We start from the raw sequence: 56,870 nt of genomic DNA, 5'->3' as shown, positions 1-56,870 counted from the left end.
TCGGCACCGCGGACGTCGACGGTGACTCCCAGGACATCCGCGACAAGGGCGTACGGGTCCTGTACGACGAGCCCAGGAAGGGTTCGATGGGCTCGCGGATCACCTTCCTGCACCCCAAGGACTGCCACGGCGTACTCACCGAACTCGTCACCGCCGCACCCCCTGCCGGGACGGAGCACTGACCTTCGCGTTCCCCGGCCGGTAGAGTGCACCTTCGGCCGGGGTACGGAAGTGGGGCTCGGCCCATACTCTGCCGATGATCTGACACCATTTCTTCGGAAGGGTCAGCTCCGATGGGCGCGAGTCCGGTACGACGTGACGTGTACGGGACGATCGCCGCAGGACCGGGGCCGGCCGCCACCATGACCAGGGGACGGATGGGACCGCGCAGTGCGGGGCAACGACCGCTACGAGGCTGACGACCACCTCTCGCAGTTCGAAGCCGAGATGGAGCGGCTGAAGACCGAGCGGGACAAGGCCGTCCAGCACGCCGACGACCTCGGCTACCAGGTCGAGGTGCTGCGCGCCAAGCTGCATGAGGCGCGCCGCAACCTCGCGACCCGCCCTGCCTACGACAACCTCAGTCATCAGGCCGAACAGCTGCTGCGCAATGCGCAGATCCAGGCGGACCAGCTGCGTTCGGACGCCGAGCGCGAGCTGCGCGAGGCGCGGGCACAGACCCAGCGGGTGCTGCAGGAGCAGGCCGAGCGGCAGGCGCGGCTGGAGGCCGAGCTGCACGCCGAGGCGGTCAGCCGACGCCAGCGCCTCGACGAGGAGCTCAACGAGCGCCGGCAGACCGTCGAATCGCACGTCAACGAGAACGTCGCCTGGGCCGAACAGCTGCGCGCCCGTACGGAGTCGCAGGCCCGCCGGCTGATGGAGGAGTCGCGGGCGGAGGCCGAGCAGGCGCTGGCGTCCGCACGCGCCGAGGCCCAGCGGCTGGCCGACCAGGCCAGGGAACGGCTGGGCACCGCGGCCGAAGAGGCCCGCGCCGAAGCGGAATCCATCCTGCGCCGGGCGCGTACGGACGCCGAGCGGCTGCTGAACGCCGCCTCCGCCCAGGCCCAGGAGGCCACCGACCAGGCCGAGCAGCTGCGCACCACCGCCGGCACCGAGTCGGAGGAGGCGCGCCGCCAGGCCGCCGAGCTGACCCGCACCGCCGAGGCCCGGATCCAGGAGGCGGACGCGGCGCTGCGCGAGGCGCGCGCCGAGGCGGAGAAGCTCGTCGACGAGGCGCAGCAGGCCGCCGGCAAGCGGCTGTCGGCCGCCGAGTCGGAGAACGAGCAGCGCACCCGCACCGCCAAGGCGGAGGTCGCGCGGCTGGTCGCCGAGGCCACCAAGGAGGCCGAGGCACTCAAGGCCGAGGCGGAGCAACTGCGCGCCGACGCCCGCACGGAGGCCGAACGGCTCGTCGCCGAGGCGCAGGAGGCCGCCCGGTCGAAGGCCGCGGAGGACTCCGCGGCGCAGCTGGCGAAGGCCGCGCGGACCGCCGAGGAGGTGCTGACCAAGGCGTCGGAGGACGCCAAGGCCACCACCAAGGCCGCCGCCGAGGAGGCCGAGCGGCTGCGCCGCGACGCGGAGGCCGAGGCCGACCGGCTGCGCGAGGAGGCGCACGACACCGCGGCCCAGCTCAAGGGCGCGGCGAAGGACGACACCAAGGAGTACCGCGCCAAGACCGTCGAACTCCAGGAGGAGGCACGGCGGCTGCGCGGGGAGGCCGAGCAGCTGCGGGCGGACGCGGTCGCCGAGGGCGAGCGCATCCGCAGCGAGGCCCGCCGGGAGGCGGTCCAGCAGATCGAGGAGGCGGCGGGTACCGCCGAGGAGCTGCTCGCCAAGGCCAAGTCCGACGCCGAGGAGACCCGTTCGGGTGCCGTCTCGGAGAGCGAGCGGGTGCGGACCGAGGCCATCGAGCGCGCCTCGGGGCTGCGCCGGCAGGCCGAGGACGCGCTGGAGCGGGCCCGCAAGGAATCCGAACAGCTGCTCACCGAGGGCGCCGAGGCCGCCGAGCTGGTGACCGAGGAGGCCGAGAAGGCCGCCGCGAAGCTGCGCGCGGACGCCGAGGAGGCCGCCCAGGAGCGGCGGGCCGAGGCCCAGGCGGAGCTGGACCGGCTGCGCGACGAGGCGGAGGCCAAGGTCACCGCCGCCGAGGAGGCGCTGCGCGAGGCCCGCGCGGAGGCCGAGCGGCTGCGCCGGGAGACCCAGGAGGAGGCGGCCCGGCTCAAGGCGGAGGCCGCCGAGCGCCGCCGCACGCTCCAGCAGGAGGCCGAGGAGGAGGCCGAGCGGCTGCGCAGCGAGGCCGCGGCGGACGCCGCGGCGGCCCGCTCCGAGGGCGAGTCGGTGGCCGTACGGCTGCGCAGCGAGGCGCAGGCGGAGGCCGAGCGGCTGAAGTCGGAGGCGCAGGAGACCGCCGACCGGGTGCGTGCGGAGGCGGCGTCCGCCGCGGAGCGCACCGGCACGGAGGCGGCCGAGGCGCTGGCCGAGGCCCAGGAGGAGGCCGCGCGGCGCCGCCGGGAGGCCGAGCAGCTGCTGGGCGAGGCCCGCGAGGAGGCCCACCAGGAGCGCACCTCGGCCCGCGAGCAGAGCGAGGAACTGCTCTCGTCGGCCCGTACCCGGGTGGGCGAGGCGCAGGAGGAGGCCGCGCGGCTGGTCGAGGAGGCGGACCGGCGGGCCGCCGAGCTGGTGGCGACGGCCGAGCAGACCGCGCAGCAGGTGCGGGAGTCGGTCGCGGGGCTGCACGAGCAGGCCGGTGAGGAGATCGCCGGGCTGCGTTCGGCGGCCGAACACGCCGCCGAGCGTACGAAGTCGGAGGCCCAGGAGGAGGCGGACCGGGTCCGGAAGGACGCCTACGAGGAGCGCGAGCGCGCCTCGGAGGACGCCGTGCGCACCCGTCGCGAGGCGCAGGAGGCGTCCGACGCCGCGAAGTCCCTTGCGGAGCGGGCGGTTTCGGAGGCCATCGAGGAGGCCGACCGGCTGCGCGCGGAAGCGGCCGGGGTGCTGGACGAGGCCCGCCGGGACGCCAACACGGCGCGCACCGAGGCCGCCGAGCAGGCCGACCGGCTGGTGTCGGAGGCGACCGCGCAGGCCGAGAAGCTGGTCGCGGACGCCTCGGCGAAGGCGCAGCAGCTGCGCACCGACGCCTCCGACGCGCTGGCGGCGGGCGAGCAGGACGCGGCCCGGGCCCGTGCGGAGGCGCGGGACGACGCCAACCGGATGCGCACGGACGCCGCGGAGCAGGCGGACCGGCTGATCAGCGAGGCCCGTACGGAGGCCGAACGGATCGTCACCGAGGCCACCGAGCTGACCTCTTCGGCGCAGGACGACGCGGACCGTACGGTCGCCGAGGCCCAGCAGGCCGCCGAACGGCTGCGCGCGGAGGGCGAGCAGCAGGCCAGGGCGCTGGTGGCGGAGGCCACGGACACGGCCGAGCGGCTGCGGGCCGACGCCGCCGAGGTGCTGGAGGCCGCCCGCAGGGACGCCGAGCAGATCGGCGACGAGGCGCGCAAGGCGGCCAACAAGGCGCGTTCGGACGCCGCGGAGCAGGCCGACGAGCTGATGTCGGAGGCCGCGACCGAGGCGGAGCGGCTGCGCACCGAGGCCGCCGAGACCACCGCGGACGCCGAGCGGGACGCGGACCGCACCCGGGCCGACGCCCGCGAGCAGGCCGACCGGATGCTCGCGACCGCCACCGCGGAGGCGGACCGGCTGCGGGCCGAGGCGGCCGAGACCGTCACGGCCGCGCAGGAGCACGCCAACCGCACCCGTAACGAGTCCGCGAAGATCAAGGAGGACGCCGAGGCGGCCGCCGAGCGGACCCGCAACGAGGCCCAGCAGGAGGCGGACCGTCTGCTGGACGAGGCCCGCAAGGACGCCGCCAAGCGCCGTGGGGACGCCGCCGAGCAGGCCGACCAGCTCGTCGCCAAGGCTCAGGAGGAGGCACTCAAGGCCGCCACCGCCGCCGAGGAGCAGGCCGACACGATGGTCGGGGCGGCCCGCAAGGAGGCCGACCGGATCGTCACGGAGGCGACGGCCGACGGCAACAGCCGGGTGGAGAAGGCGCGTACGGACGCCAACGCCCTGCTGGAGGAGGCCCGCGGCGACGCCACCGCGATCCGGGAGCGCGCCGAGGAGCTGCGCCAGCGGATCGAGTCCGAGGTGGAGGAGCTGCACGAGCGGGCCCGCCGGGAGTCCGCGGAGGCGATGAAGAACGCCGGCGAGCGGGTCGACAAGCTCATCGCGCAGGCCACCGCCCAGCAGGTGGAGGCCGAGGAGAAGGCCGACCGGATGATGTCGGACGCGAGCAGCGAGGCGAGCAAGGTCCGGATCGCGGCGGTGAAGAAGGCCGAGGGCCTGATCAAGGAGGCCGAGAACAAGAAGGCCGAGGCGGTGCGCGACGCGGAGCGGATGCGCGCCGAGGCCGAGGCGGAGGCCGCCCGGATCGTGGACGAGGGGAAGCGGGAGCTGGAGGTCCTGGTGCGCCGGCGCGAGGACATCAACGCCGAAATCTCCCGCGTTCAGGACGTTCTGGAAGCCCTGGAGTCGTTCGAGACACCGGGCGGGGGCGGCGAAAACAAGGGCAACGGGGTGAAAGCGGGCGCGGGCGCCGGTGCAACTCGATCGAGTGGCAAGCAGTCTGAAGGGTAGCCACTCAAATGAGGGGTCATTCTCCAGATCAAACGGGCAATGACTCGATGACACGCCGTTGTGACCCCTAGGATTCTCCTTATCACCTCACCGGTCTCTTCGACAGGAACCCCATGAGCGACACTTCCTCCCCCTTCGGCTTCGAGCTCGTGCGGCGTGGGTACGACCGCGGTCAGGTGGATGACCGCATCACGAAGCTCGTCGCCGACCGCGACAGTGCACTGGCCCGCATCACGTCGCTGGAAAAGCGGATCGAGGAGCTGCACCTCGAGACGCAGAACGCCCAGGCGCAGGTCAATGACGCCGAACCCTCCTACGCGGGCCTCGGCGCGCGCGTCGAGAAGATCCTCCGGCTCGCCGAGGAGGAGGCCAAGGACCTGCGTGAGGAGGCCCGCCGGGCCGCCGAGCAGCACCGCGAGCTGGCCGAGTCGGCCGCCCAGCAGGTCCGCAACGACGCGGAGGCGTTCGCCGCCGAGCGCAAGTCGAAGGCGGAGGACGAGGGCGCCCGGATCGTCGAGAAGGCCAAGGGCGAGGCGTCCACGCTGCGCTCCGAGGCGCAGAAGGACGCGCAGTCCAAGCGCGAGGAGGCGGACTCCCTCTTCGAGGAGACCCGCGCGAAGGCCGCGCAGGCCGCCGCCGACTTCGAGACCAACCTGGCCAAGCGCCGCGAGCAGTCCGAGCGTGACCTGGCCTCGCGTCAGGCCAAGGCCGAGAAGCGGCTCGCGGAGATCGAGCACCGCGCCGAGCAGCTCCGCCTGGAGGCCGAGAAGCTGCGTACGGACGCCGAGCGCCGGGCCCGCCAGACGGTGGAGACCGCGCAGCGCCAGGCCGAGGACATCGTGGCCGACGCCAACGCCAAGGCGGACCGTATCCGCAGCGAATCCGAGCGCGAGCTGGCGGCGCTGACCAACCGCCGCGACTCGATCAACGCCCAGCTGACCAACGTCCGCGAGATGCTGGCCACGCTGACCGGTGCGGCGGTCGCCGCGGCCGGTGCCCCGGGCGACGAGGAGGGCGTCTCCCGCGGCGTCCCGGCCCAGCAGAGTCGCTGAACCGTCGCAAGGTTTCACCTCCGTACGACCGAGCCCCCGTACCGCCCGCTGAGGCGGTCACGGGGGCGTCGTCGTACAGGGGGTCAGCCGGGCGGCCCCGTCCCGGTGGCAGGGCCACCGGGGCGCGCCTAGCGTGCTGTACATGATCGAGCTTGCGGGGCTGACCAAGCACTACGGCGACACGGTCGCCGTGGACCACCTCACCTTCACGGTGCGGCCGGGCATCGTCACCGGCTTCCTCGGCCCCAACGGTGCGGGCAAGTCGACGACCATGCGGATGATGCTCGACCTGGACAACCCGACGTCGGGGACGGTCCGGATCGACGGCAAGCACTACCGGCAGCTCCAGGACCCGCTGACGTACATCGGCGCGCTGCTGGAGGCGAAGGCGGTGCACGGCGGCCGCAGCGCCGCCAACCATCTGCTGTGCCTGGCGCAGAGCAACGGCCTCCCGCGCAGCCGGGTCGGCGAGGTGCTCGACATGGTCGGGCTGAGCTCGGTGGCGAGGAAGCGGGCGAAGGGCTTCTCGCTCGGCATGAGCCAGCGGCTCGGCATCGCGGCCGCGCTGCTCGGCGACCCGCAGGTGCTGCTCTTCGACGAGCCGGTCAACGGCCTCGACCCCGAGGGCATCCACTGGATCCGCAACCTGATGAAGAACCTCGCGGCCCAGGGCCGTACGGTCTTCGTCTCCTCCCACCTGATGAGCGAAATGGCCCTCACCGCCGACCACCTGGTCGTGATCGGGCAGGGCCGGCTGATGGCGGACACGTCCATGAAGGACTTCATCCACCAGAACTCCCGGTCCTACGTCCGGATGCGCTCCCCGGAGCAGGAGAAGCTGCGCGACGTGCTGCGGGGCGAGGGGATCCACGCGGTGGCGGTCGGCGACGGCTCGCTGGAGATCGACGGGGTGCCCGTCGAGCGGCTCGGCGAACTGGCCGCCGCCCACCGCCTCGTCCTGCACGAGCTGAGCCCGCAGCACGCCTCGCTGGAAGAGGCGTTCATGCGGCTGACGGCCGGTTCGGTGGAGTACCACGCGCACGACGGCGACCCGGTACCGGCGCAGGCCGGCCTCCCGCCGGAGTCGCCCCCTCAGGGGGAACCCCAGCCGGCCGGCTGGGGCGCGGACTGGCAGAAGAAGAGGAGCTGACGGATGGCAGCGGTCGGACAGGTCCTCCGGTCGGAGTGGACCAAGATCAGGTCGGTGCGGTCGACGGTGTGGACGCTGGGCATCGCGGTCGTCGTCACCGTCGCGCTCGGCGTGCTCATCTGCACGCTGGCCAACCACGACTTCACCTCGATGCCGGCCCGGGACCGGCTGTCCTTCGACGCCACCAACGTGAGCTTCGCCGGGATGGGCCTGGGGCAGCTCGCGATGATCGTCTTCGGTGTGCTGGTGGTCTCGAACGAGTACAGCACCGGCATGATCCGGGCCTCGCTCGCGGCCGTACCGCAGCGCGGCACCTTCCTGTTCTGCAAGCTGGCGGTGGCCACCGCGCTGGTCTTCGTGGTGGGCCTGGTGACCAGCTTCGTGGCGTTCTTCGCGGGCCAGGCGGCGCTCGGCGACCTGCGGGTGCACCTCGGCGACCCGGGCGTGCTGCGTGCGGTGATCGGCGGCGGCCTCTACATGACGCTGATCGCGCTGTTCTCGATGGCGGTCGCCACGATGCTGCGCAGCCCGATGCTGTCCCTGGGCATCCTGATGCCGTTCTTCTTCCTGATCTCCAACATCCTCGGCAACGTCTCGGCCACCCGGAAGATCGGCCGCTACCTGCCCGACCAAGCGGGCTCGAAGATCATGCAGGTGGTCCCCCGGGTCAACGACGACGTCCCGTACGGGCCTTGGGGCGGACTGGGCATCATGATCGCCTGGACGGTGGCGGCGCTGGTCGGCGGGTATGTGGTGCTGAAGAAGAGGGACGCGTGAGGCAGAGCCCGGTGGTCCCGCGGCGGGGTGCGGAGCGGCCCGGCCGCCCGTGAGGGTGGACACCGGGATTAACGGGAACCGTCAACGCCCCGATAGCCTCCTAACCCTCACGGGGGCACGAGGGCGCCTCTGCCCCGACCATCTCGCGAGGGGCGGAGAATGATCGAGGCAGTCGGCCTGACGAAGCGCTACGGCGCCAAGACGGCCGTGTACAACCTGTCGTTCCAAGTACGGCCGGGGACGGTGACCGGCTTCCTCGGACCCAACGGTTCCGGCAAATCGACCACGATGCGCATGATCCTGGGGCTGGACGCACCCACCTCGGGCCACGCCACCATCGCCGGCCGCCCCTTCCGCAACCTCCCCAACGCACCCCGCCAGGTGGGCGCGCTGCTCGACGCCAAGGCCGTCCACGGCGGACGCAGCGCACGCCACCATCTGCTGTCGCTCGCCCAGCTCTCCGGCATCCCGGCCCGCAGGGTCGACGAGGTGCTCGGGGTGGTCGGCCTCCAGGAGGTCGCGGGCCGGCGCTCCAAGGGCTTCTCGCTCGGCATGGGCCAGCGGCTCGGCATCGCGGCCGCGCTGCTCGGCGACCCGCAGGTGCTGCTCTTCGACGAGCCGGTCAACGGCCTCGACCCCGAGGGCATCCTGTGGGTCCGCAACCTGATGAAGCAGCTGGCGGCCGAGGGCCGTACGGTCTTCGTCTCCTCGCACCTGATGAGCGAAATGGCGCTCACCGCCGAGCACTTGATCGTGATCGGCCGCGGCCAGCTGCTCGCGGACATGTCGGTCAAGGACTTCATCTCGGCCCACTCCGCCGACTTCGCCCGGGTACGTACCCCCGACACCGAGCCGGAGCAGCGCGAGAAGCTGACCGCCGCGATCGGCGAGGCGGGCGGGCAGGTCATGCCCGAGCCGGACGGCGCGCTGCGGGTGACCGGGCTGCCGCTCCCCCGGATCAGCGATCTCGCGCACGGCGCCGAGGTCCGGCTGTGGGAGCTGTCGCCGCACCAGGCGTCCCTGGAAGAGGCGTACATGCAGATGACGCAGAGCGTCGTCGACTACCGCTCGACGGCCGATCAGCGGGCCGGCCTCCAGCAGGTCCCGGCCGGTTACGCCCCGCAGGGGTACGCCGGCGGTCCGCCCGTCGCGCCCGGGCCGGGGCAGCCGAATCCGTACGCACAGCAGGATCCGTACGGCGGGCAGGCGCCCGGTGCGGTTCCGGGGCCGGGCTACCCGCCGCCGGCGCAGGGTCAGGGTCACCCGTACGGGGCACCCGCGTCATACGGGGCACCCCACCCTTACGGGCAGCAGCCCGCCGCGCCGATGCCGCCCGCCGCCCCGGCCGCGCAGCCCGCGCCCGCCGCGCAGCCCGTCGACATGCCCATGCCGCAGAACGAGGACCCCCGATGACCAGCCCTCAGCAGCCGCAGCCCGATCCGGCGGCGAACGGAACGGAAGCCCAGCCGCAGCCCGCGCCCGGAACGCCTCCGCAGGCGCCGGCCGCGCCCCCGATGCCGCCCGCCGCGCCGGCCGTCCCGCAGGCCCCGCCGGCCCAGGCCGCACCGCCCGCCCAGCAGCCGGCGCCCGAGCAGCCCGCGCCCGCCGCGGAGGCCGGCACGATGATGCTCCAGGCCCAGCCGGCGCCTGCCCCCGCGGGGGAGGCCGGCACGATGATGCTGCAGGCCCAGACCCCGGGTCAGCAGCCGCAGCCGGCGCCGGCCGACCGGCCCGCGCCCGCCCCGGCCGCCCCGCCTCGCGAGGCCGGCACGATGATGCTCCAGGCCCAGCCGATGCCCGAGCCGCAGCCGCTGGCGGCGCACGGTCCGGGCAAGGACGCCGGCACGATGATGCTCCAGGCCCAGCCGCAGGCCCCGGCCCCGGCGCAGGCACCGCAGCCGTACGCCCAGGCCCCCGCCGCGCCGCCCGCCGGTCCCGCCCCGGGCGCCGGCTACGTCTCGCCCATCCCCGCGAGCCCCACCCACCTCGGCCACGCACTGGCCTCCGAGTGGACGAAGATCCGCTCGGTGCGCTCGACGATCTGGACGCTGGGCGTGATGGCCGTCCTGGTCCTCGGCATCGGCGCGCTGGTGGCCACGGCCGTGTCGACGAACGAGAGCATCGGCGCCACGCCCCCGCTCTTCTTCGGGTTCTTCGGGATGCTGCTGGGCATCCTGTGCGTGCTGCCGCTCGGTGTGCTGGTGGTCTCCTCCGAGTACGGCACCGGCATGATCCGTACGACCCTGACCGCCTGCCCGGCCCGGGGCCGGGTGCTCGCGGCGAAGGCGCTCGTCTTCTTCGGGCTGACCTTCGTCGTCACCACCGTCGTCACCGGGCTCGTCGCGATCATGGACAACGCCCTGCTCGGGGACCTCAGCAGGGCGGAGGTCACCGGCGCCGAGTGGCTCAAGTCGACCGTGGGGGTCAGCCTCTACGTCTCGTTCCTGGGTCTGCTGGCGCTGGCCGTCGGTTCGCTGATCCGGCACTCCGCGGGCGCGATCACCATCATGATCGGGGTCGTCCTGCTGCCCTTCGTGCTGTCGATGTTCATGCTCACCGACAGCCTGAGCGACCTGCGGAACTTCCTGCTCGGCTACTCGATCCCCAACCAGATCACGGTGATGTACGGCAGCAAGTTCCCGTTCGTGGACGGCGGTCCGTCCGGCTGGGAGCCGCTGTGGATCGTCATGGGCATCGCCGCCCTGGCCCTCGGCGGCGCGTACGCGGTCATGCGGCAGCGCGACGTCTGACGCTCAGTACCTGGGTGCGTTACGGGACCGCTGGAGCCGCGCGCTCCGGCGGTCCCGTGCGTTCCAGCACGCCCTGTGCCAGTGCCGGCGGTCGTCGACGTCGCCGTGCTGCGGCCAGGCGACGACGTGCGGGACGCCGGGCGGGATCTCCTGGTCGCACCCCGGGCAGCGGTAGTGCTTGGCCGCGCCGCCGCCCCCGGCCTGCCGTACCACCCAGTCCTCGCCGCGCCACTCCTCCGTGCGTTCCAGCCCGTAGCGCTCGCCGCCCGTGCGGTCGGCAGGCTTGGCACCGCCGCGCTGGCGGTTTCGACGCGGGGACACAGAACACCTCGGGATGCATGACGGGTCACGGGCTGTCACCAGCCTACGCGGCGCGCCCGGGCGCGGGCGCCGCCCCGGAGGATTCTGCGATCATCGGGAAATTTCGCGCCAGGCCGTGCCCTTGGCACGTGTCATCCGTTGTTGCCTGTAAGGGGGGAGACGCGTCGGCTGCGAGGAGGCAGAGAGCGATGCGCGTTGGGGCTTTCATCCTGGCCGCTCAATTCCCCGGTCAGGGACAGGGGGAGGCACTGCACCGCGCGGTGCGCTCCGCGGAGGTCGCGGAGGAGGCCGGGCTCGACGACGTCTGGCTGGCGGAACACCATTTCGTACCTTACGGCGTCTGCCCGAACGCGGCGACGCTCGCCGCGCTGCTGCTGGGGCGCACCCGCCGGATCGGTGTCGGAACGGCGGTGAGCGTGCTGCCGACCCAGCATCCGGTGGCGCTGGGTGAGCAGGCGGCGCTGCTGCATCTGACCTCCGACGGCCGCTTCACGCTCGGCGTCGGCCGCGGCGGCCCCTGGGTGGACCTGGAGGTCTTCGGCTCGGGCCTCGCCGCGTACGACCACGGCTTCCCCGAGTCGCTCGACCTGCTGCTGCGCTGGCTGCGCGAGCCCCGGGTCGGCGCACAGGGCGAGCGGTACGCCTTCCGGGAGGTGGCGGTGGTGCCGCGTCCCGACCAGGCGCTGGGCGATCCGTACGACGCGTGCGGCGGGCCGTCGCCGGGCCCACAGGTCATCGTCGCCTGCACCTCCCCCTCGTCGGTACGGATGGCCGCCGAGCGCGGACTCCCGATGCTGCTGGGCATGCACTGCGGCGACGAGGAGAAGGCGGAGATGGTGGCGCTGTGGCGGACGGTCGCACGGGAGGCCGGCCGGGACGGTGACGAAATCGCCGCGGCGGGGCACGTCTCGGCGGGCGTCGTGCAGCTCGCCGACACCCGCGCGGCGGCGACGGAGACACTGACGAAAGCGATGCCCGGCTGGCTGCGGCAGGGGCTGGGCGCGCATGTGACGGTCGACGGCCGCTTCCGCGCGATGCGCGATCCGGTGGCGTACACGGAGCTGCTGTGCGGGCTGCATCCGGTCGGCCCGCCACGGCTGTGCGCCGACCGGCTGGCGGCGACCTCGGAGCGTACGGGCATCACCCGCTTCGCGTTGCTGGTCGAGGGCTCCGGCGATCTCGCGGCGACGGAGGAGAACGTCCGCCGGTTGGGCACGGAGGTCCTGCCACAGCTCGGGTGAGCCGCCCCGTACGCCGGACGGCATGCGGCGCCGTGCGGGGTCATGCGGTGTGCTGCCGCTGGCGCACCACTGCCACGGAGCGCGCCCAACTCCGCGTACGCAGCGGCAGCAACTCCGATCAGCAGTCGCGGAGTTCGGGCGACTGGTTCAGCAGCTGGCCCCGGATCGAGGTGAACCTGGCCAGGCGGTCGTCCACCGCCGGGTCGAGCGGGAAGACCGCGACCCGGTGGCAGTTCTGGAAGGCGAGCCGCACACCGAAGTGGCGCTCCAGCGAACCACGAATGGCGTCGCTCGCCAACGCACGCAGCAGCTGGCCGCGCGCCTGCTCGTCCGGCGGGGGCGTCTGGTTGTCGGCGAACTCTCCGCCGTCCACCTTCAGCTGGGCCACCAGAGAGCTGATCATCTCCCACGCGTAGGGGAGGGAGTTCCGGACGCAGTCGACAAATGCGGCTTCGTCGACCTCGCCTCGCTCGGCCTGTTCGAGGAGGGCCGGTGAGACGTCGAGCGACATGAGGTTCTCCTCTCGCGACCCCGCCGGGACGGACGGGGCCTAGGGACGGGACTAGGGGTTCCGCGACGGAGCGTGTTCGCCTCACAACCCCCCGCTTCAACCGTATGCCGCACAAGAGGCCCGCACCAGGAGATTGCACATACAACCGGCCAATGGCGAACGCCGGGGGTGCGGGGATTTCCCCCGTAAAGGCACCCCGGTCCAGGGCGAATCGCGTCCGGGGCCCCTGGTCGAGTAGCGTGACGCCCCATGCGTCTCGTCATCGCCCGCTGCTCCGTGGACTACGCGGGCCGGCTCACGGCCCACCTCCCCTCCGCCCCCCGTCTCATCCTGGTGAAGGCGGACGGTTCCGTCTCCATCCACGCGGACGACCGGGCCTACAAACCGCTCAACTGGATGTCCCCGCCCTGCACTCTCAAGGAGGGCGACGGGACGGTGTGGACGGTGGAGAACAAGGGCGGCGAGAAGCTCATCATCACCCTGGAGGAGGTCATGCACGACTCCTCGCACGAGCTCGGCGTGGACCCGGGGCTCATCAAGGACGGTGTGGAGGCCCACCTCCAGGAACTGCTCGCGGACCGGATCGAAACTCTTGGCGAGGGTTACTCCCTGATTCGGCGTGAATACCCCACTGCCATTGGCCCGGTGGATATCTTGTGCCGGGACGCCGACAACCAGACGGTCGCCGTGGAGATCAAGCGGCGCGGTGAGATCGACGGGGTCGAGCAGCTCACCCGCTATCTCGAACTCCTCAACCGTGACCCGCACCTGGCCCCGGTGAAGGGCGTCTTCGCGGCGCAGGAGATCAAGCCGCAGGCGCGGGTGCTGGCCACCGACCGCGGTATCGGCTGTGTGGTCCTCGACTACAACGCGCTGCGCGGCATCGAGGACGACAAGCTCCGGTTGTTCTGATCCCACCGCCCATACGAAGTCAGCGCGACGGCCCGGTACTTGTACGTACCGGGCCGTCGCGCTGTCGCGTGCCGGGGGGTCAGCCGGTGGGGGCGCTCTGCGTACCGGACGTGGTGCCCGACCCACCCGACGGCGTACCGCCCCCGGTACCGCCGGCGTCCGAGGGGCTGCTGCCCGAGGACGAGGCGGCGGAGCTCTGCGACGGGCTCTGGGACGTCGGACCGCCGGTGGACCCGGTCGGCGTGGGGTCCGTCGGCTCGTCGGTCGGGGTGGTCGGCGTCGGGCCGGTCGGCTCGTCCGTCGGCGTGTGCGTGGGAGGCGTCGGCCGGCCGGTGGGCCGGGGAGGCGTGCCGGTCGGGCGGGTGGGGTCGGTGGCCGGATCCGTGGGCGCGGTCCCGGCGTCGGACGGCGTGTCGCTCGCGGCGGTGCCGCTGGTCGACGGGGACGGGGCGCCGGGGTGGCCGGCGGAGTCCGGCCTGGCCGTGCCGGTGCCGGTGGACGGCCGGCCGGAGCCCGTGGCGGGTTGTTCCGCCGGCAGCTCCGGGGTGTCGTCCTCGGTGGTCTGCTCGGTGGTGACCTTGCCGTCGTGGGTGTCCTCGCCGCCGGACGTCATGCCGAGGGTGACCACGGTGCCGAGGACGGCCACCAGCAGCGCGCCGGCGCCGGCGGCGACCATGTTGCGGCGGGCGCCGCCGAGCAGCCGGCCCGCGCCCCCCTTGGCGGCGTGCCCCGCGACAGCCGGGACGGCCGCGGTGGCGGCGGTCTGTGCGGCGCCCCGGGCGACGAGCGCGGCCGGGGCCTCGGCGGCGCCCGGCAGCCGCAGCTTGGCGGTCGGGACCGCGTCGGGTGAGGCGGCGGCCGGTGTCTTCGGAGCCGGCGGCTGCCGGTCGGCGACGGCGGCGGGCAGCTGCGGGACCGCGGCGGTGGGCGCCGAGGCGGCCCGTGAACGGTCGGTGACCAGCGCCAGCGCCCGCCGTCCGGCCACCGCACCGTTGCGGTCGGAGAGCACCCCGCGCAGCCCGATGGACGCCTCCAGTTCGGCGCGCGCCCGGTCGATGCTGCCGGTGCACAGCGCCAGCACGCCCAGTTCGTGGTGGAAGTACGCCTCCTCGGCGACCTCGCCGGCCAGCCGGGCGGCCTCCTGGCCGTGCCGCAGGCTGCGCTCCCAGGCGCTCCAGTGCAGCGCCGCGGCGAACGCGGGGGCGGCCGTACGGGCGAGCAGGACGGCGGTGCTGGCGTGCCCGCTCTCCCGGCTGCCGGTCAGCACCCCCATCGCGGCCAGCGCCGCATCGGCCTCGGCGGCGGCCCGCTCGGGGGTGACCGACGGGTGGCCGGCCCACCAGGCGTAGTGCTGGGCGGCGGTGTGCGCGCGGGTGGCGGCGTCCTCGCCGTAGCCGGCGGCGGTCAGCTGGTCCAGGACGGTGGCGGCGAGCCGGTAGTGGCTGCCGACGGGCGTGATCAGGCCGCAGGCCAGCAACTCGCCGAGGGCGGCGTCGGCGTGGGTGTCCTGGGTGAGGGCCGGCAGATGCGCCTGGTGCGGCAGCTCGCCGCCGAGCGCGACGGCGAAGCGCAGCGTCTCCCGGGCGGCCTCGGTCAGCCGCGAGGCGAGCAGCGGGGCGGGGGCGGCGGCCTCGCCGAGCGACGGCAGCGGCGCCTCGGGGTGTTCCTCGGCCGCGGCGTCGGTGTCCGCCTCCGGTGGCTCCGCGGGGAACAGGCCGTAGCCGTCGTCGAGGGCCCCGGACTGGCTGCGGGTCCGGTCGCGCTGCCGCAGCAGGGCGGCGGCCTGCACGAACCGCAGCGGCAGCCCCTCGGACTCGAACCAGAGGTCGGCGGCCCAGGCCGCCTCGTCGTCGGTGAGCGGGCGGTCCACGGCGCGTTCCAGCAGCCGTACGCAGCCGGCCCGGCCGATGCCGCCGAGGAAGACCTCCTCCAGGTGCGAACCGGCGCTGGGAGCCGCGACGTCGGGCGTCGCGGCGATCAGGAAGGCGCACTCGGGGGTGGCGTCGAGCAGCTCGTCGAGCGCGGCGCCGCCGAACTCCAGGTCGTCCAGGACGACGATCGCGCCGATCTCGGCGACCATGCGCAGCAGCTCGGGCCGGTCCGGGCGGTGCTGCGGGGCCTTGTGCACCGCGGCGAACAGGGCGTACAGCAGGTCGGTGGCGGTGCGGTGGTAGCCGGAGAGCCGGACCACGCCGTCCGGGGCGAGGTCGCCGCAGGCGGTGGCGACGGCGTCCAGCAGCCGGGTGCGCCCGGAGCCGGAGGGGCCGGTGACGCGTACGGAACGGCCGCGGGAGAGCAGCCGGACCAGGCGTTCGATGTCCTCGGTCCGCTCCTCGAGGGCCCCGTCGTGGGCGGACGAGCCGGGCGGGCCCGGGGGCAGCGGGGGTGCGGCGGCACGGGCGGCCGCGGCGCGCTCCTGGGGGTCGAGCTTTCCGGGTGCGGCGGGGCGCTCTCCGGGCGGGCAGGGTTCTATCTCGCTGCCGTCGACGGGGTTGACGGTGACGAGGTAGGGGCCCGAGACGAGCCGGACGACGCGGGCGAGCCCGCCGGAGCCGCCCGGTGCGCCGCCGAACGCGGGGGCCGGCGGGTCGGCGGAGCCGCCCTGCTCGCCGTACTCCTCAGGTCCCCGGTGAGTGTTCGGGTCCATGCTGCAAGCTCCCAGGTGCTTCGTTCCACTCCGCCTCGGCCACGCGTCCGCGTCCGGGAGGCCGAGCGCCGTGCCGGGTGCGGTCCCGGCCGGACGCACTCCGCCGGCTCCGGCAGGTCGCCCTCGGCCGGCGCGTCCCGTCCGGTGCCCGCCCGCCGCGGATGATGGCATACGGGCGGGAACCGAACCTTAGACCTGGAGCGCGCGGCACCGCACCGTCGGGGGCCGCTCCCGACCGGAACATCCCGAATTGGCCATTGTCATGCACTTTGCGGCAATTCCGCGGCCGGCTCTGTCGTCGTTCGTTCGGGTTCTGCGCGCCCGGGGGACGCGCCGGCCCCGGGCGCGGCCTCCGGGCGGCGGCACCGGCCCGCACCTCACACGCGGGGAAGCGATTCCGCTTCGATGCCGCCCTCGATGGCGAGGATGCGGTGGAGCCGGGTGGCGACCAGCAGGCGCTGCATCTGGGGCGGCACCCCGCGCAGCACCAGCCTGCGGTTGACCCGGCCCGCCCGGCGGTGCGCGCCCATGATCACACCGAGGCCGGTGGCGTCCCAGGAATGCAGCTCGGTCAGGTCCAGCACGAGATCACCGCGACCGGAGTCGACGGCGGCGTGCAGGGCCGTACGGGCGTCCGCCGCGCTGCGGACGTCGAGACGGCCCTCGACGACCAGCTCGGCGTGGTCGCCCCTGATGTGCATATGCGCTCCCCTGTGTCATGGGTTCATGCATGGACGTCTACAGATCTGACTGCCTCTCATGCGGCGAAGTTGCCGCCTGTAAGCGAACCGATACCGAATTCACCCCACCGGGTGACCCCATCGGGACCAGTTCTCTGACGCGGCATCAGTGCTCGTAGAAGCCCTGCCCACTCTTGCGTCCGATATCGCCCGCATCGACCATCCGCCGCATGATCTCCGGCGGGGCGAACTTCTCGTCCTGGGACTCGGTGTAGATGTTGTCGGTGGCGTGCAGCAGGATGTCGATGCCCGTCAGGTCGGCGGTGGCCAGCGGCCCCATGGCGTGGCCGAAGCCCAACTTGCAGGCGGTGTCGATGTCCTCGGCGCTGGCCACGCCGGACTCGTAGAGCTTGGCGGCCTCGACGACCAGCGCGGAGATCAGCCGGGTGGTCACGAAGCCCGCCACGTCGCGGTTGACGACGACGCAGGTCTTGCCGACGGACTCGGCGAACGACCGGGCCGTGGCGAGGGTTTCGTCGCTGGTCTTGTAGCCGCGGACCAGCTCGCACAGCTGCATCATCGGCACCGGCGAGAAGAAGTGCGCACCCACGACCCGCTCGGGGCGGGAGGTGGCCGCGGCGATCTTGGTGATCGGGATGGCGGAGGTGTTGGAGGCCAGCACCGCCTCTTCCTTGACGAGCTTGTCGAGCGTCTGGAAGATCTCCCGCTTGACGTCGATCCGCTCGAAGACCGCCTCGACGACGATGTCCGCGTCGGCGGCCGCCTCCAGGTCGGTGGTGGTGGTGATGCGGGCCAGCGCCTGCTCGGCGTCGGCCGCCGCCAGCTTGCCCTTGGAGACGAACTTCTCGTACGAGGTCTCGATGCCGCCCTTCCCCCGGGCCAGCGCCTCGTCCGTCACGTCGCGGAGCACCACGTCCCAGCCCGCCTGGGCGGAGACCTGCGCGATACCGGAACCCATCAGTCCGGCGCCGATGACGGCGAGCTTCTTTGCCACTGCTGTCCCCTCACACCCTGTGCATTTGAAAGCCTGTCGGTCTCCGGGTGACGTTAGCGTTCGTTGACGATCCTTTGGTGGGTAAGAGATGCGCGTCACTTCGCAAATGACGGACATCACACCGCCGGGCCGGGGGCGCCGGACGGGCTCGGTCAGCCGGCCGCCTTCACGGCGTAGTTGAGGACCGTTTCGCTCAGCAGGTCTTCCATCTCGTCCAGCAGGACCAGGGCCTCGCGGGAGACCACGTCGGCCTTGCGGCCGGCGATCATCTCGTGCGCGATGGCGGTCATCAAGGTCTGGTGGACCCAGTTGATCTGGCCGGCCATCAGGCCGGGCAGCGGGTCGCCGTCCGCGGCGCCGGTCTCCTGCCGGAGGGTCGCCTCCAGGTCGTCGTACTGCTCGCGCTGGAGGTGCCACAGCCGGGCCTGAAGGGCCGCCGAGCCGTGCACGACCTTCATGAAGCGCTCGTAGCCCTCGATGAGGCCGACCTTGGGCGAGACGCTCTCCACCTCTTCGCGCAGCTCGCGCAGGACGGCGGCGGCGGCCGACTCCCCCGCGGGCCGGGCCCGGACGAACCGCGACAGCCGGTCGACCAGCCCCTTGCTCCGGTCGAAGAAGAGGTCCTCCTTGGCGGGGAAGTAGTTGTACACGGTGTTGACCGAGACGTCCGCCGCCCGGGCGATCTCGGCGATGGTCACCGCGTCGAAGCCGCGCTCCAGGAACAGCCCGGTGGCCACGTCCGAGATGAACTGCCGGGTCTGCCGCTTCTTCCGCTCCCTGAGTCCCTCTGCCATGCCCTCACCCTACCCTTCGGTGGGCACCATGAAATTTTGGAGGCATTGCAATTTTTAAGTCCCTCTGCTTTTCTGTCGGCATGCCAGTCCTCAGCGCGTCCGGCCTCGCCCGGACCTTCAGCAGCAAACGCGGCCCCGTCGAAGCCGTACGGGGCATCGACCTCACCGTCGAGAGCGGCGAGATCCTCGGCTTCCTCGGCCCCAACGGCGCCGGCAAGACCACCACCCTGCGGATGCTCACGACCCTGCTGGCGCCCACCGGCGGCAGCGCGACGGTCGCCGGCTGCGACCTGGCCCGCGATCCGGTGGGGGTGCGCCGCGCCGCCGGGTACGTCGCCCAGTCCGGTGGCGTCGACCCGAACGTCTCGGTACGGGAGGAGTTGTTCACCCAGGCCCGCCTCTACCGCCTGGCGGCGTCCGAAGCCCGGGCCCGCACCGAGGAGTTGGCCGCCGACCTGGGCCTTTCCGAGCTGCTCGACCGGAAGACCGCCACCCTGTCGGGTGGTCAGCGGCGCCGGCTGGACGTCGCGATGGGCCTCACCCACCGCCCGCAGGTGCTGTTCCTCGACGAGCCGACCACCGGGCTCGACCCGGGCAGCCGCGCCGACCTGTGGGAGCTGGTCCGCCGGATCCGCGCCGAGCACGGCACCACCGTCTTCCTGACCACCCACTACCTCGACGAGGCCGACGCGCTCGCCGACCGGCTGGTGATCGTCGACAAGGGCGTGGTGGTCGCCGAGGGCACCCCGGACGCCCTCAAGCGCGCCCACGCCGGCTCTCCCGACGCGTCCCTGCAGGACGCCTTCCTCGCCATCACCGGGCGCTCCCCCAAGCTCTCCGCTCCGTTCGAGCAGGGAGGTACCCCCATCGCCGCACCCGGGGACCCGTCCCCCGTCGCCCTCTAGGAGCCCTTGTGTCCGCCCTTCTCTCCGACACCGCGCTGATCTTCGGGCGCTACGCCCGCCAGACCCTGCGCTCCAGACTCCAGATGCTCTTCGGCGTGCTGATGCCGCTGCTGTACCTGCTCTTCTTCGGCCCGCTGCTGACCGATCTGCCGCTGTCCTCGCAAGGCAGCTCCTGGCAGGTGCTGGTGCCCGGCCTGCTGCTGCAACTCGCCCTGTTCGGCGCCTCGTTCTGCGGATTCGGCATCATCGTCGAGAAGCAGTACGGGGTCGTCGAGCGGATGCGAGTGACTCCGGTGAGCCGGCTGGCGCTGCTGCTGGGGCGGGTGCTGCGCGACGCGCTGCTGTTCGTCCTCCAGTCCGCGCTGCTGGTGGGGGCGGCGCTGGTGATGGGCCTGCGCGCGCCGCTGCCCGGCATCCTCATCGGCTTCGCGTTCGTCGCCGTGCTGACCGTGGCGCTGGCCTCGCTGTCGTACACGCTGGCGATGCGGGTGAGCACCCCGCAGGCGTTCGGGCCGGTCATCAACGCCCTCACCATGCCCTCGATGCTGCTGTCCGGGCTGATGCTGCCGATGTCGCTGGGGCCCAGGTGGCTCGATGTGCTGTCGCACTTCATGCCGTTCCGCTACCTCGTGGACGCGGTACGGGCGGCGTTCGTCGGGGCGTACGCCTCCCCCGCCGTGCTGTACGGCGTGCTGGTGGCGCTCGCCTTCGCCGCACTGTCCGTGATCTTCGGCACCCGGGCCTTCCGGAGGGCCGCGGCGTAGGCTCGCCCCATGGTGAATCTGACGCGCATCTACACCCGCACGGGCGACAAGGGCACCACCGCCCTGGGCGACATGAGCCGCACCGCCAAGACCGATTCGCGGATCGCGGCGTACGCGGACGCCAACGAGGCCAACGCGGCGATCGGCGTGGCCATGGCCCTCGGCTCCCTGCCGGAAGAGGTCGCCGCGGTGCTGCTGCGGGTGCAGAACGACCTGTTCGACGTCGGCGCCGACCTGTCGACGCCGGTGGTGGAGAACCCGGAGTTCCCGCCGCTGCGCGTCGAGCAGAGCTACATCGACAAGCTGGAGGCGGACTGCGACCGCTTCCTGGCCGAACTGGAGAAGCTGCGCAGCTTCATCCTCCCCGGCGGCACCCCCGGCGCGGCCCTCCTGCACCAGGCGTGCACCGTCGTCCGCCGCGCCGAACGCTCCACCTGGGCGGCCTTCGAGGAGCACGGCGACACCATGAACCCGCTCACCGCCACCTACCTCAACCGCCTCTCCGACCTGCTGTTCATCCTCGCGCGGACGGCCAACAAGGAGGTCGGGGACGTGCTGTGGGTGCCGGGCGGCGAACGCTGAGCGGGCGGTCCTCAGCGCAGGGACTTGCGGCCGGTGCCGGCCGTCTCCTCCGGGGCGGGGGCCCGGCCCCGGTCGGGGTCCTTCTTCTGCCAGATGAGGTAGGACACCGCGATCACTCCGTGGATGATCAGGATGCGCAGCGACGTGGCCTGCCAGCTGCGCAGTGACGCGGTGTCGCCGTCCTCGCCGACGTACCAGATCGCGATCTGCAGCAGCGCGGCGGAGATCGCCACCCACAGCACCGTACGCAGCCAGAGCATCCCCTCGTGCTTCGCGCGGGCCATGCCGTAGCGGGGCGGCTTGGGCGGCGGCGGGCCGCCCGCGAAGCGGTGCGAGAAGTGCCCGTCGACCCACTTGATCGTGTAGTGGCCGTAGGCGATCGTGTAGCCGATGTAGAGCGCGGCCAGTCCGTGCTTCCAGTCGGCGGACGCCCCGTTCTTCAGGTCGATCGCGGTCACGATCAGCAGCACCAGCTCCAGTACCGGCTCCATCAGGAGCACCGCCGCGCCGGTGCGCCGCATCCGCGCCAGGTAGCGCAGCGCCAGGCCGGCCGCCAGCAGCACCCAGAAGCCGACCTCGCAGGCGATGATCAGCGTGACGACCACGGCTGTCTCCTTTCAGGGCTTTCCACCGAACACTCCAAGCCTCCCAGCGGCGCCCGCCCGGATCGTCGTCGCGCGCGACGATCCGCGACTGCATCTTTCGATGTAGCGCGCGAAGTGGGGGGATGACCCGGACGTGGAGGCAGCGGGCCCCGAGGCCGTGTTTGATGGAGGGGTGACCGCCAGACCCCTCGCCGCCGTCGGCCGGCCGCACCGACTCGATGTGCTCATCGCGGGCGGCGGGCTGCTCGGCGGAGTCCTGCTCTGGACGATGAATCTGCACGGCGGTCCGGCCCGGCTGGGGCTGCCGCCCTCGCTCACGCTGGTGGCGCTCGGCGCGATGTCCGTCGCGGAACTGCTGCGCCGTACCGCCCCGATGGCCGCGCTGGCCCTCGCGGTGCCGGCACTGGCGTTGGACATCACCACCGGCACCCTGGTCGCCACCGTCCTGATGTTCACCGACGTGGTCTACGCGGCGGTGCTCTACGGCCCGGCTGCCGCGGCCCGCCGGATCCCGCTGCACTCGGTCCTGGTGACGGTCGTGACGGCCGTCGCGCTGACCGCGCTGTGGCAGAACCCGCAGGTGGTGACGGCCGTCATCGGCGTCGCGCTGCTCACCGTCGCGCCGGCCTGGACCGGCCTGATCATCCGTAACCATCGCGACGCCGCCGAGTCCGCCCGGCTGCGGGCCGAGCAGATCGCGCTGCTGGCCGAGCGGGACCGCACCCAGGCGGTGGCCGGCGAACGCGCCCGGATGGCCCGCGAGCTGCACGACATGGTCGCCAACCACCTGTCCGCCATCGCGATCCACGCCACCGCCGCGCAGTCCATCGACGACCCGTCGGCGACCCGCGAGGCGCTCGGGGTGATCCGCGAGAACAGCGTGCAGGGCCTGGCCGAAATGCGGCGTCTCATCGGCCTGTTGCGGGACCCGAAGGCCACCGAGGGGGCGCAGGAGCCCGCCGCGACCCCGACCCTCGACGGGCTGGACGCGCTGCTGGGCCAGGCCAGGGCGCACGGCGGGAGCAGCGGGCTGTCCTTCGTCCTGGACGACGCCCGGCGCCCCGGCGGTACCGACGGGCCGCGGCCGACGGCACCCGCCGAACTCGCCGCGTACCGCATCGTCCAGGAGTCACTGACCAACGCGCTCAAGCACGCCGCACCCGGCGAGGTGCGGGTGCGGCTCGCGCACGAGCGCGGAGGCGCGCTCACCGTCACCGTCCGCAGCCCGTTCGCCGACCGGCCCGGCCCCCGGGTACCGGGCACCGGCACCGGTCTGGTCGGGATGCGGGAGCGCACCGCCCTGCTGGGCGGGGCATTCGAGGCCGGTCCGGTAAGCGGGCCGGCCGGCAGAGTCTGGCTGGTGCGGGCAGCGCTGCCCGCCGCCGAGGAGGAAGAGCAACGATGACAGGCGCCGACGCGCAGCCGATCCGGGTTCTCGTCGCCGAGGACCAGTCCGCCGTACGGGCCGGGCTGGTGCTCATCCTGCGCTCCGCCCCCGACATCGAGGTCGTCGGGGAGGCGGAGGACGGCGAGGAGGCGGTGCGGCTCGCCCGCGAGCTGCGCCCCACCCTCGTCCTCATGGACATCCAGATGCCCCGCCTCGACGGGGTCTCCGCAACCCGGCAGGTGGTCGCCGAGAAGCTGGCGGACGTGCTGGTGCTGACCACCTTCGACCTGGACGAGTACGTCTTCGGGGCACTGCGGGCGGGCGCGGCGGGCTTCCTGCTCAAGGACAGCGATGCGGCCGCGCTGCTGACCGCGGTGCGCACGGTGGCGTCCGGCGAGGGGCTGATCGCCCCTGCGGTGACCCGCCGGCTGATCGCGGAGTTCGCCAGTCCGCGGACCGCCGCCCGGCCCGCGCGGGACGGCGCCGCGCCGGACCCGGCGGTGCTGGACGCGCTGACGCCGCGCGAGCGGGAGGTGCTGGGGTGTCTGGGCCGGGGCCTGTCGAACGCCGATATCGCGTTACGGCTGGCCATGGCGGAGGCCACCGTGAAGACCCATGTCAGCCGGCTGCTGGCCAAGCTCGACCTGCGCAGCCGGGTCCAGGCCGCCGTCCTGGCACAGGAGTTGGGCGTCGACAGCCCCTGACGGGCACACCACCACCCCTGCGTGCCCCGGCATGCCGGCCCCCCCGCGACGATCCCCTGCGGCGGTCTCCGGCATGCTGCGGTGCCCCCGGAATACCTTCTCCCCACCCGCACGTTGTGGCCCGCAGGGGGCTCACCCGCCCCCTACGGGATCCGTTCGCCCCCGCCCTACGGGACCCGCCACCACCACGGGTGCTGCCGCGTACGCCCCGGGGCGTCCCCGCTGTGTGCCACTGCCGCGCAACCGGCCACCGGCATGGCAAGCAGGGTGAGCACCATCGGCGAGTAGCCTCCGTCGCCCCTGCTGCCGCCCACCACGGTGAGTCCGCGACGAGCCGTACGGAGCCGAAAATGATCGCCGGAATCAGTCCGGTGCGCGCGCCGAGCCGCACCCGACCCACCGAGCTCCGCTACTCACGCCACATTGACCCGTTGGCCGGGCGGTGCCGCCTCCAGCCAGGCCAGGAAGCCGGTGAGCGCGTCCTCGCTCATCGCCAGTTCCAGGCGGGTGCCGCGGTGCCGGCAGGCCAGCACGATGGAGTCGGAGAGCAGCGCCAGCTCCTCCTCACCCTGAGGGGTACGGCGCTCCAGGACCTCGATGGCCGAGCGCTCCAGGACGCGGCGGGGCCGGGGAGCGTACGAGAAGACCCGGAACCACTCGATCCGGTCGCCGTTGTACCGCGCCACGCCGTAGATCCAGCCCTTGCCGCCGGTCTCGGTCTCCGGGACGTTCCAGCGCAGGCTGCAGTCGAAGGTGCCGCCGGACCGCTGGATGAGCCGCCGCCGCAGTCCGAAGACGAACAGCCCCAGCAGCACCAGCACCACGACCGCGCCGCTCACAGACAGAGCGAGGACCATCTCGACCGACCTCCTCGCCTCGTTGGGTGCCCCCGGACGGGATCCGGGAGACGGAAACGCACCTGCATTGCCTCAGCCGCGGGCCGCTCCGGAGAATTCCGGGCAGCCCGCGGCTGAGGATCGATCTCGTCGGTGACGGGGCTCAGTGAACGCCCGTCACCGCACGCAGACGGACGTCGGCGCGGCGCTCGGCGGCCGCGTCGGCCTCCGACTTCGCTCGCTCCAGAGCCCGCTCCGCGCGCTGGACATCGATCTCGTCCGACAGCTCGGCCACCTCTGCGAGCAGGGACAGCTTGTTGTCGGCGAAAGAGATGAAGCCGCCGTGCACAGCGGCGACGACGGTGCCGTCCCCGCTTTCCCCGGTCGTGCGGATCGTCACCGGGCCCGACTGCAGCACGCCGAGCAGCGGCTGGTGTCCGGGCATGACGCCGATGTCGCCCGACGAGGTGCGCGCGACGACCAGGCTGGCCTCGCCGGACCAGACCTGACGGTCCGCGGCGACCAACTCGACGTGCAGCTCAGCCACGATGGCTCCTCGGGTCTCCACCTGCCTGGCGTGGCAGATGTTGGGTCAAATACTAGTGGTCGTACGGACCGGGGGCGGCCAGGGCCGCCCCCGGGACCGTGCCGGGTCAGGAGACGCCCAGCTCCTTGGCGTTGGCCTTGAGGTCCTCCAGGCCACCGCACATGAAGAACGCCTGCTCGGGGAAGTGGTCGTACTCACCGTCGGCGATGGCGTTGAACGCGGCGATGGACTCGTCCAGCGGCACGTCCGAGCCGTCGACACCGGTGAACTGCTTCGCCACGTGGGTGTTCTGCGACAGGAAGCGCTCGATCCGACGGGCGCGGTGGACGGTGAGCTTGTCCTCCTCGCCCAGCTCGTCGATACCCAGAATCGCGATGATGTCCTGGAGGTCCTTGTACTTCTGCAGGATCGTCTTGACGCGCGACGCGCAGTCGTAGTGCTCCTGCGTGATGTAGCGGGGGTCCAGGATCCGGGACGTCGAGTCCAGCGGGTCGACCGCCGGGTAGATGCCCTTCTCCGAGATCGGGCGCGACAGAACGGTGGTCGCGTCCAGGTGGGCGAAGGTGGTGGCCGGCGCCGGGTCGGTCAGGTCGTCCGCGGGGACGTAGATCGCCTGCATCGAGGTGATCGAGTGACCACGGGTCGAGGTGATGCGCTCCTGCAGCAGACCCATCTCGTCCGCCAGGTTCGGCTGGTAACCCACCGCGGACGGCATACGGCCGAGCAGGGTGGACACCTCGGAACCCGCCTGGGTGTACCGGAAGATGTTGTCGATGAAGAAGAGGACGTCCTGCTTCTGGACGTCACGGAAGTACTCCGCCATCGTCAGACCGGCCAGCGCGACCCGCAGACGGGTGCCCGGGGGCTCGTCCATCTGGCCGAAGACCAGCGCGGTCTTGTCGATGACGCCGGAGTCCGTCATCTCCTCGATGAGGTCGTTGCCCTCACGGGTGCGCTCACCGACACCGGCGAACACCGACACACCGTCGTGGTTGTTGGCCACGCGGTAGATCATTTCCTGGATCAGAACGGTCTTGCCGACACCGGCACCACCGAACAGACCGATCTTGCCGCCCTTGACGTACGGGGTCAGCAGGTCGATGACCTTGACGCCGGTCTCGAACATCTCGGTCTTGGACTCGAGCTGGTCGAAGGACGGGGCCTTGCGGTGGATGGGCCAGCGCTCGGTGACCTCGACCGTGGACGGGTCCACGTTAAGGATCTCGCCGAGGGTGTTGAACACCTTGCCCTTGGTGACGTCGCCGACGGGGACGGTGATCCCGGCGCCGGTGTTGGTCACCGCGGCCTGGCGGACCAGACCGTCGGTGGGCTGCATGGAGATGGCGCGGACCAGGCCCTCACCGAGGTGCTGGGCAACCTCGAGGGTAAGGATCTTCTTGACACCGGCCTCGGCCGGGTCGGCGACCTCGACGGTCAGCGCGTTGTAGATCTCCGGCATCGCGTCGACGGGGAACTCCACGTCGACGACCGGGCCGATGACCCGGGCGACGCGGCCCGTTGCCGTGGCCGTTTCAACAGTGGTGGTCATAGTGGTCAGTCACTCCCCGCGGTCGCGTCGGCCAGAGCACTGGCGCCACCGACGATCTCGCTGATTTCCTGGGTGATTTCGGCCTGTCGGGCCGCGTTGGCAAGCCGCGAGAGCGACTTGATGAGCTCTTCTGCGTTGTCGGTCGCCGACTTCATCGCGCGCCGGGTGGCGGCGTGCTTGGAGGCGGCGGCCTGCAGGAGCGCGTTGTAGATCCGCGACTCGACGTACCGCGGAAGCAGGGCGTCGAGGACGTCCTCGGCCGACGGCTCGAAGTCGAACAGCGGAAGGATCTCCCCCTTGGACGCCTCGGCCGATTCCTCGGCCGCCTTGTCCAAGGACAGCGGCAGCAGCCGGTCGTCGATCGCCGTCTGCGTCATCATCGAGATGAACTCGGTGGTGACGATGTGGAGTTCGTCCACACCACCCTCGGCGGTGTCCTTCTGGACCGCCGCGATGAGCGGTGCGGCGACCGCCTTGGCGTCCGCATACGTCGGGCTGTCGGTGAAGCCGGTCCACGACTCCACGACCTTGCGCTCGCGGAAGCTGTAGTACGACACACCCTTGCGGCCGACGATGTAGGCGTCGACCTCCTTGCCCTCGGCCTTGAGCCGCTCGGTGAGCAGCTCGGCGGCCTTGATGACGTTGGAGGAGTAGCCGCCGGCCAGACCGCGGTCGCTCGTGATGAGCAGCAGCGCGGCCCGGGTCGGGTTCTCCGCCTCGGTCGTCAGCGGGTGCTGGGTGTTCGAGCCGGTGGCAACCGCCGTCACCGCGCGGGTCAGTTCACTCGCGTACGGCGTCGATGCCGCCACCTGGCGCTGCGCCTTGACGACGCGCGAGGCGGCGATCATCTCCATCGCCTTGGTGATCTTCTTGGTCGCGGAGACGGAGCGGATGCGACGCTTGTAGACCCGGAGCTTGGCTCCCATGGATCAGGTCCCTTCCGTCGTCACTTGGCGGTGCCGGCCGGGGCGTCCTCGCCGAGCAGCTTGCCGTTCGAGGTCTCGAACTGCTGCTTGAAGCCCTCGACGGCCTCGGCGATCGCACCGATGGTGTCGTCGGACATCTTGGCGCCCTCACGGATGCTGGTGAGCAGCTCCTTCTTGTCCCGGTGCAGGTGGTCCAGGAGCTCCCGCTCGAAGCGGCGGATGTCCTCGACCGGCACGTCGTCCATCTTGCCGTTGGTGCCGGCCCAGATGGAGACGACCTGGTCCTCGACCGGGTAAGGGTTGTACTGGCTCTGCTTGAGCAGCTCGGTCATGCGCTTACCGCGCTCCAGCTGCGCCTTGGAGGCCGCGTCCAGGTCGGAACCGAAGGCGGCGAACGCCTCCAGCTCGCGGTACTGGGCGAGGTCCACGCGGAGCCGGCCGGACACCTGGCGCATGGCCTTGTGCTGGGCGGAGCCACCGACACGGGAGACCGAGATACCGACGTTCAGGGCCGGACGCTGACCGGCGTTGAACAGGTCGGACTCCAGGAAGCACTGGCCGTCGGTGATGGAGATGACGTTGGTCGGGATGAACGCCGACACGTCGTTCGCCTTGGTCTCGACGATCGGGAGACCGGTCATGGAGCCGGCGCCCATGTCGTCGGAGAGCTTGGCGCAGCGCTCCAGCAGACGCGAGTGCAGGTAGAAGACGTCGCCCGGGTATGCCTCGCGGCCCGGCGGACGGCGCAGCAGCAGGGACACGGCGCGGTAGGCGTCGGCCTGCTTCGAGAGGTCGTCGAAGATGATCAGGACGTGCTTGCCCTGGTACATCCAGTGCTGGCCGATGGCCGAGCCGGTGTAGGGCGCCAGGTACTTGAAGCCCGCCGGGTCGGACGCCGGGGCGGCGACGATGGTGGTGTACTCCAGGGCGCCGGCCTCCTCCAGCGCACCGCGCACGGACGCGATGGTGGAGCCCTTCTGGCCGATGGCGACGTAGATGCAGCGGACCTGCTTCTTCGGGTCGCCCGAGCGCCAGTTGTCGCGCTGGTTGATGATCGTGTCGACGGCCAGGGCGGTCTTGCCGGTCTGGCGGTCACCAATGATCAGCTGACGCTGGCCGCGGCCGATCGGCACCATCGAGTCGACGGCCTTGTAGCCGGTCTGCATCGGCTCGTGGACCGACTTGCGGACCATGACGCCCGGAGCCTGCAGCTCCAGGGCACGGCGACCGTCGGTCTCGATCTCGCCGAGGCCGTCGATCGGGTTGCCCAGCGGGTCGACAACGCGGCCGAGGTAGCCCTCGCCCACGGCAACCGAGAGCACCTCACCGGTGCGCTGCACCGGCTGGCCCTCCTCGATACCGCCGAACTCGCCGAGGACCACTGCACCGATCTCGCGCTCTTCCAGGTTCAGCGCCAGACCGAGCGTGCCGTCCTCGAACTTCAGCAGCTCGTTCGCCATCGCCGAGGGAAGGCCCTCGACCTTCGCGATGCCGTCACCGGCCTCGCTTACCGTGCCGACCTCCTCGCGCGAGGCCGCGTCCGGCTTGTACGCCTGGACGAAGTTCTCCAGCGCGTCCCGGATCTCCTCCGGCCGGATCGTGAGCTCCGCCATCTGGGTTCCCTGCTCTCCTTGTTGGGCCCGAAGTTACTTGCGGGTGTCTGGGGGGCTGTCCCCCAGGGGCTTTCCGCTTACGGCCCAACTCGGGCCGCCGTCATGCTTGTGCTGGTCCCCGGGGCTTCCTCCGGACCGCAGCCGGACCTGTGGGTCCGGCCGGCTGGTCCGGCGCCTGACCGCCGGTTGTGCAGCTCTTGAGTTGGTGGCTGGGTCAGCCGGCCAACCGCCGCGCCGCCTCTTCGAGGCGCGCCGCGATGGTCCCGTTGATGACCTCGTCGCCGATCCGGACCTGGACTCCGCCGAGGACCTCGGGGTCCACGTCGAGGTTCAGGTGGATCTGCCGTCCGTACAGCGAGGCCAGGGTGGCGCTCAGGCGCTCCCGCTGTCCTTCACTGAGGGGCACCGCGGAGGTGACCACCGCGACCATCCGGTCCCGGCGGTGCGCCGCCAGCTTGGAGAGGGCGTCGAGCCCCGCTTCCAGGCTACGGCCCCGCGGCTGTACGACAAGACGGATCACGATCCGCTCGGTGACCGGGTTGGCCCGGCCGCCCAGCAGCGAGTGCAGCAGCTCCGTCTTGGCCGAAACCGACGCGTTGCGGTCGGTGAGCGCCCGGCGCAGTTCGAGGTTGGAGCTGACGATCCGGCCGAACCGGAACAGCTCGTCCTCGACGTCGTCGAGCCCGCCGGCACGCTGGGCCGCGACGAGGTCGGCGCTGTAGGCCAGCTCCTCCATCGCGTCCGCCAGGTCACGCGAGCGCGACCAGCGGGAGCGGACCATGCCCGCGACCAGCTCCGCGGTCGGGGCGCCGACCCGGCTGCCGAGCAGTCGTCCGGCCAGCTCGGCCCGCGCCTCGGCGCCCTGCGCCGGGTCGGTCAGGACCCGACGCAGCGACACCTCGCGGTCGAGCAGAGCGGTGACGGCAGCCAGCTCCTCGGCGAGCGTCGTCGCGTCGACGGAGGTGTTGTCCGTCAGCGCGTCGAGCTGCTCGCGCGCGGAGGCGAGTGCCTCGCGGCTCGCTCCGTTCATCGGCCGGCCTCAGCCTTCGTCGCGCCCGCCTCGAGCTCGTCGAGGAACCGGTCGACGGTCCGGCTCTGCCGGGACACGTCCTCCAGCGACTCTCCGACGATCTTGCCGGACAGCTCGACGGCGAGGGTGCCGACGTCGCGGCGCAGCGCCTGCGCAGCCGCCTTGCGGTCCGCCTCGATCTGGGCGTGACCGGCAGCGATGATCTCCTCACGCTGCCGCTGGCCCTCGGTGCGCATCTCCGCGATGAGGGTCGCGCCCTGCTCCTGCGCCTCCTGGCGCAGCCGCGCGGCCTCGTGGCGGGCGTCGGCCAGCTGGGCCCGGTAGTCCGCGAGGACCTGCTGAGCCTCGGCCTGAAGCGATTCGGCTTCTTCCATCCGGCCTTCGATCAGCTTCCGGCGCTCATCCAGAACCTTGTTGATGTTCGGGAGGAGCTTCTTGGCGAGGATGCCGAAGACGATGAAGAAAGCGATCAGGCCGATGACCAGCTCTGGAATCGGCGGGATCAGGGGGTTCTCGGGAACCTCCGCCGCCATGGTGACCAGGGCGTTCACATCAGTGCCTTCCGTCTGAATGGATGTCGAAGGTTTCGTTTACTTGAAAACGAAGCCCATGACGATGCCGATGAGGGCGAGCGCCTCACAGAAGGCGAAACCCATGATCTGGTTGGTACGGATCAGACCGGCCGCCTCGGGCTGACGGGCGAGGGCCTGGGTGCCGTTACCGAAGATGATGCCGACGCCGACGCCGGGGCCGATGGCGGCCAGGCCGTAGCCGATCGCGCTGGCGCTACCGGTGAAGGCGTTCGCGGAGGCGAGGTTGACGGTCTCGAGAGCAGCGGACATGCCGTTACTTCCTTCTCATTTCACGGACCGGTGGGGGTTGGCCACCGGACAGCTGTTGGGGCTGGGAGAGGGGTGCTCAGTGGTGCTCGGCGAGCGCGCCCTGGACGTAGTTGCAGGCCAGCAGGACGAAGACGTACGCCTGGACGGCCTGGATGAAGAGCTCGAAGGCCGTCATCGCGAGGGTCATCAGGAACGACGCGCCGGCGTAGACGACGCCGACGCCGTTCAGCAGGTACCAGCTGGCGATGGTGAACATCAGGATCAGCAGGTGGCCCGCGAACATGTTCGCGAAGAGCCGGACCGCGTGGGTGAACGGCCGGATGATCATGTTCGAGAGGAACTCGATGACCACGATCAGCGGCAGGACCCAGCCGAGCGACTTGTCATAGCCGGTGATGTTCTTCAGGGCGCCGACGAAACCGTGCTTCTTGAAGGTCAGGTAGACCCACAGGATGTAGACGATCGCCGCGAGGCCCACGGGGAAGGCGATGACCGACGTGACCGGGAAGGCGGCGACCGGAATGATCGACCACAGGTTCATGATCCACACGAAGAAGAACAGCGAGACCATGAAGGGGACGTACTTGTCGCCCTCTCGCTTCCCGAGCGCGTCATAGACGAGTCCGCGGCGCACGAAGTCGTAGCCCGCCTCGCCGATCATCTGCAGCTTTCCGGGGACCACCTTCGCCTTGCCGAATGCGGCCCAGAAGAAGCCGACAACGACGACCGTGCTGAGCAGGGCCAGCAGCATCGGCTTGTTGAACTCGAAGCCGTTGATGGTGAAGAGCGGCCGGAAGACGAAGTTATGAAGCCCGGGAGCATCAAAGCCGCACCCGGAAAAGATGTGGCAGTCGGTCTCGAAGGCGAGCATCGTTTCAGCACTCACCGCGAGCTCCTTCAGCGTGGCGCATGGGTACGGCAACCTCGTTGTGTCGGCGCGGCGTTGAGCCACGGAGCGGCACTGGACTGGTCTTACGGATTTGGGGGCGGCCGGCTGGCGCTGGGCCGGGCCGGATCACAGGCATCGGCCGCGAGAACTGCCCGTTCCATCGAGTGGGACTCGGGAGCTCAGCCGCCTGCGCCATCTGTGCCGCAGTTGGCACCGGACGATAGCAGGCCCGCATGAGGGCTTTTATCTCGGCCCTACGTGTCACGTCGGCGACCCCGCCGTCTCCGCCTTCTTCGACTCGGCGGAGTGGGGATCCACGTACAGAATCTTCGCCTTCATATGACCGCGGGTCTGCGCCGCGATCCACACGAGGGTGGCGCCGAGCAATGTGAACGCAAATGCCTTGGTGTCGAACAGCGTTGTGTCCTTGAACGCGAGCAGGAAGAGCAGCACGAACAGGATCTGCGTCGTGTAGAGCAGCAGGCCCATCATCTGGAACAGCTGCGGAAGATTCCTCGCGGTCTTTTGCAGGACCACGAGGCCGACCCCCATGACGAGCATCACGAGCACGGTGCCGACGACGGCGCCGATCGCTCCCGCCGCGCCCGCGACCACAGCGCTCACCGCAACGGCGATGACGCCGACGGCAAACGTGGGCACGACGGCGTGAAGGAGTAGTCGGGCGTCATTCGACTGCATGGCGGCGCTCCGGCAAGGGGTGGGGGTGTGTCGTCAGGGACGAGCGTAGACCCGGTCAGAGGCGGAACCTGAGGCCGAACGACCGTCGCACTACGGTCCTGCGGCTCTGTCACCGGGTTTAGTGAACGGTATCACAAACTATTTGATGAGGTCTTTACCTGGTTCGTGTGGACCCTGTCACACGTGAGCGTGAACCCGCGCGTTGGTGCACGGACAGCTGGTTTTTTGTCTGGTATGGGGTCAACACGTCCGATTTTCGATGCCCTTTCGGGCGACCGAATCTTCGTCTCAGTGGTGACTGCCCGCCCTGCGGTGGTCCACGAAGCGTGACCGGTCGCCGATCGCGGTGGCCCCGTTGATGCCCGCGGGGACCGGCTCGCGCTCCCCCTCGGCCGCCTCCGCGGCGTCCTCCTCCGCACGGTCCGCCGACGGCACCAGGACCGTCCGCACGACCCTGCGGTAGCGGGGCGGCACCATCCGCTCGGCCCAGCGCGGGGCCCGCGGCGAGAAGCGCGGCAGCAGGAGCAGCACCAGTCCCACCGCGCTCAGCAGCACGATGCCCAGCACGATCCACATGCTCGCGTTGTTCACCGAGTAGGCGACCGCGCCGAAGGCGATCAGCGCCGACCAGAAGTACATGATCAGCACCGCCCGGCTGTGCGAGTGCCCGATCTCCAGCAGCCGGTGGTGGAGGTGCCCGCGGTCGGCCGCGAACGGCGACTGGCCCTTCCACGTACGGCGCACGATCGCCAGGATCAGGTCGGCGACCGGCACCGCGATGACCGTCAGCGGCAGCAGCAGCGGGATGTAGACCGGCACCATCGCGTGGGTGGCCTCACGCAGACCGCCGGCCTTCTGGTTGAGCAGGTCCGGGTCGACCTGGCCGGTCACCGAGACCGCGCCGGCCGCCATGACCAGGCCGATCAGCATCGAGCCCGAGTCGCCCATGAAGATCCGCGCCGGGTGCATGTTGTGCGGCAGGAAGCCCAGGCACATGCCCATCAGCACGACGGAGAACAGCGTGGCGGGCGCGGCCGCCTCGATGCCGTAGCCGAACCACATCCGGTACGCGTACATGAAGAACGCGGCGGCGGCGATGCACACCATGCCGGAGGCCAGCCCGTCCAGGCCGTCGACGAAGTTCACCGCGTTGATGGTGATCACGACCAGCGCGACGGTCAGCAGCGTGCCCTGCATGGGGGTCAGCGAGACCGTGCCGACGCCGGGGATCGGGATCCACAGGATGGTCAGGCCCTGGAGGACCATCACACCCGCGGCGATCATCTGGCCGCCCAGCTTGACCAGGGCGTCCACGCCCCACTTGTCGTCCAGCACGCCGAGGATCCAGATCAGCGCGGCGCCCGACAGCAGCGCCCGCGGCTCGTTGGAGTTCTCGAAGACGCTCTTGAGGTTGGTCAGGTGCGAGGCGACCAGCAGGCCGGCGCACAGGCCGCCGAACATGGCGATACCGCCGAGCCGCGGTGTCGGTTCGCGGTGCACATCACGCGCGCGGATCTCCGGCATCGCACCGGCCGCGATCGCGAACTTCCGCACCGGCCCGGTCAGCAGGTAGGTGACCGCGGCCGTGACGCACAGCGTCAGCAGGTATTCACGCACGGGCTGCCCCATCGGTATAGCTGGCCATCACAGCCCCACACCCTATGCGTGTCCGCCCCCTGGCCGTGAATACAGGAGAAGACGCCTCGCGTCGGCGGACGGTTCCCGCCCTCACCCCTGATCGGGATAAGGCGGAAAAGCATGGACCAAAGTGACCGTCGCGGCGCGGGCCGCCGCCCCCTCCTCCCGCAGCGCCGCCACCATCAGCCCGGCGATCGCCGCCATCTCGTCCTCGCCCATCCCCTGCGTCGTCACCGCGGCGGTGCCCAGGCGGATCCCGGTGCGGCGGGCGGCGGGCTCGTCCTCGCAGGGCAGCGCGCAGGTGTCCAGCACGATCCCGGCGGCCGCCAGCCGGCCCCGTGCGGTGCGCGCGTCCAGGCCGAGGGGGGCGGGATCGGCGGTGATCAGATGGGTGTCGGTGCCGCCGGTGGTGATCGTCAGGCCCTGCCCGGCCAGCGCCTCGGCGAGCGCCCGGGCGTTGGCGACTACCTGGTGGGCGTACGCGGCGAAGGCGGGCGTGGCGGCCTCCGCGAAGGCGACGGCCTTGGCGGCGACCGCGTTCATCTGCGCACCCCCCTGGGTGAACGGGAACACGGCGCGGTCGATCCGCTCGGCCAGCCGCTCGCCGCACAGGATCAGCCCGCCGCGCGGCCCGCGCAGCACCTTGTGGGTGGTGCCGCACACCACATGGGCGTACGGGACGGGGCTGGGTGCCGCTCCCCCGGCGATCAGCCCCAGCGGGTGTGCGACGTCCGCGATCAGATAGGCGCCGGTCTCGTCGGCGATGTCGCGGAAGGCGGCGTAGTCGATGTGGCGGGGGTAGGAGATCGAGCCGCAGACGATCGCCTTGGGGCGGCGGGCGCGGGCCAGCTCGCGGATCGCGTCGTAGTCCAGCAGCCCGGTCTCCTCGTCGACGCCGTAGCCGGCGAAGTCGAACCAGCGGCCGGAGAAGTTGGCGGGCGAGCCGTGGGTCAGATGTCCGCCGTGGGGCAGCGACATGGCCAGAACGGTGTCACCGGGGCGCAGCAGGGCGGCGTAGGCGGCCAGCACGGCCGAAGACCCGGAGTGGGACTGGACGTTGGCGTGTTCGGCGCCGAAAAGGGCCTTGGCGCGCTCCACCGCGATCCGCTCGGCGAGGTCGACGATCTCGCAGCCGCCGTGGTGCCGGGCGCCGGGATAGCCCTCGGCGTACTTGTTGCCCAGCGGGGAGCCGAGCGCGGCCAGCACGGCCGGTGAGGTGAAGTTCTCCGCGGCGATCAGCTGAAGTCCGTCGCTCTGGCGGGCGCTCTCGCCGAGCAGTACGCCGGCGATCTCGGGGTCCTGGCGCAGCAGCGCGGCGAAGTCCGGCGCGCCCGCGGGGCGGGTGACGCCCTCCCGGGCGGCGGCCCGGGCCCGTTCCTCCAGCGGCCGGCCGGCGTCGGCTCCGGGCGCGGTGGCGGCCTCGGCGGCCGGAACACCGCTGGTCGGGGACTCGCTGCGGGGTGACGCGGTGGTGGCGGGCATCGCTGGCTCCGGGCCTCGTACGGGACGTAGTCCCAATGTAGGCGCGCCACGGCGATCGGGCGCGGTGTGCCGGTCCGCTCGGGGCCCGCGGTCGCGCCCGGGCCCGCTACGCCCGCGCAGGGACCCCCGTCAGGGCGGTGACGACCGGGTCCAGCGCCTGGTTGATCTCGTCGCCGATGGAGCGGAAGAAGGTGATGGGGGCTCCGTAGGGGTCGTAGACCTCGTCGGACTCCGGGTTGGGCGCCAGCAGCCAGCCGCGCAGCGCCGCGGCGGCGCCGACCAGCGCCCGGGCCCGCTCGACCAGCCCGCCGTCCGGCCGGGCCGGGTCGGGGTCGGGCAGCGTGGCGGGGTCTATGGCCCGTACCAGCCGGTTGAACTCCTTGAGGGTGAAGGTGCGCAGCCCCGCGGAGTGGCCCATGGAGATGACCTGGGCTCGGTGGTCGCGGGTGGCGGTGAGCACCAGGTCGGCGCGGATGACGTGCTCGTCGAGCAGTTCCCGGCCGATGAAGCCGGCCGGGTCGGCGCCGTAGTCCGTGAGCACGGTCGCGGCGTGCGCCTCCATCGGGGCGCCCTCATGGCCCCAGGTGCCGGCGCTCTCCACGACCAGCCCTCCGCTCTGCTCCCCGCCGAGCCGCAGTGCCAGGGCATGGCGGTGCAGCCGCTCGGTGATCGGCGAGCGGCAGACGTTGCCGGTGCTGACGTGCAGGATCCGGAACAGCGATGCGGGGGGTGCGGGGGGAAGGGGGTTGTCGTCGCCGGGTCCCGCTATGCCACGCCCCAGGGGCGCCATCAATTGGCCACCTCGAGCTCGGGTACCACCTTGCGCAGCTCCTCCGCGCTGAGCGCGCCCTCGCGCAGCAGCACGGGGATCTTTCCGGTGACGTCGACGATCGACGACGGCACGGCGGCGGGCGTCGGGCCGCCGTCGAGGTAGACGGAGACCGAGTCGCCCAGCATCTCCTGGGCCGCGTCGCAGTCCTGCGGGGAGGGGTGGCCGGTCAGGTTGGCGCTGGAGACGGCCATCGGGCCGAACTCGGTGAGCAGCTCGATCGCGACGGGGTGCAGCGGCATCCGCACCGCGACCGTGCCGCGGGTCTCGCCGAGGTCCCAGGTCAGCGACGGCTGGTGCTTGGCGACGAGGGTGAGCGCGCCGGGCCAGAAGGCGTCGACCAGCTCCCACGCCTGCTCGGAGAAGTCGGTGACCAGGCCGTGCAGGGTGTTGGGGGATCCGACGAGGACCGGGGAGGGCATGCCCCGGCCGCGGCCCTTGGCCTCCAGCAGGTCGCCGACGGCCTCGGCGCTGAAGGCGTCCGCGCCGATGCCGTAGACGGTGTCGGTCGGCAGCACGACCAGCTCACCGCGGCGGACGGCCGAGGCGGCCTCGCGCAGACCGGTGGCGCGGTCGGTCGCGTCGCTGCAGTCGTATCGCCGTGCCATTACGGGACCTCCTCGTGCGGAACGAATACATCGGATGCATCGGCTGCATCAGGCGTCAGGGCAGGACGCGTCATGGCGTCGCCCGGCGCGCGGTGGCGAAACGGGGCCTGTTGTTCAGGTCGGGGTGGTCGGCCGCGTCGGCCCAGCCCCGCTCCTCGGTGAAGATCCACGGCACCTGTCCGCCCTGGGTGTCGGCGTGCTCGATGACGACCACGCCACCGGGCCGCAGCAGGCGGTGTGCGGTCCGCTCGATGCCACGGATGGTGTCCAGGCCGTCCGGGCCCGAGAACAGCGCCAGCTCCGGGTCGTGGTCGCGGGCCTCGGGGGCGACGTACTCCCACTCGGTCAGCGGGATGTACGGCGGGTTGGAGACGACCAGGTCCACCTGCCCGTCCAGTTCGGGAAGCGCGGTCAGCGCGTCGCCGTGATGGAGAACGACGCGGGACCCCTCGACGTTCTTGCGGGCGTACTCCAGGGCCTCTTCGGACAGCTCCACGGCGTGCACCCGCGAGCGCGGCACCTCCTGTGCCAGCGCCAGCGCGATCGCCCCGGAGCCGGTGCACAGGTCGACGATCAGCGGCTCGACGACGTCCATGGCCCGTACGGCGTCTATCGCCCAGCCGACCACCGACTCGGTCTCCGGGCGGGGCACGAACACCCCCGGGCCGACATGGAGTTCGAGGTACCGGAAGAACGCCCGTCCGGTGATGTGCTGGAGCGGTTCGCGGGCCTCACGGCGCGCGATGGCCTCCCAGTAGCGGGCGTCGAAGTCCGCGTCGGGGACGGTGTGCAGCTGGCTCCGCTTGACGCCGTGCACGTGCGCGGCGAGCTCCTCGGCGTCGAAGCGGGGTGAGGGCACGCCGGCGTCGGCCAGCCGCTGGGTGGCCTGGGCCACCTCGGCGAGCAGCAGGTTCACGGGCCTTCCTCCTGGTGCGCTGCGTCTTCCCCGGCCGGGGTCCGGGCATCCCCTGGGGGATGCGGTCTCCAGCCGGTACGTACGGGTCTTGCGGGCTTACTGGGCGGCGGCGAGCTTGGCCGCCGAGTCTGCGTCGACGCACGCCTGGATGACCGGGTCCAGCTCGCCGTCGAGCACCTGGTCCAAGTTGTACGCCTTGAAGCCGACCCGGTGGTCCGAGATGCGGTTTTCCGGGAAGTTGTACGTGCGGATGCGCTCGGAGCGGTCGACCGTGCGGACCTGGCTGCGGCGGGCGTCGGACGCCTCGCGCTCGGCCTCCTCCTGGGCGGCGGCCAGCAGCCGGGACCGCAGGATGCGCATCGCCTGCTCCTTGTTCTGGAGCTGGCTCTTCTCGTTCTGGCAGGAGACGACGATGCCGGTCGGCAGGTGGGTGATGCGCACCGCGGAGTCGGTGGTGTTGACGGACTGGCCGCCGGGACCCGACGAGCGGTACACGTCGATCCGCAGGTCGTTGGCCACGATCTCGACCTCGACCTCCTCGGCCTCGGGGGTGACCAGCACACCGGCCGCGGAGGTGTGGATGCGGCCCTGCGACTCGGTGGCGGGCACGCGCTGCACGCGGTGCACCCCGCCCTCGTACTTCAGCCGCGCCCAGACGCCCTGGCCGGGCTCGGTGGCGCCGCCCCCGCCCTTGGTCTTCACCGCGACCTGGACGTCCTTGTAGCCGCCGAGGTCGGACTCGTTGGCGTCGAGGATCTCGGTCTTCCAGCCGACCCGCTCGGCGTAGCGCAGGTACATCCGCAGCAGGTCGCCGGCGAACAGCGCGGACTCCTCGCCGCCCTCACCGGCCTTGACCTCGAGGATGACGTCCTTGTCGTCGCTGGGGTCGCGCGGGACGAGCAGCAGCCGCAGCTTCTCGGTCAGCACCTCGCGGCGGACGTCGAGCTCCTTGGCCTCGTCGGCGAAGTCCGGGTCGTCCGCGGCGAATTCGCGCGCGGTCTCGATGTCGTCGCCGGTCTGCTTCCAGTCGCGGTACGTCGTGATGATCGGGGTCAGCTCGGCGTAGCGCTTGTTGAGCCGCATGGCCTCGCGCTGGTCGGCGTGGACCGCGGGGTCGGCCAGCCGCTTCTCGAGATCGGCGTGCTCGCCGATCAGTTCCTCGACCGCCTCGAACATCGTGGGTTCCTCTGCTGGCTGGCTGACTGTGCTGTCCGGGGGTGACCCCCGGACCTCCCGCCGGGTGACGGGAGACCTGGGACGACGCAAACAAAGACGCCGGTCCGGTCACCCCTGGGCAGGGGCGACCGGGAACCGGCGCCTTGTGAGTCGCTACTTCTTGGCAGCGGCGGCCTTGCCGAAGCGGGCCTCGAAGCGGGCCACGCGGCCGCCCGTGTCCATGATCTTCTGCTTGCCCGTGTAGAACGGGTGGCACTCGGAGCACACGTCGGCACGGATGCTGCCGCCGGCCACGGTGCTACGGGTGGTGAACGACGCGCCGCAGGTGCAGCTGACCTGGGTCTCGACGTACTCCGGGTGGATGTCGCGCTTCAAGGGATTCTCCTAGGTTCGGGAGTGCACCCGGGTCGTGTCGCGGGTTGCGTCACGTGAACCGGGGCCGACGGTCCAGTCTGCCAGGACTAGCCGTATCTCCCAAAACCGGGGTACCCGCGCAACTATTCCCGCCCGCGGCACGGTCCCGCCGGCTACTTCACGTAGCGGCTGGTGCCGCCCGTGTCACCGGCCGAGCCCTTGAGCGCGGACTTGGGGATGTCCTGGTCGTTGCGCAGCGCGTCCCAGACCTGCTTGCCGTGCTTGGTGAGCGGCACCACCCGGTCGGGGTTGGCGGTGTCGTACGCGACCGGCAGCGTCACCATGTCGATGTTGTTCGACCCGATGGAGCCGAGGCTCTTGGCCAGCCCGGTCAGTTCGCTGACCGAGTTGAGGTCGGTGTCGGTGGTGATGGCCTTGGTGGCGGTGTCGGCGACGTCGTAGAGCTTGGTTGGGTTGGTGAGCACCCCGACGTTCTTGACCTGGTTCATCAGGGCCTTGAGGAACGTCTGCTGCAGCTGGATGCGGCCGAGGTCGCTGCCGTCGCCGCCGGGGACGCCGTGCCGGGTCCGCACCAGGCCGAGGGACTGCTCGCCGTCGAGGGTGTGCTTGCCCGGCTGGAGGTGCAGATGGCTCTTGTCGTCGTCGATCGCCTTGCGGGTGGTGATGTCCACCCCGCCCAGCGCGTCGATGAGCTTCTTGAAGCCGGAGAAGTCGACCTCGATGAAGTGGTCCATACGGATGCCGCTGATCGACTCGACGGTCTTGACGGCGCAGGCCGGCCCGCCGACCTCGAAGGCGGTGTTGAACATCGTCCGCTGCGCGCCGGGTACGTTCCGGCCGTTCTTGGTGCAGTCGGGCCGCTTGATCAGGGTGTCGCGCGGGATGCTCACGACGCTGGCCTTCTTGTGGCCCTTGTAGACGTGCACGACCATCGCGGTGTCGGAGCGCGCCCCGCCCTCGTCCTTGCCGTACTCGCCGTTCTTGCCGGCGCGCGAGTCCGACCCCATGACGAGGATGTCCATGGATCCGTCGTCGACGTTCTGCGGCCGGTCGTGGCCGAGGGCGGCGTTGATGTCGACGCCCTTCAGATTGCCGTTGAGTTTGAAGTAGACGTATCCGAGCCCGGCACCACCGAGAAGTACGACGCTGGTGAGCGCGCACAGGCTGATCGTCAGGGCCCTGCGGCGCCGGCTCGGCGTCCTGCGCCGGCGGCCCGTGGCACGTATGCCGCGGGCCCGGCTTTCGGCCGTCGCGGTCCCGTTGCTGTCCGCCATCTGCTCCTCAGTCCTCGCTCACTCGGCTACCCCTCGCCGCCACCGTGCTGCGTGCTGTCACGGCTCGTTGCTCCTTGTCAGACGGGAGGCTGACGGGAAGGGTTGCACAGCGAGTGATGAGCGATTTCTTAGAAATCTCGCGGAACAGCTGCCGACGGCGCGCGGCGTCCTCCCTTCTCACCTGGACTTTCGCGCTGAAACCAGCCATGGCCGAAACGTTGCGTCCGGGACGGATCTGTGCGGAAGGTCTCAGAAAGGGCAGCTCGGAGCCGCTTCGGAGGCGGCGTGGCTCACAGATCACCGGCGGCGGGCGCGCACCGTACGGGGCACGCAGCACACGGCCCCCCTCACCCGTAGGGGCGAGGGGGGCCGTGTGGAGCGCGTTGCGGGGCGTCAGTCGTTGCCGTTGCCCGCGGTCGGCGTCGTCTTCTGGATCTGCAGCAGGAACTCCGCGTTGGACTTCGTCTGCTTCATCTTGTCCAGCAGCAGCTCGATGGCCTGCTGCTGGTCCAGGGCGTGCAGCACCCGGCGCAGCTTCCAGACGATGGCCAGCTCGTCGCTGCCCATCAGGATCTCTTCCTTACGGGTACCGGACGCGTCCACGTCCACCGCGGGGAAGATGCGCTTGTCCGCGAGCTTCCGGTCGAGCTTGAGCTCCATGTTGCCGGTGCCCTTGAACTCCTCGAAGATCACCTCGTCCATCCGCGAGCCGGTCTCGACCAGCGCGGTGGCCAGGATGGTCAGCGAGCCGCCGTCCTCGATGTTGCGCGCCGCACCGAAGAACTTCTTCGGCGGGTAGAGCGCCGTGGAGTCGACACCACCGGACAGGATGCGGCCCGACGCCGGGGCGGCGAGGTTGTACGCACGGCCCAGACGGGTGATCGAGTCCAGCAGGACGACCACGTCGTGGCCCAGTTCCACCAGGCGCTTGGCGCGCTCGATGGCCAGCTCGGCGACGGTGGTGTGGTCCTCGGCCGGGCGGTCGAAGGTCGAGGAGATGACCTCGCCCTTCACCGACCGCTGCATGTCGGTGACCTCTTCGGGACGCTCGTCGACGAGGACGACCATCAGGTGGCACTCGGGGTTGTTGCGGGTGATCGCGTTGGCGACCGCCTGCATGATCATGGTCTTACCGGTCTTCGGCGGGGCCACGATCAGACCGCGCTGGCCCTTGCCGATCGGCGCGACCAGGTCGATGATCCGGGTCGTCAGGCCGCCCGACTCACCTTCGAGGCGCAGCCGCTCCTGCGGGTAGAGGGGCGTCAGCTTCCCGAACTCCGGCCGTCCGCGGCCCTGTTCGGGCGCCACGCTGTTGACCGTGTCGAGGCGGACCAGCGCGTTGAACTTCTCGCGCCGCTCGCCGTCCTTGGGCTGGCGGACCGCACCGGTGACGTGGTCACCCTTGCGCAGGCCGTTCTTGCGGACCTGGGCGAGCGAGACGTAGACGTCGTTCGGACCGGGCAGGTAGCCGGAGGTCCGGATGAACGCGTAGTTGTCGAGGATGTCGAGGATGCCCGCGACGGGGATCAGCACGTCGTCCTCGGAGACCTGCGGCTCGTTGCCGAAGTCCTCACGGCCCCCGCGACGGCCCCGGCGGTCGCGGTAGCGGCCGCGACGGCCGCGACGGCCGCCCTCGAAGTCGTCGTCATCATCGCGGCGGTCCCGGCCCTGGCGCTGACCGCCCTGACCACCCTGGCCGCCGTCGCCGGCGTCGCCCTTGCGGCGGTCGCCGCGGTCACCGCGGTCGCCGCGGTCGCGCTGGCGGCGGTCGCCGCGGTCGCCCTTCTGCCCGCGGTCCTGACGGTCGCCGCGGTCCTGGCGCTCGCCGGCCTTGCCCGGCCGGCCCTCGCCGGTCTCCTGCGGGGAGACCGCGGTGTCGGTCCTGGCGTCGGCCTTGACCTCGGTCTTCGCCTCGACCTTGGTGTCGGTCTTGAGGTCACCGGCGGTGTCGGGGCTGCCCGCGGCGGAGGTGGCCCGGCGCCGACGGCGCTCGCCGGCCGGCTGCTCGTCGCTGACGGGCTGGCCGGGGATGTCGATCTGCTGCTGGGCGCCGGACTGGTCCGTGGCCTTGCCCGCCTTGACGCGCTCGGCCTTCTCCGCCTTGGCGGTGGGCTCGGCGGCGTCCTCGCCGGTACGGGCCTTGGAGGTCGTGCGGCGCTTGGGCTTGGTCTCGGTGTCGGTGGACGCGTCGGCCTTGGCGGCGGTGCCCGAGCCTCCGGCCTGCCGCTCCTTGATGACCTCGATCAGCTGGCTCTTGCGCATCCGCGCGGTGCCCTTGATACCGAGGCCGGAGGCGACCTGCTGGAGCTCTGCCAGGACCATGCCGTCAAGGCCGGTGCCGGAACGGCGGCGCCGCGTCGTTGCAGGAGCGGCGGGAGCGTCCGTGGCGGGCGTGGTGGCACTGCCGTCGGTGCGCGCGCCCATCAGATCGGTGGTGTCGCTCACGAAGGGTCCTTCCCTGGAGCGGGCGTCGGCCTGTCTGGCTCGGCGACCGGTTGTGCTGTCCGGCTGGGTCCCTGTGTCTTGCGGACCGGGCCGGGGCGGTGGTCCCGCCGGAAGTGGCGGAGAAATCAATTCATGACTACGGCGTGAAGAGATGCAGAGTGACTCAAGTCGTCACGCCGATTCCGGAGCATGCTCGCTTCCGCTCAGGCAATTGCTCCAAGCAGTTTGGGAGGCTCCCGGAAGAAAGGTGGTCCCGAATGGGGACACGAAGCACAGCGCCACTGCGGCGTCTCGTACTCACTTGAGGTTAACACTACCGGATCCAACAAACATTCCCCCTCTCAAAGACCGGCAATCGTCGATCACCCGCGTGATCACCCGGCGAGCGGCAGGACACAGGTGCCTGCCGCGTCGAGGGTCAGCCGGTTGGCCGCCCACCCCTCACCCGCCAGCGCCGCGACCTTCTCGGCCGCCGCGTCCTCGACCAGCGCGAGCACCGTGGGGCCCGCACCGGACACGACCGCGGGGACGCCGTCCGCACGCAGTCGGTTCACCAGGGCCACGCTCTCCGGCATCGCGGGGGCGCGGTATTCCTGGTGGAGTCGGTCCTCGGTCGCGGCGAGCAGCAGCTCGGGGCGCCTGGTCAGGGCCTCGACGAGCAGTGCGGCGCGACCGGCGTTGGCCGCGGCGTCCACATGCGGGACGGTGCGCGGCAGCAGTCCGCGGGCGGTCTCGGTGAGCACCGGCTTTCCGGGCACGAAGACCACCGGAACGATGGAACGGGCGGGATCCATCCGGATCGCGCGGGCGGATCCGGTGTCCATCCAGGCGAGCGTGAAGCCGCCGAGCAGACAGGCGGCGACGTTGTCGGGGTGGCCCTCGATCTCGGTGGCCAGCTCCAGCAGCGCGGCGTCGTCGAGCTTCTGCTCGCCGCCTATCGTCACGGCGCGGGCGGCGACGATGCCCGCGCAGATGGCGGCCGAGGAGGAGCCCAGGCCGCGGCCGTGCGGGATGCGGTTGGCGCAGACGATTTCCAGGCCGCGCGGCTGGCCGCCGAGCAGGTCGAAGGCGGTGCGCATCGACCGTACGAGCAGGTGGCTCTCGTCGCGCGGCAGGGTTTCGGCGCCCTCACCTGCGATGTCGATGTGCAGCCCGGAGTCGGCGACGCGCACCACGACATCGTCGTACAGGCCCAGGGAAAGACCCAGGGCGTCGAAGCCGGGACCGAGATTGGCGCTGGTAGCGGGGGTGCGCACCCGGACGGCGGCGGCGCGGAACGCGGGACCGGCCATCGCTCGATGACTCTCCTTGATTGATGCTGCGGTACTGCCCCGGAGCGCCGCGGCACCGAAGTGCCCGGCCGGCTTCCTGGGGACTGTTCTGACGTGCCCTGCGCACCACTGCGTTGTGCCGTGGGGAGGGGAGTTGACTGCCAGCCTATCGAAGGAAGGTTCTGTCGCGACATAGGGCGCACAGGAGGCGCACGATGCGTGTCGCGCGCCATCCTGTGCCCCGATACCGCCTTCGCGGGGCTTTGCAGCCTTTGCACTCTTTGCTGTGCGGGCGGTGGCGGGGCCCGGCCGGCCCCGTCACCGGGTGCCGTACGCGCAGGTCAGTGCGTACGGCCGGACGGGCTAGGCGAGGCCGAGGCGCTCGGCGGCGGCGTCCGCGTCGATCGGGATCGTCACCGGCGGCGGCGCACCGGCCACCGCCCAGTCCGGGTCCTTGAGGCCGTTGCCGGTGACCGTGCAGACGATGCGCTGGCCCGGGTCGACCTTGCCCTCCTCGGCGGCCTTGAGCAGACCGGCCACCGAAGCGGCCGAGGCGGGCTCCACGAAGACGCCCTCCTGCGCGGCCAACAGCCGGTAGGCAGCCAGGATTTGACGGTCGGTCACGGCGTCGATGAAGCCGCCGGACTCGTCCCGCGCCCGCTCCGCGTGCGACCAGGAGGCGGGGTTGCCGATGCGGATCGCGGTGGCGATGGTGTGCGGGTCCTTGACGACCTCGCCGCGCACCAGCGGGGCGCTGCCGGACGCCTGGAAGCCCCACATGCGGGGGGTGTGGGTGGCGATGCCGTCCGCCGCGTACTCCTGGTAGCCCTTCCAGTACGCGGTGATGTTGCCGGCGTTGCCGACGGGCAGCACGTGGATGTCCGGCGCGTCGTCGAGCATGTCGACGATTTCGAAGGCGGCGGTCTTCTGGCCCTCGATGCGCACCGGGTTGACGGAGTTCACAAGTGCGACCGGGTAGTTGTCGGACAGGCCGCGGGCCAGCGTCAGGCAGTCGTCGAAATTCCCGTCGATCTGCAGGATCTTCGCGCCGTGGACCAGCGCCTGGCCCATCTTGCCGAGCGCGATCTTGCCCTGCGGGACGAGCACGGCGCAGACCATGCCGGCCCGCACCGCGTAGGCGGCGGCCGAGGCGGAGGTGTTGCCGGTGGAGGCGCAGATGACGGCCTTGGCGCCCTCCTCCTTGGCGCGCGTGATGGCCATCGTCATGCCGCGGTCCTTGAAGGACCCGGTGGGGTTGGCGCCCTCGACCTTGAGATGCACCTCACAGCCGGTGCGCTCGGAGAGCACCTGGGCCGGTACGAGGGGAGTGCCGCCCTCCCGGAGGGTGACCACCTCGGTCGTGTCGCTGACCGGCAGCCGGTCACGGTATTCCTCGATGATTCCGCGCCACTGACGGCTCGTGGTGGTCACGGTGGAATTGGCAGACATGGGTTCCTTTACTCCCCTTCGACCCGCATGATGCTGGCGACACCGCGGACGGTGTCCAGCTCGCGCAGTGCACCGACGGTCGACGTGAGGGCCGCGTCGGTCGCCCGGTGGGTGACCACGACGAGGTCCGCCTCTCCGTCCTTGCCCTGCTGACGGACCGTATCGATCGATACGCCGTGTTCGGCGAAGACCGTCGCGACCTGCGCAAGTACGCCGGGCTTGTCGGCCACGTCGAGACTGATGTGGTACCGCGTGACGACCTCGCCCATGGGGCTGACGGGCAACGCGGTGTACGCCGACTCCCCCGGCCCGGTGGCACCGGCGAGCTTGTTGCGGCACACCGCGACGAGGTCGCCGAGGACCGCGGAGGCGGTCGGCGAGCCGCCCGCGCCCGGCCCGTAGAACATGAGCTGGCCGGCCGCGTCGGCCTCGATGAAGACCGCGTTGTACGCCTCGCGGACGGAGGCGAGCGGATGCGTCAGCGGGATCATCGCGGGGTGCACCCGCGCGGTGACCGACGCGCCGTCCGCGGCCCGCTCGCAGATCGCCAGCAGCTTTACGGTGCAGCCCATCCGCCTGGCGGAGGCCATGTCGGCGGCGGTGACCTCCGTCAGGCCCTCGCGGTACACGTCGTCGATGGTGACCCGGGTGTGGAAGGCGATACCGGCCAGGATCGCGGCCTTGGCGGCGGCGTCGAAACCCTCGACGTCGGCGGTCGGGTCGGCCTCCGCGTACCCGAGGGCGGTCGCCTCGTCGAGCGCCTCGCTGTAGCCGGCGCCGCTCGAATCCATCTTGTCGAGAATGAAGTTGGTGGTCCCGTTCACGATGCCGAGGACCCGGTTGACCTTGTCGCCGGCCAGCGACTCGCGCAGCGGCCGCACCAGCGGGATCGCGCCCGCGACGGCCGCCTCGTAGTAGAGGTCCGCGCCGTTGGCCTCGGCCGCCGCGTGCAGCGCCGCGCCGTCGGCCGCCACCAGGGCCTTGTTGGCGGAGACCACGCTCGCGCCGTGCTCGAAAGCGGTGGTGATGAGCGCACGGGCCGGCTCGATGCCGCCGATGACCTCGATCACGACGTCGATGTCACCGCGTTTGACCAGCGCGGTCGCGTCGGTGGTGACCAGCTCGGCCGGGACGCCGTCGCGCACCCGGTCGGGGCGGCGTACGGCGATCCCGGCGAGCTCGACGGGCGCGCCGATCCGGGCCGCGAGGTCGTCCGCGTGCGTCGTCATGATGCGCGCCACCTCTGAGCCGACAACACCACAGCCCAGGAGCGCCACCTTCAGCGGACGCGTACGCATCATTCGACCTCTGCTTCTCATTGATCAGCGATTCTCAGCTTGCTCATGCACCAGTCTCACGCACCGGACGGCAGATTCCGTCCGTCGTCCGGATGCCGAGACATTTATTTCATCCGGTGCCGGGGCCCGGCGATCCGGCCCTACCCGACATCCAACCGCAGGAGATCTTCCTCCGTCTCACGCCGGACGATCACTCTGGCCTCGCCGTCCTTGACGGCCACGACGGGGGGCCGCAGCGCGTGGTTGTAGTTGCTCGCCATGGACCGGCAGTACGCCCCGGTGGCCGGCACCGCGAGCAGGTCCCCCGGCGCCACGTCGGACGGCAGAAAGGCGTCGCGGACGACGATGTCGCCGCTCTCGCAGTGCTTGCCGACGACCCGCGAGAGCATCGGCTCGGCGCCGGACGTCCGCGACACCAGGGCCACGCTGTACTCCGCGTCGTAGAGAGCGGTGCGGATGTTGTCCGACATCCCGCCGTCCACGGACACGTAGGTCCGCAGCCCCTCCAGCTCCTTGACCGTGCCGACCTCGTAGAGCGTGAAGGCCGTGGGGCCGACGATCGCCCGCCCCGGCTCGACCGACAGCCGCGGCACGCGCAGCCCGGCGGCGGCGCACTCCTTGCTGACGATCTCGCTCAGCGCCTTGGCGATCTCGTGCGGCTCGCGCGGGTCGTCGTCCGAGGTGTACGCGATGCCGAGGCCGCCGCCGAGGTCGATCTCGGGCAGCTCGATGCCGTGCTCGTCGCGTACGTCGGTCAGCAGCTGCACCACGCGCCGGGCGGACACCTCGAAACCGGCCATGTCGAAGATCTGCGAGCCGATGTGGCTGTGGATCCCGATGAGTTCCAGCCCGTCCAGCTTCAGGGCGCGGCGTACGGCCTCGGCCGCCTGCCCGTCCGCCAGCGCGATGCCGAACTTCTGGTCCTCGTGCGCGGTCGCGATGAACTCGTGCGTGTGTGCCTCGACACCGACGGTCACCCGGATCTGCACGCGCTGCCGCTTGCCGAGCTTCTCGGCGATGTGGGCGACCCGCACGATCTCCTGGAAGGAGTCGAGCACGATCCGTCCCACCCCGGCCTCCACGGCCCGGGTGATCTCCTCGGTGCTCTTGTTGTTGCCGTGCAGCGCGATCCGCTCGGCGGGCATACCGGCGCCCAGCGCGGTCGCCAGCTCGCCGCCGGAGCAGACGTCGAGATTCAGCCCCTCCTCGTGCAGCCAGCGCACGACGGCCCGGGACAGGAACGCCTTGCCGGCGTAGAACACGTCGGCGTCCGGCCCGAAGGCGTCCTTCCAGGCCCGGCAGCGGGCCCGGAAGTCGTCCTCGTCCAGGAAGTAGGCCGGAGTGCCGAACTCCTCGGCGAGCGAGGTGACGTCCAGCCCGCCGACGGTGACCACACCGTCGGCGTTGCGCCGGACCGTACGGGACCAGACGCGCGGGTCAAGGGTGTTGAGATCGGCGGGCGGCCCGGCGTAGTGCCCCTCGGGCAGCACGTCGGCATGCCGGGGCCCGGCGGGGTGCGCGGAACGACTCATGACAGTGGAGATCCCCTCAAAATCATTCAGAGGTGTTCGGGAGCGGAGATGCCGAGCAGACGCAGGCCGTTGGCGAGCACCGTTCCGGTGGCCTCGGCAAGGGCCAGCCGGGCGCGGTGCACGGCCAAGGGTTTCTGCTCCCCGACGGGCAGCGGCGGACAGTCGTCGTGCCACCGGAAGAACGCATCCGCCGTCGCCTCCAGATGCCGCACCAGGCGGTCCGGCGCCCGCAACCGCGCGGCGGCCTCGACGACGGAGGGATGGCCGGCGAGAAGGGTGTGCAGGGCGTGCGCCGAGGCGGGCGCGGGCCGGAACTCCGCACCACTCCCGGCGGCCGCCGGCGCCCCGACGCCGCCGGGCTCGCTCAGGAACCCGAGATCGGCCGCGTTGCGCACCAGCGCCCGGGTCCGCGCATGGGCGTACTGCACCCGGAACCGCGGATTGCTCTCCCGCTGCACGGGCCGCTCGGGCACCCGGACCGGATCGTGGGCGGCCGGCCGCAGCAGGATCCACCGGGCCTCGTCGGTACCGAGCCGGGCGGTGAGGGTGGCGAGGTCGTCGGGGACGGGGACGAGCGCGGGGTGTCCGTCGGCCCGGCCGGTCCGCCCGGCCGCCGCCCCGATCCGCTCCAGCACCTCGCCCACCACGGCCGCACGAGCACCCGGGCCGGGCCGCCCGGCGGAGGCACGGCCGGTAGAGACACGGCCGACGGGGGCAGGGTCGGCGGAGACAAGGTCGGCGACCGGCCGGTTCCCCGCGCTCCGGTCCCCGTACGCCGGCCCCTGCGCCCGCACGTCCCGTACGAGCGTGACCAGCGCCCCGTCGCCCAGCGTGAAGTTCAGAAAGCCCGGCCCGGCGATCTCCACGCGGTCGATGCCGGGGGTTCCCGCCAGCCGCTTGCGCAGAATCTCGGCGACCTCCCGGGCCGGCCGGCCCGCCGGCTTGGCGAGCTGCAGCGCGACGTTGGAGGCGTAGTCCCCGCACCCGGGCCGCGGCGGCGGCTGCACCACGATCCGCGCCGGCACGGGCACGGAGAGCTCTCGCTCCTCGACGGCACCGCGCACGGAGCGCAGGACGGTACGGGAGAGCTCGGCGGGGGTCACGGGACAAGCGTATGGGAGGACAGGGGCATCCACGCGACCCGGTTTCGCTTTATGGACACCCCGCCGGCCGGCCGACGGGGGCGCGCACGGGTGATCATCCCCCGGGCCGGGCCACCGGCCCCGCGTCCCCTCCCGCGTCCACCATTCCCGCCCCGTCCCGGTCGCTCTCCCCGTCCTCGCCGCCGGCGTCCTTCTCCTGCGCCCCGCCCTCGGGCCCGCGCCCCCGCTGCCGCCCCTCACGCACCAGCTTCCCCACGGTCCGCACCAGCTCGGTCGGCTCGAACGGCTTGGCCAGAAACGCGTCCACGCCCACCGTCTCCCCGTTGTCCACCTCGCCCTGCGTGCACGCACTGACGATGGCGATCGGGATGTCCCACGTCCGCGGATCGGACCGCAGCCGCGCCGCGGTGTGCAGACCGTTCAGCCGCGGCATCACGACGTCCAGGGTCACGACGTCCGGTCTCACGTGGTGCACGACGTCCAGACACTCGGCACCATCAGCCGCGGTCACGACCTCGAAGCCCTCCAGCTCGAGGTTGACCCTGATCAACTGCCGGATCACCTTGTTGTCATCGACAACCAGGATCCGACCGGACAAGCCAGGCACACCATGAGACTAGGGGCGCGCCTGCGGCGCCGTCCCGGTTTTACCCACTTCCGCCCCCGTGTGAGGGACCTTTCCCCGACCCCCACCACCACCCACTCCCCATGCGCTAGGACGCCCCCTCACGCCCTCCCTCACCTCCCGCGAAACCTGTTCATGAACACCCCATCAGAGCTGGTAGGGTTCTACCCGTCGCCGCAACAAACAGCGGCAACGCCCCCGTAGCTCAGGGGATAGAGCAACGGCCTCCGGAGCCGTGTGCGCAGGTTCGAATCCTGCCGGGGGCACTCCAGCCAGACCAGCGTGATCAGACCGCTGACCTGCTGAAGTGCCAGACTTCGAGAGCCGGACCCAGCACCATCGGGTCCGGCTCTTTGTCATTTGCTGTCGCTGATCACGCGTGAGGGGCGTGGGGGATTCCCGCGGCGATCACTGGCCCCCTCCGGTCTCCCGTCCCATGGCCTTCTCGATCTTCATGTTCCACAGGTCTTACGGCCTGCGGCCCAGCGGAGAAGCGGCCTCGTCCGGCCGCCACCCGTTCGGACGGGCTTCCTGCCACTTCAGCCCTCGCGCGTCGTGACGTTCCGCCGAATCGGACCGCTGCTTTCCCGAGAGGGGGCGCGTCCACACTGACGCCACCACACCGGGCATAGGCGAAAGACGCAGCCCCGGAACTCACAGGCGCGCTCAACGGCTTTGTTTGCCGCCCAATTAAGGCGCGCTTTACGCGTACTCGCGGAAGCGGAACGGATGTCAGGAGCGGTGGCGGGGCGAGGGTCCGGGTGTGGTGACGAGGGCGACGGGGGGCGGGGGCCGGCTCGCGGGCGGTGGTGGGGCGAGCCGGTGGGGTGGGGTCAGCCGTTGAGTCGGACCGGGAGGGAGTCGAGGCCGTAGACGATCGACAGCTTGCGGAATTCGAGCTCTTCGGGCTTGGCGGCCAGGCGCATGGCGGGGAAGCGGCGGACCAGGGCGGGGTAGGCGGCGCGCAGTTCCATCCGGGCGAGTTCGGCGCCCACGCAGCGGTGTATGCCGTAGCCGAAGGCCAGGTGCGACGGGACGTTGCGGGAGGGGTCGAACTGCTCCATCTCCGGGCCCAGTTTGCCGTCCCGGTCCGCGCCGCTGAGCGAGCACAGCACCACGTCCCCGGCGGTGATCTGGACCCCGCCGATCTCCAGGTCCTCGCGGGCGAAGCGCGGGAAGGCGACCTGGACGACGGTCAGGTAGCGCAGCAGTTCCTCGACGTAGCGGTCGACGACGTCGTCGCCGTCGTTGAGAGCCGCGAAGTGCTTGGGGTCCTGGAGGAGGACCAGGGCGCCGAGCGCGAGCATGCTGGCGGTGGTCTCGAAGCCGCCGGTCAGCACGCCGTCGGCCAGCCCCGCCAGTTCCTCGTCGGACACCGAGTCGCCGTGTTCCTTGACGATCATGCCGAGCAGTCCGTCACCCGGGTCCGCCCGCTGCTTCTTGACGATGTCCCGGAAATAGGAGAGCGATTCGGATATGGCCCCGAAGGAGGCGTTGGCGCCGCTGAAAAGGTCGAAGCGCGCCGCGCTCAGCCGCTCGAAGTCGGCGCGGTCCTCGTAAGGGACGCCCAGGAGTTCGCAAATAACGAGGGAGGGGATGGGCAGCGCGAAAGAGTGGACGATGTCCACCGGGTCGCCGTTTTTGCCCGCCTCTTCCATGGCGTCGAGGCGTTCCTCGACGATCTCGTGGATGCGGGGGGTGAGCCGGCCGAGCCGGCGCATGGTGAATTCGGGGGTGAGGAGCCTGCGGAGGCGGGTGTGAACGGGCGGGTCGGCGAATCCCAGGCCGCCGGGATTCTGTTCGGCGCCGGCACCGGCCTTGCCGACGAGGTTGGTGAAGTCGGAACTGAAGGCGTTGGCCTTTCCGAGCACCGCCTTGACCTCGTCGTAGCCGGTGACCAGCCAGACGTTGGCGGCTATCGGCACCGGAAGCTTGCTGATGGGCTCCCGCTCCCGGACGGAAGCCAGCTCACCCACCGGGTTGAGGCCGTCGCGCCGCAGGGGCATCAGGACGGACTCGGGCAAGAAAGACATTCGAGACAGGTCGAAGCCTTTCCTCTGGGTTCTCGCCAGATACATGCGGCCGGCCCAGGCGAGGATCCGGGAACGGAGGGTCGTCATGACGCTCATACTGCCTTTCGTCGAGGGGGGACGGTCACCCGCGGTCGGCGGCCCTGGGCTGCCGGGACAACACGGGACCTCCACTCGGCGTGCACGGGTGTGACGTACGCCATAGCCCCTCGCTCGCGGTGGCCATGGCACACGTCCACGCCATCGACCGGTGTGTTCGGTCGTCCGCATCAGCGTGACGAGCTCGGCCTTCTTCTATTCGGTCTGGAAGAGTTTACAAACTGCCATTGGCCGCGTTCACGGAACAACCCGGTACAGCCCCGGACGCCCCCTGGGCCGACCCTGATTCTTCCCTTAGTCACTCCCCCGCCGGTCACCCCCACCCCCCTCGCGCTCTGCCCTGCGCGGCCCCTTGCCTTCACGGAGGACAAGGAGACGCAGATGGTTCCACCGGACCGGTGATCACCTTCGCGCGCCCATGGGCCCACGGGCCCCGTCGCAGCCGCCCGGCGACCGGGCCGTGCGAGCCACTTCCGCACCGGCGGCGGGGATTTGTGCCGTGTTCAGGGGGCCTCAGCGGGGTGTCCGGTGGCCGCCCGGTCGGATGCCGTCCGAACGCCGTATCAGACATAACGGAAATAGCGGCCGGTGCTTGCTACGTTGCCAGGCATGACGGCAACGGCCGGGGCGGCTGCCACCGCGCGCCCCGCGGACACTCCCCCACCCCTGCCGCTCCTGCCCAGGCGCCGCGGCGTCGAACTGGCCCTCCTCGTGGGCGCCGTGCTGATCAGCGTCTGCGGGTACGCCGTCGTGGGACTGGCCACCCACCACGCCCTCCCCGGCGGCGCGGTCCGCTACGGCGCGGGGCTCGGCGGGCTCGCCCTGCTCGCCCATCTCGCCGTCCGGCTGCGCGCCCCGTACGCCGACCCGCTGCTGCTGCCCACCGCCGTGCTCCTCAACGGCCTCGGGCTGGTGCTGATCTTCCGGCTCGACCTGGAGACGCCGGGCGACCACGCGGCGCCCACCCAACTGATGTGGTCGACGGTCGGCGTCACCCTCTTCATCGCGGTGGTCCTGCTGCTGGGCGACCACCGCGTGCTCCAGCGGTACGCGTACGTGTGCGCCGCCCTCGCACTGCTCCTGATGGCGGCTCCGATCCTCTTCCCCGCCGTCAACGGGGCGAAGATCTGGGTCCGGGTCGCCGGATTCTCCATCCAGCCGGGCGAGTTCGCCAAGGTGCTGATCACCGTCTTCTTCGCGGCCTATCTCGCCGCCAACCACACCGCGCTGGCGCACGTCGGCCGCCGGGTGATGGGGCTGCAGCTCCCGGCCGGCCGGGTGCTGGGGCCGATCGTCGCGATCTGGCTGATCAGCGTGGCCGTCCTCGTCCTGGAGCGCGACCTGGGCACCTCACTGCTGTTCTTCGGGGTCTTCGTCGTGCTGCTGTACGTGGCGACCGGGCGGACCGGCTGGATCGCGGTCGGGCTGCTGCTGGCGGGCGTCGGGGCCGCGGCCGTCGGCACGCTGGAGCCGCACGTGCACAGCCGGGTCGAGGACTGGCAGCACCCGTTCGCCGGCATCGCGGAGGGCCGGGGGCCGGGGCAGCTGGCGCAGTCGCTCTTCGCCTTCGCCGCGGGCGGGATGCTCGGCACCGGACTCGGCCAGGGCCACTCGGCCCTGATCGGCTTCGCCATGAAGTCCGACTTCATCCTGGCGACCTTCGGCGAGGAGCTGGGGCTGGCCGGGCTCACCGCGCTGTTCCTGCTCTACGCCCTGCTGGTGGCCCGCGGCTACCGCGCCGCGCTCGGGCTGGACGACCCCTTCGGCAGTCTGCTGGGCGTCGGGCTGGCGGTGCTTCCCGCCCTCCAGGTCTTCGTGATCGCGGGCGGGGTGATGGGGCTGATCCCGCTGACGGGGATGGCGATGCCGTTCCTCGCGCAGGGCGGCTCGTCCGTCGTCACGAACTGGATCATCATCGCGCTGCTGGTGCGGCTCAGCGACCGGGCCCGGACCCCGCGGCCGGCGACGCCCGCCCCGGCGGACCGGCGGCGCCCGGCACCCCCGCCGACCGCCCCCGCCCAGGGGGCAGGGCGGTGATCCGGTGCATCCGGCACACCGCCGCGTTCTCCTTCCTCCTGCTGGTCGCCCTGCTGGTCAACGCCGCCCGGGTGCAGGTCGTCGAGACGGAGCGCTACGGCGCGAACCCGGCCAACCGGCGGGTGCCGATCGCCCGTTACGAGAAGCCGCGCGGCGCCGTGCTGGTCGAGGGCAGCCCGGTCACCGGGTCCCGGGACAGCGGCGGGCGGCTGCGCTACGAACGCACCTACACCGACGGCCCGCTGTACGCCCCGGTCACCGGGTTCTCCTCGCAGACCTACGGCACCTCGCTGCTGGAGCGGGCCGAGGACGGCATCCTCTCCGGCGTGGACGACCGGCTCACCGCCTTCCCCTGGTGGGACCGGCTGACCCGTACCCACCGCCGGGGCGGCGACGTCCACACCACGATCAACGCCCGGATGCAGCGCGCCGCCTTCGCGGGGCTGGGCGGGAAGAAGGGCGCGGTGGCCGCGGTCGAGCCGCGCACCGGGCGGATCCTGACGCTGGTCAGCACGCCGTCGTACGAGCCGGGCGTGCTGTCCGGCAACGGCGCGGCGGTGGACGAGGCGTGGCGCGGGCTGAACGGTGCCGCGCGCCGGCCGATGCTCAACCGGGCGCTCCAGGAGACCTATCCGCCCGGCTCCACGTTCAAGGTCGTCACCGCGGCGGCCGCGCTGGAGAGCGGCCGGGTCACCGACATCGACGCCCGTACGGACGCGCCCGATCCCTACACCCTGCCGGGTACCGCCACCCGGCTCGGCAACGCGGCCAAGGACTGCGAGGACGCCCCGCTCCGCTATGCCTTCCGGGCCTCGTGCAACACCGTCTTCGCGCGTCTGGGGGCCGAGCTGGGGCTGCGCACCATGGCCGCCACCGCCCGCAGGTTCGGCTTCAACGACGACCGGCTGCGCATCCCGTCCCCGGTGGCGCCCAGCACCTTCGACACCCGTATGGACCGCGCGCAGCTCGCCCTGTCCGCCATCGGGCAGTACGACACCGCCGCCACCCCGCTCCAGATGGCGATGGTGGCGGCGGTGGTCGCCAACGGGGGTCAGCTGGCCCCGCCGTACCTCGTCGACAAGGTGACCGATGCCGGGGGCGTCATGGTGGCCGCGGGTCCGCACCGGCCCACCCGCCAGGTGGTCGGGCCGGCCACCGCGCAGCAGCTCCAGGAGCTGATGATCGACGTCGTCGAGCACGGCAGCGGCCGGCGCGCCGCGCTCAAGGGCGTGACGGTCGGCGGCAAGACGGGCACCGCCCAGCACGGGGTGCGCAACGAGGGCATGCCGTATGCCTGGTTCATCTCCTGGGCGCGGGAGAAGGACGGCTACGAGCCGGCGGTCGCGGTGGCCGTGGTCGTCGAGGACGCGGCGGCCGACCGCGCGGACATCAGCGGCGGGGGCAGCGCGGCGCCGATCGCCCGGGCGGTGATGGCGGAGGCGGTGCGGCAGGGGCCGGGGCGGTAGCCGGCGCGGGCGGGGGCTGCGGTGGGGCAGGGCGGCAGCCGGCGGTACGGGGCGCCGGACGGCGGTGGCGCGGCGGGTCACAATGGCCGTATGGCCGACACTCCCCCTCCCGCTCCCGCGCCGCTGTCCCTCGCCGAGGTCGAGGCGCTGGCCCGGCGCGCCCACGCGGGCCAGACCGACAAGGCGGGCCGCCCGTACGCCGAGCATCTGGCCGCGGTGGCGGCGGGGGTGCGCGAGCGGGGCGGGAGCGACGAGCAGATCGCGGCGGCCTGGCTGCACGACGCCGTGGAGGACGCGGCGCTGAGCGCGGAGTGGCTGGCCGGCGCGGCGCTGAGCGAGGCCACCAAGGCGATGGTCCTGGCGGTCACCAAACGGGCGGGTGAGCCGCTGACGGAGTACACCGCGCGCATCCTGGCCACGCCGGGTGCGCTGCTGGTCAAGGAGTCCGACCTTGCCCACAACGCCGATCCGGCCCGGCTGGCGGTGCTGGACGCGCCGACGCGGGACCGGCTGACCGCGAAGTACGCCCGGGTGCGGGGCCTGTTGGGCCTGGCCTGACGGCCCACGTCCCGCCCCGCGGGGGTCCACACCCCGGACGCGCCCGTCGAAAGGTGCCCTGCACAGCTACTCTGCGGCGATGACTTCCACTCAGCCGTCGGACCCGCCAGCGGCGCGGGTGATCGCCGCCCTGGAAGGCGTCGGCGTGCGCCGTTACACCACCGGCCAGGTCATCCTCGACGCCGTCGACTGGACCGTACGCTCCGGGGAGCACTGGGCGTTGCTCGGCGCGAACGGTGCCGGGAAGACCACCGTGCTGCGCCTCATCGGCGCGCTGATGTTCCCCACGG

The 56,870-nt window shown here is 71.6% G+C and carries 51 protein-coding genes and 1 tRNA gene (2 of these 52 running past the window's edge); 19 read left to right on the top strand and 33 right to left on the bottom strand.

Annotated features, from left to right (window positions below):
• From mce to OO62_RS08915, 7 genes are all read left to right on the top strand, one after another.
• A protein-coding gene (mce, locus tag OO62_RS08945) for a methylmalonyl-CoA epimerase (RefSeq protein WP_033266738.1) crosses the window boundary here: on the top strand, nt 1-182 show its final stretch. 259 nt of this gene lie to the left of the window's left edge; 182 of the gene's 441 nt are visible here — the last part of the coding sequence; its start codon lies beyond the left edge, outside the window; the stop codon is at nt 180-182.
• A 208-nt stretch (nt 183-390) separates the two neighbouring features.
• Nucleotides 391-4,641 (top strand): polarized growth protein Scy, encoded by a 4,251-nt coding sequence (gene scy / locus OO62_RS08940; protein WP_033266737.1) that lies wholly within the window; start codon nt 391-393, stop codon nt 4,639-4,641.
• A gap of 113 nt (nt 4,642-4,754) precedes the next feature.
• Nucleotides 4,755-5,693 carry a coiled-coil domain-containing protein gene (locus OO62_RS08935; RefSeq protein WP_033266736.1) on the top strand — a complete coding sequence of 313 codons (939 nt, stop codon included), beginning with the start codon at nt 4,755-4,757 and terminating at the stop codon, nt 5,691-5,693.
• A gap of 142 nt (nt 5,694-5,835) precedes the next feature.
• Nucleotides 5,836-6,843, top strand: a complete 1,008-nt coding sequence (locus OO62_RS08930) for an ABC transporter ATP-binding protein (RefSeq protein WP_033266933.1) — start codon at nt 5,836-5,838, stop codon at nt 6,841-6,843.
• Between the two features lie 3 nt (nt 6,844-6,846).
• A complete protein-coding gene (locus OO62_RS08925; RefSeq protein WP_033266735.1) occupies nt 6,847-7,620 on the top strand; it encodes an ABC transporter permease in 774 nt (257 codons plus the stop codon).
• A 159-nt stretch (nt 7,621-7,779) separates the two neighbouring features.
• Nucleotides 7,780-9,033 carry an ABC transporter ATP-binding protein gene (locus OO62_RS08920; protein ID WP_033266734.1) on the top strand — a complete coding sequence of 418 codons (1,254 nt, stop codon included), beginning with the start codon at nt 7,780-7,782 and terminating at the stop codon, nt 9,031-9,033.
• Nucleotides 9,030-10,370: an ABC transporter permease subunit gene (locus OO62_RS08915; protein WP_033266733.1), complete on the top strand. Its 1,341-nt coding sequence runs from the start codon at nt 9,030-9,032 to the stop codon at nt 10,368-10,370. The genes OO62_RS08920 and OO62_RS08915 overlap by 4 nt, the downstream gene beginning before the upstream one ends.
• Nucleotides 10,371-10,373: 3 nt before the next feature.
• On the opposite strand, the gene OO62_RS08910 is transcribed toward OO62_RS08915, so the two are convergent.
• A complete protein-coding gene (locus OO62_RS08910) occupies nt 10,374-10,691 on the bottom strand; it encodes a hypothetical protein (protein ID WP_033266732.1) in 318 nt (105 codons plus the stop codon).
• 188 nt (nt 10,692-10,879) lie between these two features.
• On the opposite strand from OO62_RS08910, the gene OO62_RS08905 reads away from it, so the two are divergent.
• On the top strand, nt 10,880-11,932 hold the full coding sequence (locus tag OO62_RS08905; protein WP_033266731.1) for an LLM class flavin-dependent oxidoreductase: 1,053 nt from the start codon (nt 10,880-10,882) through the stop codon (nt 11,930-11,932).
• Nucleotides 11,933-12,050: 118 nt separating this feature from the next.
• Here OO62_RS08905 and OO62_RS08900 read toward each other — a convergent pair whose 3' ends face one another.
• Nucleotides 12,051-12,443 carry an SCO5389 family protein gene (locus OO62_RS08900; RefSeq protein WP_033266730.1) on the bottom strand — a complete coding sequence of 131 codons (393 nt, stop codon included), beginning with the start codon at nt 12,441-12,443 and terminating at the stop codon, nt 12,051-12,053.
• 249 nt (nt 12,444-12,692) lie between these two features.
• Here OO62_RS08900 and nucS point away from each other — a divergent pair, with 249 nt between their 5' ends.
• Nucleotides 12,693-13,355 (top strand): endonuclease NucS, encoded by a 663-nt coding sequence (nucS, locus tag OO62_RS08895; protein WP_033266729.1) that lies wholly within the window; start codon nt 12,693-12,695, stop codon nt 13,353-13,355.
• Between the two features lie 79 nt (nt 13,356-13,434).
• Here the strand turns inward: nucS and OO62_RS08890 are convergent, their stop codons facing one another.
• The 4 genes from OO62_RS08890 to OO62_RS08875 form a co-directional block, all read right to left on the bottom strand.
• Entirely contained in the window at nt 13,435-16,002 is a 2,568-nt protein-coding gene (locus tag OO62_RS08890; RefSeq protein ID WP_033266728.1) for an ATP-binding protein, read from the bottom strand.
• Nucleotides 16,003-16,379: 377 nt separating this feature from the next.
• A complete protein-coding gene (locus OO62_RS08885; protein ID WP_033266727.1) occupies nt 16,380-16,703 on the bottom strand; it encodes an STAS domain-containing protein in 324 nt (107 codons plus the stop codon).
• 145 nt (nt 16,704-16,848) lie between these two features.
• The gene (locus tag OO62_RS08880; RefSeq protein ID WP_033266726.1) at nt 16,849-17,697 is read right to left on the bottom strand and encodes a 3-hydroxyacyl-CoA dehydrogenase family protein; all 849 of its coding nucleotides are present in this window, start codon (nt 17,695-17,697) and stop codon (nt 16,849-16,851) included.
• Between the two features lie 152 nt (nt 17,698-17,849).
• Complete coding sequence (locus OO62_RS08875; RefSeq protein ID WP_033266725.1) at nt 17,850-18,491, bottom strand: TetR/AcrR family transcriptional regulator; 642 nt, start codon at nt 18,489-18,491, stop codon at nt 17,850-17,852.
• Nucleotides 18,492-18,571: 80 nt separating this feature from the next.
• Between OO62_RS08875 and OO62_RS08870 the strand changes: the two genes are divergently transcribed.
• From OO62_RS08870 to OO62_RS08860, 3 genes are read left to right on the top strand one after another with little or no spacing between them, the layout of a single operon-like run.
• Entirely contained in the window at nt 18,572-19,396 is an 825-nt protein-coding gene (locus OO62_RS08870; protein ID WP_033266724.1) for an ABC transporter ATP-binding protein, read from the top strand.
• Between the two features lie 8 nt (nt 19,397-19,404).
• Entirely contained in the window at nt 19,405-20,160 is a 756-nt protein-coding gene (locus OO62_RS08865; RefSeq protein ID WP_033266723.1) for an ABC transporter permease, read from the top strand.
• 9 nt (nt 20,161-20,169) lie between these two features.
• On the top strand, nt 20,170-20,742 hold the full coding sequence (locus OO62_RS08860; RefSeq protein WP_033266722.1) for a cob(I)yrinic acid a,c-diamide adenosyltransferase: 573 nt from the start codon (nt 20,170-20,172) through the stop codon (nt 20,740-20,742).
• A gap of 11 nt (nt 20,743-20,753) precedes the next feature.
• Here the strand turns inward: OO62_RS08860 and OO62_RS08855 are convergent, their stop codons facing one another.
• Nucleotides 20,754-21,347 (bottom strand): hypothetical protein, encoded by a 594-nt coding sequence (locus tag OO62_RS08855; RefSeq protein ID WP_033266721.1) that lies wholly within the window; start codon nt 21,345-21,347, stop codon nt 20,754-20,756.
• A gap of 172 nt (nt 21,348-21,519) precedes the next feature.
• Between OO62_RS08855 and OO62_RS08850 the strand changes: the two genes are divergently transcribed.
• A complete protein-coding gene (locus tag OO62_RS08850) occupies nt 21,520-22,752 on the top strand; it encodes a sensor histidine kinase (protein ID WP_033266720.1) in 1,233 nt (410 codons plus the stop codon).
• A complete protein-coding gene (locus OO62_RS08845) occupies nt 22,749-23,438 on the top strand; it encodes a response regulator (RefSeq protein WP_033266719.1) in 690 nt (229 codons plus the stop codon). Before OO62_RS08850 ends, OO62_RS08845 begins: the two co-directional genes overlap by 4 nt.
• A 413-nt stretch (nt 23,439-23,851) precedes the next feature.
• Here OO62_RS08845 and OO62_RS08840 read toward each other — a convergent pair whose 3' ends face one another.
• From OO62_RS08840 to OO62_RS08720, 25 genes are all read right to left on the bottom strand, one after another.
• Nucleotides 23,852-24,295: a DUF2550 domain-containing protein gene (locus tag OO62_RS08840; RefSeq protein WP_033266718.1), complete on the bottom strand. Its 444-nt coding sequence runs from the start codon at nt 24,293-24,295 to the stop codon at nt 23,852-23,854.
• A gap of 142 nt (nt 24,296-24,437) precedes the next feature.
• Complete coding sequence (locus OO62_RS08835) at nt 24,438-24,821, bottom strand: F0F1 ATP synthase subunit epsilon (RefSeq protein ID WP_030081273.1); 384 nt, start codon at nt 24,819-24,821, stop codon at nt 24,438-24,440.
• A 106-nt stretch (nt 24,822-24,927) separates the two neighbouring features.
• Nucleotides 24,928-26,370, bottom strand: coding sequence for a F0F1 ATP synthase subunit beta (gene atpD / locus OO62_RS08830; RefSeq protein ID WP_033266717.1), 1,443 nt, complete (start codon nt 26,368-26,370; stop codon nt 24,928-24,930).
• Nucleotides 26,371-26,375: 5 nt separating this feature from the next.
• Nucleotides 26,376-27,296, bottom strand: coding sequence for a F0F1 ATP synthase subunit gamma (locus OO62_RS08825; RefSeq protein WP_033266716.1), 921 nt, complete (start codon nt 27,294-27,296; stop codon nt 26,376-26,378).
• 20 nt (nt 27,297-27,316) lie between these two features.
• On the bottom strand, nt 27,317-28,909 hold the full coding sequence (gene atpA / locus OO62_RS08820) for a F0F1 ATP synthase subunit alpha (protein ID WP_033266715.1): 1,593 nt from the start codon (nt 28,907-28,909) through the stop codon (nt 27,317-27,319).
• A 214-nt stretch (nt 28,910-29,123) separates the two neighbouring features.
• Entirely contained in the window at nt 29,124-29,939 is an 816-nt protein-coding gene (locus OO62_RS08815) for a F0F1 ATP synthase subunit delta (protein WP_033266714.1), read from the bottom strand.
• Nucleotides 29,936-30,490 carry a F0F1 ATP synthase subunit B gene (locus OO62_RS08810; protein ID WP_033266713.1) on the bottom strand — a complete coding sequence of 185 codons (555 nt, stop codon included), beginning with the start codon at nt 30,488-30,490 and terminating at the stop codon, nt 29,936-29,938. The genes OO62_RS08815 and OO62_RS08810 overlap by 4 nt, the downstream gene beginning before the upstream one ends.
• Before the next feature lie 39 nt (nt 30,491-30,529).
• Nucleotides 30,530-30,781 carry an ATP synthase F0 subunit C gene (gene atpE / locus OO62_RS08805; RefSeq protein WP_033266712.1) on the bottom strand — a complete coding sequence of 84 codons (252 nt, stop codon included), beginning with the start codon at nt 30,779-30,781 and terminating at the stop codon, nt 30,530-30,532.
• Nucleotides 30,782-30,857: 76 nt separating this feature from the next.
• Nucleotides 30,858-31,652, bottom strand: coding sequence for a F0F1 ATP synthase subunit A (atpB, locus tag OO62_RS08800; protein ID WP_033266711.1), 795 nt, complete (start codon nt 31,650-31,652; stop codon nt 30,858-30,860).
• A 279-nt stretch (nt 31,653-31,931) separates the two neighbouring features.
• Entirely contained in the window at nt 31,932-32,369 is a 438-nt protein-coding gene (locus tag OO62_RS08795; protein WP_033266710.1) for a Cg1360 family ATP-synthase-associated protein, read from the bottom strand.
• Nucleotides 32,370-32,657: 288 nt separating this feature from the next.
• Nucleotides 32,658-33,998 carry an MraY family glycosyltransferase gene (locus tag OO62_RS08790; protein ID WP_077193477.1) on the bottom strand — a complete coding sequence of 447 codons (1,341 nt, stop codon included), beginning with the start codon at nt 33,996-33,998 and terminating at the stop codon, nt 32,658-32,660.
• A gap of 99 nt (nt 33,999-34,097) precedes the next feature.
• A complete protein-coding gene (locus OO62_RS08785) occupies nt 34,098-35,489 on the bottom strand; it encodes a serine hydroxymethyltransferase (RefSeq protein WP_033266709.1) in 1,392 nt (463 codons plus the stop codon).
• A gap of 106 nt (nt 35,490-35,595) precedes the next feature.
• Nucleotides 35,596-36,279, bottom strand: coding sequence for an arsenate reductase/protein-tyrosine-phosphatase family protein (locus tag OO62_RS08780; protein WP_033266708.1), 684 nt, complete (start codon nt 36,277-36,279; stop codon nt 35,596-35,598).
• Complete coding sequence (locus OO62_RS08775; protein ID WP_033266707.1) at nt 36,279-36,926, bottom strand: L-threonylcarbamoyladenylate synthase; 648 nt, start codon at nt 36,924-36,926, stop codon at nt 36,279-36,281. The genes OO62_RS08780 and OO62_RS08775 overlap by 1 nt, the downstream gene beginning before the upstream one ends.
• Before the next feature lie 70 nt (nt 36,927-36,996).
• Nucleotides 36,997-37,842, bottom strand: a complete 846-nt coding sequence (gene prmC / locus OO62_RS08770; RefSeq protein WP_033266706.1) for a peptide chain release factor N(5)-glutamine methyltransferase — start codon at nt 37,840-37,842, stop codon at nt 36,997-36,999.
• Between the two features lie 96 nt (nt 37,843-37,938).
• Nucleotides 37,939-39,018, bottom strand: coding sequence for a peptide chain release factor 1 (gene prfA, locus OO62_RS08765; protein WP_033266705.1), 1,080 nt, complete (start codon nt 39,016-39,018; stop codon nt 37,939-37,941).
• Nucleotides 39,019-39,171: 153 nt separating this feature from the next.
• A complete protein-coding gene (gene rpmE, locus OO62_RS08760) occupies nt 39,172-39,393 on the bottom strand; it encodes a 50S ribosomal protein L31 (protein ID WP_033266704.1) in 222 nt (73 codons plus the stop codon).
• A 152-nt stretch (nt 39,394-39,545) separates the two neighbouring features.
• Complete coding sequence (locus OO62_RS08755) at nt 39,546-40,667, bottom strand: LCP family protein (RefSeq protein ID WP_033266703.1); 1,122 nt, start codon at nt 40,665-40,667, stop codon at nt 39,546-39,548.
• 393 nt (nt 40,668-41,060) lie between these two features.
• A complete protein-coding gene (gene rho, locus OO62_RS08750) occupies nt 41,061-43,112 on the bottom strand; it encodes a transcription termination factor Rho (protein ID WP_033266702.1) in 2,052 nt (683 codons plus the stop codon).
• Between the two features lie 374 nt (nt 43,113-43,486).
• On the bottom strand, nt 43,487-44,404 hold the full coding sequence (gene thrB / locus OO62_RS08745) for a homoserine kinase (protein ID WP_033266701.1): 918 nt from the start codon (nt 44,402-44,404) through the stop codon (nt 43,487-43,489).
• Nucleotides 44,405-44,746: 342 nt separating this feature from the next.
• On the bottom strand, nt 44,747-45,832 hold the full coding sequence (thrC, locus tag OO62_RS08740; protein WP_033266700.1) for a threonine synthase: 1,086 nt from the start codon (nt 45,830-45,832) through the stop codon (nt 44,747-44,749).
• A gap of 8 nt (nt 45,833-45,840) precedes the next feature.
• A complete protein-coding gene (locus tag OO62_RS08735; RefSeq protein ID WP_033266699.1) occupies nt 45,841-47,133 on the bottom strand; it encodes a homoserine dehydrogenase in 1,293 nt (430 codons plus the stop codon).
• Between the two features lie 137 nt (nt 47,134-47,270).
• Nucleotides 47,271-48,662, bottom strand: coding sequence for a diaminopimelate decarboxylase (lysA, locus tag OO62_RS08730; RefSeq protein WP_033266698.1), 1,392 nt, complete (start codon nt 48,660-48,662; stop codon nt 47,271-47,273).
• Between the two features lie 26 nt (nt 48,663-48,688).
• The gene (gene nrtL, locus OO62_RS08725) at nt 48,689-49,765 is read right to left on the bottom strand and encodes an ArgS-related anticodon-binding protein NrtL (RefSeq protein ID WP_033266697.1); all 1,077 of its coding nucleotides are present in this window, start codon (nt 49,763-49,765) and stop codon (nt 48,689-48,691) included.
• Nucleotides 49,766-49,859: 94 nt separating this feature from the next.
• Nucleotides 49,860-50,363, bottom strand: a complete 504-nt coding sequence (locus OO62_RS08720) for a response regulator (RefSeq protein WP_033266696.1) — start codon at nt 50,361-50,363, stop codon at nt 49,860-49,862.
• A gap of 221 nt (nt 50,364-50,584) precedes the next feature.
• On the opposite strand from OO62_RS08720, the gene OO62_RS08715 reads away from it, so the two are divergent.
• Nucleotides 50,585-50,656: transfer RNA gene (locus OO62_RS08715), tRNA-Arg, on the top strand.
• A gap of 567 nt (nt 50,657-51,223) precedes the next feature.
• On the opposite strand, the gene OO62_RS08710 is transcribed toward OO62_RS08715, so the two are convergent.
• Complete coding sequence (locus tag OO62_RS08710; protein WP_206738430.1) at nt 51,224-52,519, bottom strand: cytochrome P450; 1,296 nt, start codon at nt 52,517-52,519, stop codon at nt 51,224-51,226.
• 609 nt (nt 52,520-53,128) lie between these two features.
• On the opposite strand from OO62_RS08710, the gene OO62_RS08705 reads away from it, so the two are divergent.
• The 4 genes from OO62_RS08705 to OO62_RS08690 all read left to right on the top strand — a co-directional run.
• Complete coding sequence (locus OO62_RS08705; protein WP_228332535.1) at nt 53,129-54,556, top strand: FtsW/RodA/SpoVE family cell cycle protein; 1,428 nt, start codon at nt 53,129-53,131, stop codon at nt 54,554-54,556.
• Nucleotides 54,553-56,022 (top strand): penicillin-binding transpeptidase domain-containing protein, encoded by a 1,470-nt coding sequence (locus OO62_RS08700; RefSeq protein WP_033266695.1) that lies wholly within the window; start codon nt 54,553-54,555, stop codon nt 56,020-56,022. Before OO62_RS08705 ends, OO62_RS08700 begins: the two co-directional genes overlap by 4 nt.
• 90 nt (nt 56,023-56,112) lie before the next feature.
• On the top strand, nt 56,113-56,580 hold the full coding sequence (locus tag OO62_RS08695; RefSeq protein ID WP_033266694.1) for an HD domain-containing protein: 468 nt from the start codon (nt 56,113-56,115) through the stop codon (nt 56,578-56,580).
• Between the two features lie 79 nt (nt 56,581-56,659).
• Nucleotides 56,660-56,870, top strand: partial view of an ABC transporter ATP-binding protein gene (locus OO62_RS08690; protein WP_033266693.1) — the start only. 611 nt of this gene lie beyond the right edge of the window; 211 of the gene's 822 nt are visible here — the first part of the coding sequence; the start codon lies at nt 56,660-56,662; the stop codon falls past the right edge of the window.

This window comes from Streptomyces lydicus (assembly GCF_000717345.1).
Taxonomy (GTDB): domain Bacteria; phylum Actinomycetota; class Actinomycetes; order Streptomycetales; family Streptomycetaceae; genus Streptomyces; species Streptomyces lydicus.
This window is presented reverse-complemented; position numbering and strand designations above follow the sequence as displayed.

Coding starts and splice junctions, on each gene's coding strand:
- OO62_RS08935 (WP_033266736.1), top strand. CDS start 4,755: ATGAGCGACACTTCCTCCCCCTTCGGCTTCGAGCTCGTGCGGCGTGGG.
- OO62_RS08930 (WP_033266933.1), top strand. CDS start 5,836: ATGATCGAGCTTGCGGGGCTGACCAAGCACTACGGCGACACGGTCGCC.
- OO62_RS08925 (WP_033266735.1), top strand. CDS start 6,847: ATGGCAGCGGTCGGACAGGTCCTCCGGTCGGAGTGGACCAAGATCAGG.
- OO62_RS08920 (WP_033266734.1), top strand. CDS start 7,780: ATGATCGAGGCAGTCGGCCTGACGAAGCGCTACGGCGCCAAGACGGCC.
- OO62_RS08915 (WP_033266733.1), top strand. CDS start 9,030: ATGACCAGCCCTCAGCAGCCGCAGCCCGATCCGGCGGCGAACGGAACG.
- OO62_RS08905 (WP_033266731.1), top strand. CDS start 10,880: ATGCGCGTTGGGGCTTTCATCCTGGCCGCTCAATTCCCCGGTCAGGGA.
- OO62_RS08900 (WP_033266730.1), bottom strand. CDS start 12,443: ATGTCGCTCGACGTCTCACCGGCCCTCCTCGAACAGGCCGAGCGAGGC.
- nucS (WP_033266729.1), top strand. CDS start 12,693: ATGCGTCTCGTCATCGCCCGCTGCTCCGTGGACTACGCGGGCCGGCTC.
- OO62_RS08890 (WP_033266728.1), bottom strand. CDS start 16,002: ATGGACCCGAACACTCACCGGGGACCTGAGGAGTACGGCGAGCAGGGC.
- OO62_RS08885 (WP_033266727.1), bottom strand. CDS start 16,703: ATGCACATCAGGGGCGACCACGCCGAGCTGGTCGTCGAGGGCCGTCTC.
- OO62_RS08875 (WP_033266725.1), bottom strand. CDS start 18,491: ATGGCAGAGGGACTCAGGGAGCGGAAGAAGCGGCAGACCCGGCAGTTC.
- OO62_RS08870 (WP_033266724.1), top strand. CDS start 18,572: ATGCCAGTCCTCAGCGCGTCCGGCCTCGCCCGGACCTTCAGCAGCAAA.
- OO62_RS08860 (WP_033266722.1), top strand. CDS start 20,170: ATGGTGAATCTGACGCGCATCTACACCCGCACGGGCGACAAGGGCACC.
- OO62_RS08845 (WP_033266719.1), top strand. CDS start 22,749: ATGACAGGCGCCGACGCGCAGCCGATCCGGGTTCTCGTCGCCGAGGAC.
- OO62_RS08840 (WP_033266718.1), bottom strand. CDS start 24,295: ATGGTCCTCGCTCTGTCTGTGAGCGGCGCGGTCGTGGTGCTGGTGCTG.
- atpD (WP_033266717.1), bottom strand. CDS start 26,370: ATGACCACCACTGTTGAAACGGCCACGGCAACGGGCCGCGTCGCCCGG.
- OO62_RS08825 (WP_033266716.1), bottom strand. CDS start 27,296: ATGGGAGCCAAGCTCCGGGTCTACAAGCGTCGCATCCGCTCCGTCTCC.
- atpA (WP_033266715.1), bottom strand. CDS start 28,909: ATGGCGGAGCTCACGATCCGGCCGGAGGAGATCCGGGACGCGCTGGAG.
- OO62_RS08815 (WP_033266714.1), bottom strand. CDS start 29,939: ATGAACGGAGCGAGCCGCGAGGCACTCGCCTCCGCGCGCGAGCAGCTC.
- atpE (WP_033266712.1), bottom strand. CDS start 30,781: ATGTCCGCTGCTCTCGAGACCGTCAACCTCGCCTCCGCGAACGCCTTC.
- atpB (WP_033266711.1), bottom strand. CDS start 31,652: ATGCTCGCCTTCGAGACCGACTGCCACATCTTTTCCGGGTGCGGCTTT.
- OO62_RS08795 (WP_033266710.1), bottom strand. CDS start 32,369: ATGCAGTCGAATGACGCCCGACTACTCCTTCACGCCGTCGTGCCCACG.
- OO62_RS08790 (WP_077193477.1), bottom strand. CDS start 33,998: ATGGGGCAGCCCGTGCGTGAATACCTGCTGACGCTGTGCGTCACGGCC.
- OO62_RS08785 (WP_033266709.1), bottom strand. CDS start 35,489: ATGCCCGCCACCACCGCGTCACCCCGCAGCGAGTCCCCGACCAGCGGT.
- OO62_RS08780 (WP_033266708.1), bottom strand. CDS start 36,279: ATGGCGCCCCTGGGGCGTGGCATAGCGGGACCCGGCGACGACAACCCC.
- OO62_RS08775 (WP_033266707.1), bottom strand. CDS start 36,926: ATGGCACGGCGATACGACTGCAGCGACGCGACCGACCGCGCCACCGGT.
- prfA (WP_033266705.1), bottom strand. CDS start 39,018: ATGTTCGAGGCGGTCGAGGAACTGATCGGCGAGCACGCCGATCTCGAG.
- OO62_RS08755 (WP_033266703.1), bottom strand. CDS start 40,667: ATGGCGGACAGCAACGGGACCGCGACGGCCGAAAGCCGGGCCCGCGGC.
- thrB (WP_033266701.1), bottom strand. CDS start 44,404: ATGGCCGGTCCCGCGTTCCGCGCCGCCGCCGTCCGGGTGCGCACCCCC.
- thrC (WP_033266700.1), bottom strand. CDS start 45,832: ATGTCTGCCAATTCCACCGTGACCACCACGAGCCGTCAGTGGCGCGGA.
- OO62_RS08735 (WP_033266699.1), bottom strand. CDS start 47,133: ATGATGCGTACGCGTCCGCTGAAGGTGGCGCTCCTGGGCTGTGGTGTT.
- lysA (WP_033266698.1), bottom strand. CDS start 48,662: ATGAGTCGTTCCGCGCACCCCGCCGGGCCCCGGCATGCCGACGTGCTG.
- OO62_RS08710 (WP_206738430.1), bottom strand. CDS start 52,519: ATGAGCGTCATGACGACCCTCCGTTCCCGGATCCTCGCCTGGGCCGGC.
- OO62_RS08705 (WP_228332535.1), top strand. CDS start 53,129: ATGACGGCAACGGCCGGGGCGGCTGCCACCGCGCGCCCCGCGGACACT.
- OO62_RS08695 (WP_033266694.1), top strand. CDS start 56,113: ATGGCCGACACTCCCCCTCCCGCTCCCGCGCCGCTGTCCCTCGCCGAG.